Below are 57,671 nucleotides of genomic sequence, written 5' to 3'. Positions count from 1 at the left end.
GATCGGGATCATGCAGAAGGGCATGGCGCCGGCCGACGCCGTCTCCACCTACTCGCTGCTGACCGTCGGCGACGGCCTGGTCTCCCAGATCCCCGCCCTGCTGATCTCCACCGCGACCGGCCTCATCGTCACCCGCTCGGCCTCCTCGAGCGACATGGGCACCGACCTCCTCGACCAGCTCGGCCGCAACAAGCAGCCGGTGCGGATCGCCGGCGGCGCCGCCCTGGCGCTGTGCCTGATCCCCGGCCTGCCCAAGCTGCCGTTCCTGGTGATCGGCGGGCTCTTCCTGTTCCTCTCCACCCGGCTGACCGAGAAGCCGGACGTCGACGAGGAGGCCCTGGCCGCCGCGCAGGCACCCGACGAGCCGCAGCCGGACTCCCCCGAGGCGATCGTCGAGCGGATGCGCGTGGACCCGCTGGAGCTCGAGGTCGCGTTCGACCTCGTCGAGCTGGTCGACACCGCCCGCGGCGGCGACCTGCTGGACCGGGTCAAGGCGCTGCGCCGCAAGGTCGCCATGGAGACCGGCCTGGTGATCCCGCTGGTGCGCACCCGGGACAACCTGGACCTGCCCGGCTCGCAGTACGTCATCTGGCTCAACGGCGTCCCGGCGGCGCGGGGCAACTCCCCCGCCGGCACCGTGCTCGCCATCGGCGACCACCTGGAGGGCCTGCCGGGCAAGCCCACCACCGAGCCGGTGTTCGGGCTGGCCGCCAAGTGGGTCCCCGCGGAGCTGCAGCGGCAGGCCGAGATGGCCGGCGCGACCGTCGTCGACCGCTCGTCGGTCATCACCACCCACCTGGCCGAGGTGGTCCGGCAGAACGCGTCGGCGCTGCTGGGCCGGGAGGACGTGAAGGTGCTGGTGGAGATGGTCCGCCGCTCGCACCCGGCCGTCGTCGAGGAGCTCACCCCCGCGCTGCTCAGCCTGGGCGAGGTGCAGCGGGTGCTGCACGCGCTGCTGGACGAGGGCGTCTCCATCCGCGACCTGGTCCGCATCTTCGAGGCGCTGTCGCTGCGGGCGAAGAAGTCCACGGACCTCGACGGTCTGGTCGAGGCGGTCCGCGCCGCCCTCGGCGGCGCGATCAGCCAGCCGTACGTGACGCCGGACGAGCGGCTGCACGTGATCACCCTCGACCCGGCGTTCGAGCAGCGCCTGCTCGAGGCCGTCCGCCCCACCGAGAACGGTCAGGTGCTGGCCCTGGACGGCCACACCGTCGACTCCCTCGTCCGGGGCTGCACCGAGCTGCTCGACCAGGCCGACCGGCTCAACCTCTCCCCCGTGCTCGTCTGCTCCCCGCAGGTGCGCGCCGCCCTGTCCCGCCTGGTCCGCCAGGTCCTGCCCCGGCTGTCGGTGATCTCGTACAACGAGGTCTCCCGCACGGCCCAGATCGAGTCCCTGGGAGTGGTGAACGGTGCCTTCGCAGTCCGTTGAGGCCGCCACGCGTGACGAGGCGATCGCCGCCGCGCGTGAGCAGTTCGGCCCCACCGCACGGGTCGTCGGGGTGCGCCGCATCCGTTCCGGCGGCATGTTCGGCTTCTTCACCAACGAGCGGTTCATCGCCGAGGTGGAGGTGCCCAAGGCCGACCCGGTCAAGGGCCCCGACACCGGTTCGCTGCTCAAGACCGGCGCCCGCGAGCCGCGGCCGGCCGCGTCGATGGACGACCGCATGCAGGAACTCGCCGAGCTGCTCGGGTCCGCCTCGCCGGAGCCGCAGCCCGTCGGCCTCTACGGCCGCGCCGGGGCCCAGCCGGCCGCTGCGCCGTCCGCCGCTGCGCCGTCCGCCGCCGCGCGGCCGGTGCGGCGTGCCGCGGCACCGGCGTCGACCGGCGCGACCGCGCCGTCGTCCGTCCGCACCGCCTCCCCGGCTCGCGCCGCCACCCCCGCCCGCGCCGCCTCGCCGGTGCCGACGACCCGGGAGCCCGCCGCCGCCCCGCGCCGGGCGGACGCCAAGCCGTTCACCCCGACCAAGCACACGCTGATGCTGTCCCCCGAGGACCTCGCTCCCGAGCCGGTCGAGCCGGCCCAGCGGGCGGCCGAGCCGGCCGGGCCGTCGCCGTTCGCCGCCGCCCTCACCCGGATGGTTGCCTCGAACCCGGTGCAGGTCGCCGCCGAGGCGGCCGCCGAGGCCGCTGCCGCCGAGGCGGAGGCCCGTGAGGTCGCCGCCGCCGACGCGGCCGCCGCCCGGGTCGCCGCGGTCGAGAGCGCCGCCGCGGAGGCGGCGCGTGCCGCTGCTGCCCGGGTCGACGCCGCTGCTGCCGAGGCCGCCCGGTTGCGGGCCGAGGCTGCCGCCGCCGAGGCCGCCCGGCTGCAGGCGGTCGCCGCGGCTGCGGAGGCCGCCCGCCGTGACGCCGAGGCCGCTGCCGCCGAGGCCGCGCGGCTCGAGGCCGAGGCAGCTGCCGCCGAGGCCGCCCGGCTCGAAGCCGAGCGGCTCGAAGCCGAGCGCCTGGAGGCGCAGCGTCTCGAGGCGCAGCGGCTCGAGGCCGAGCGACTGGAAGCCGCCCGGATCGAAGCCGCCCGGATCGAAGCCCAGCGACTCGAAGCTCAGCGGCTCGAAGCTCAGCGGCTCGAAGCTCAGCGGCTCGAGGCTCAGCGCCTGGAGGCCGAGCGGCTCGAGGCCGAGCGGCTCGAGGCCGAGCGGCTCGAGGCCGAGCGTCTGGAAGCCGAGCGCCTGGAGGCTGCTCGTATCGAAGCCGCTCGCGTCGAAGCCGAGCGCTTGGAGGCCGAGCGCTTGGAGGCCGAGCGTCTCGAGGCGGTCCGCATCGAGGTCGCCCGTCAGGAGGCCGCCCGGGTCGAGGCTGCCCGGGTCGAGGCTGCCCGGATCGAAGCTGCTCGCATCGAAGCCGCTCGCGTCGAGGCCGCGCGCCGCCAGGCAGCGGCCGACGCCGAGGCCGCGCGGGTCGAGGCGGTGCGCCAGGAGGCGGCCCGCATCGTCGCCGAGCGTCTGGGGACCGAGCGCCGCGAGCGGGAGGCCGTCGCGCTGGCCGGCTCGCCGCTGTCCATGGTGGAGTCCGTCCGCAGCGCCGACGAGGCGCTGGCGGCCCTGCTGGAGGAGGTCCTGGCGGCGAACGGCTCCGGCCGCGGCCGGCACCGCCTGCCCGAGGCCGGTGCCCCGCTGGCCGTCACCGCCGCGCCGGTCACCGCCGAGCAGGAGCTCCCCCAGCCCTCTGCCTACGACACCCGCGGCGCCGAGTCGAGCGCCTACGACACCGGTGCCCACCGGCCCGACGCCTGGTCCGGCCCCGGCTGGGCCAGCGATGCCCGGGTCGCGCAGCGCGCGGCGCAGGTCGCGGCCGCGCAGGCGCTCGTCGTCGACGCCGTCGTCGTCGCCGAGACCGCCGCCGAGGAGGTCCGGGTCACCGAGCCGCGCCCGATCGAGGTCCCGGTCGCGGTGCCCGTCGAGGAGCAGCGCTTCGCCGTCCCGGTCTCGCTGAGCGCGCCCCTGGCGCGCACCGCCAGCGACCCGGCCCCGCTGCCGATGGACGCCACCCTCGTCCTGCCGCGGCTGAGCATCACCGGTGGTCAGCCGCCGCAGTCCCAGCGACCCGCCGTCCCCCCGGCTCGCCGCGGGCGACCGCCGGTGCCGGCCAGCCGTCCGGCCGGCACCGGCCGCACGCCGATCGCCACCCGGCCGGTCCCGGTCCCGGTGCCGATCGGCTCGCGCCGGCCTGCCGCCGAGCTGCCGGCCGGCCCGGAGACCAGCACCCGGCTCGCCACCGTGACCCGGCTGGTGCCGGCGGTGTCGGCGTCGACGGCGCTGGCCCCGTACGGCATGGACGTCGCCGAGGAGCTCGTCGTCCGGCTGCTGACGCTGGGTCTGCCGGCCTCCCTGCTCGGCCCGGACTTCACCGACGACGCCGCGCTCCGCGGGGTCTACGCGGCGCTGACCCGGACGCTCGCCGAGCGGCTGCCGGCCGCCCCGCACCTGCCCACCCAGCCGGGCGACGTGCTGATGGTCGTCGGCCCGGGCGCGGAGACCTTCGCCGCAGCCCGGTCGCTGGCCCTCTCCCTGCGGCTCGAGCCCGAGGACGTGCAGTGGGCCGCCTCCGGCGCGCTCGCCGGCCTGGCCCCCGAGGGCAGCCGGATCACCTCGCTGGAGACCGCCGCCGAGCGGCAGCAGGCCAGCGCCGCGCGCGGCACGGTCACGATCATCGCCGTGGACGCCCCGCTGCGGACGTCGGGCGGGCCGTGGCTGGAGCACATGCTCACCATCTGGTCGCCGACCGCGGTGTGGGGCGTGCTCGACTCGACCCGCAAGCCCGAGGACCTGGTGCCGTGGCTGGACGGCCTGCCCCGGCTGGACGCCGTCGTCGTCCAGGACACCGACTCGACCGCCGACCCGGCCGCCGTGCTCGACCACGTGTCGGTGCCGGTGGCGCTGGTGGACGGCGCGCGGGCCACCGCGCACCGCTGGGCGTCGCTGCTCTGTGAGCGGCTGGAGGAGTTGGAGGGGTGACCGGCCCGCTCCGCGGCGACGTCCTGCTGACCGGCTTCGTGCTGGCCGTCCCGGTGTTCCTGCTGGGGCTGCGCGGGGAGTTCACCGCGCAGGAGGTGGTCCACCGGCTGCTGTGGTGCCTGGCTGCCGGCTGGGTCGTGGTCGCCGTGGTGCGGTTCGCCAGCGCCCCGCCGCCGCCGCCGAAGGCCACACCGAAGACCGTGGCCGACCCCCAGCCGGAGACCACCCCCGCCGCCTGACGCCGTGCGCTGAGGCGGGCTTCCGAACGCTCGGACCCCGCTCGAGCGCACACCGTGCTCCGTCGTCCACAGATCCGCGGACCACGGGCCGCGCGACCCCGTGGCCGCACACGCTCCTCGAGTGACCTGGGACGTCGACGCACTGGTGGGCCCGACCGGCTGGATCACCCGGCAGCGGCTCGTCCACCGGGTGGACCGGGGCACGGTGGACGCGTGGGTGGCCACCGGTCGGCTGGTCCGGTTGCAGCCCGGCGTGTACGCCACACCGGTGGCCGCCCGGGACTGGCGGACGCGGGTGGCCGCACTGGCGCACGTCCGTGGCGCCGTGGTCAGCCACGGCACGGCCCTGGCATTGTGGGACCTGCTGCCACCGGCAGGCGGGCCGGTGCACCTCACCGTCGGGGCCTCGCGCAGCGCCCGAGGGTCGGCCGGCGTGCTGCTGCACCGTTCTCCCGACATCGGCGAGCTCACCCGCCGGGTGTCCGGCATCCCCGTCACCTGCGTCGCGCGCGCCGTGGTCGATGCCTGGGGCTGGTCGCGAGGTCAGGCCCGCCCCTCGCTGCGGGCGGCGGCGATCTCGGCGGTGCGTCGACGCCTCTGCTCGGCGGGGGACATCGCGGCGGAGCTCGCCCGTCGGCCGCGGCTGCCGGGCCGCACGGAGCTCGCCGAGCTGGTCCAGCTGCTGGCCGACGGGTGCCAGTCCGAGCTGGAGATCTGGGGGTGCCTGCACGTCCTGCGCGCACCCGGCATGCCGCCCTTCGTGCAGCAGCGGAGGATCACCGTGGCCGGTGAGCGCTTCGCGCTGGACGCCGCCTACGACGACGTCCTGCTGGCCGTGGAGATGGACGGCGCGGCCTGGCACGGCTCCCGTCGGCAACGCGAGGACGACATCCGGCGGGACGCGGTGCTCGCCACGGTCGGCTGGCAGACCCTCCGGTTCGGCTACGCCCGGATGACCGGCGATGCCGCGGGGTGCCAGCAGGACGTCCGGTCGACCCATGCCGCGCGCCGGCGGCTGTTCGGTGTGCGCTGAGGCCGGGTTCCGACCCGGGGGACCCGGCCTCAGCGCACACCGTCAGAGCGGCAGGTCCTCGAGCATCTCGGTGACCAGGGCGGCGATCGGCGAGCGCTCGGAGCGGGTCAGGGTCACGTGGGCGAACAGCGGGTGGCCCTTCAGCGCCTCGATCACCGCCGTGACGCCGTCGTGCCGGCCGACCCGCAGGTTGTCCCGCTGCGCGACGTCGTGGGTCAGCACCACCCGGCTGTTGGTGCCCAGCCGGGACAGCACGGTGAGCAGCACCCCGCGCTCCAGGGACTGCGCCTCGTCGACGATCACGAACGAGTCGTGCAGCGACCGCCCGCGGATGTGGGTCAGCGGCAGCACCTCGATCAGCCCGCGGGCCAGGATCTCGGTGACCACCTCGGAGGAGACCAGCGCGCCGAGGGTGTCGAAGACCGCCTGCGCCCAGGGCGCCATCTTCTCGCCCTCGCTGCCGGGCAGGTAGCCGAGCTCCTGGCCGCCGACGGCGTACAGCGGCCGGAAGATCACGACCTTCTTGTGCGCCCGCCGCTCCATCACCGACTCCAGGCCCGCGCACAGCGCCAGCGCCGACTTGCCGGTGCCCGCGCGGCCGCCCATCGACACGATCCCGATCTCCGGGTCCAGCAGCAGGTCCAGCGCGATCCGCTGCTCGGCGGACCGGCCGTGCAGGCCGAAGGCGTCCCGGTCGCCGCGGACCAGCCGCACCTGCTTGTCCGGCAGCACCCGGCCCAGCGCCGAGCCGCGGGCGGACAGCAGCACCAGCCCGGTGTGGGTGGGCAGCTCCGCGGCAGCCGGCAGGTGCACCGACCCGCGCTCGTAGAGCGACTGGATCTCCGACTCGTCGACGGAGAGCTCGGCCATCCCGGTCCAGCCGGCGTCGACGGCGCCCAGCGCCCGGTACTCGTCGGTCTCCAGGCCCAGCGCCGCGGCCTTGACCCGGAGCGGGACGTCCTTGGTGATGAGGCAGACGTCGCGGCCCTCACCGCGGAGGTTGAGCGCGACCACCATGATCCGGCTGTCGTTGCTGTCGTTGCGGAAGCCGGCCGGCAGCACCGAGGGATCGCTGTGGTTCAGCTCCACGTGCACCGTGCTGCCCTGGTCGCCGACCGGGACGGGGGCGTCGAGCCGGCCGTGCTGGAGCCGCAGGTCGTCGAGCGCGCGCAGGGTCTGCCGGGCGAACCAGCCGAGTTCCGGGTGGTCGCGCTTGGCCTCCAGCTCGCTGATGACCACGAGGGGCAGCACCACGTCGTGCCCGTCGAAGCGCAGCAGCGCGCCCGGGTCGGAGAGCAGGACGGAGGTGTCGAGGACGAACGTGCGGCGAGTGGTCACGAGTCGACTCCCGTGGGGCGCACAGCGCGCCCCGGCTCGAGGGTGGCCGGGTCCCGGCGCAGGGGCCGGGACGCGGCCCCTCTGGTCGACGTACGAAGTCGCACCAACCGGGCCTCCCGTGGACGACGGGGTGGAACCCGTCCTCCACTGCGGACGCTAGGCCCCGGGGCTGACAAAAACACTGGCAAGACACGCCAACGGGTGACATGGAGGTCATTGGTGATCTGGCGGAAACCTCCCGTTCAGCTCGACTCCTGCCGGAAACGTCGGACGCCGAACCACCAGCCGAGCAACCCCATGGCCACCGTCAGCCCGGCACCCCACCAGGCGGTGCTGCTGCCGTAGTCGCCGTCGAAGAACGACCGGGCGCCCTCGACGACGTGCTTGAGCGGGTTGACGTCGCTGACCGCCTGCAGCCAGCCCGGGGCCAGCGTCATCGGCAGCAGGATCCCCGACAGCAGCAGGACCGGCAGGACGACGGCGTTGAGCAGCGGCGCGAAGGCGTCCTCGCTCTTGAGCGTGAGCGCCAGCGCGTAGGAGACCGAGGCGAACGCCGCCCCGAGCAGCGCGATGACGACCAGGGTCAGCACCACCCCGAGCACCGGCGCGCGCAGCCCCAGCGGGATCGACACCAGGACCAGCAGCGTGCCCTGCACCAGCAGGACGACGACGTCGCGCATCACCCGGCCCAGCAGCAGCGCGGTCCGGCTGGCCGGGGTGACCCGCTGGCTCTCGATGACCCCGGCCCGGTACTCGGCGATCAGGCCGAAGCCGACGAACAGCGCGCCGAAGATGCCCAGCTGCACGAGGATGCCCGGCACGAACAGCTGGTAGGCGTTGCCCGACCCGAGCTGGCTGCTCAGCGGCTCGAGCAGCGGGCCGAACAGCACGATGTACAGCACCGGCTGCATCAGGCTGATCACCAGCCAGGCCGGGTTGCGCAGCGACATCCGCATCGCCCGGGCGAACACCGTGTAGGTGTCCCGGGCGACGCTGCTCCTCGGCTCGGTCGTCGTCGGGGTCGGCGGGGCGGTGGTCGCGGTGCTCATCGGGCCATCTCCTGCGGCTGCTCGGCGGGGGTGCGGTCGGCGGGGACGGGTGGGCCGCCGCTCTCCCGCAGCGACCGGCCGGTGAGGTCGAGGAAGACGTCGTCCAGGCTGGGCCGGCGGCTCTCGATCCCGGCGACGGGGATCCCGGCGGCGTCCAGCTCGCGGACCAGGCTCATCAGCGCGGCACCGCCGTGCGGCGCGCGGCCGACGACGCGGGTGTCGAGCACCTGCGGGGCCTCGGCGCCGGGCAGCGCGGCCATCAGCGCGGCGACCCGGCCGGCGGTCTCCGCGTGCTCCACGGTGACGGTCAGGACGTCCCCGCCGACCTGCGACTTCAGCGCGTCGGGGGTGCCCTCGGCGACGATCCGGCCGGCGTCGATGACCAGGATGCGGTCGCAGAGGGCGTCGGCCTCGTCCAGGTAGTGCGTGGTGAGGAAGACCGTCGTCCCCCGCTCCTCGCGCAGGCCCCGGATGTGCTGCCACAGGTTGGCCCGCGCCTGCGGGTCCAGCCCGGTGGTCGGCTCGTCGAGGAAGACCAGCCCGGGCACGTGCACCAGGCCGACGGCGATGTCGAGCCGGCGCCGCTGGCCGCCGGACATCGACTTCGGCTGCCGCTCCCACAGCCCGTCGAGGTCGAGCTCGCGGAACAGCTGCTTGCCGCGGGCGGTCGCCTCGGCGGTGCTGATCCCGTACAGCCGGGCGTGGTCGACGACCTCCTCCCCCGCGCGGGCGTCGGGGTAGGTGGCGCCGCTCTGCGACACGTAGCCGATCCGCCGCCGCACGCCCACCGGGTCGGTGACCAGGTCGCAGCCGGCGACGGTGGCGGTGCCGGCGGTCGGCGCGAGCAGCGTGGTGAGCATCCGCAGCGTGGTGGTCTTGCCGGCCCCGTTCGGGCCCAGGAAGCCGACGATCTCCCCGGCCTCGACGTCGAGGTCCACACCGGCGACGGCGTGCACCTCCTGCTTCTTCTTCCGGAACGTGCGGGCGAGCCCGCGGGCGTGGATCACCCGGCCAGTGTTCAAGTTTGACTAAATGGGGTCAAGCTCGTTCTTGAATCAAGCACCGCCCGGCGGGTCGAGGACGGCGGCCGGCCAGAGCCCGCCGACCGGCCGGTCGGGGCCCTGCGGGTCGTCGGCGAAGCGGTAGTGCCCGGCGTCGATGCGGGCGCAGACCTCCCGCACCCAGCCCCGTTCGCCGTCGACCCAGGCGCGGGTCGCGTGGAACAGCTCGACCGTGCTGGCCGGCGCCATCCGGGAGGACTCGACCCCGCGCACCGCCGAGTCCATCCCGGACACCATGGCCTCCAGCACGAGGTCGCGGGCGCGCAGCGCCTCCCGGACCTCGTCGCGCGGCAGCGTGGTGAAGAAGCACAGGCCGCCGAGCAGTCGGCTGGGGTCGCCGGGCTCGGGCCGGCGCAGCGCGCTGCCGAGCAGCCGCTGGTACTCGACCTCGCCGTCGGCGGTGAGCCGGTAGGACACCGGCTCGCCCTCGGTCTCCTCCAGCAGCCCCCGCTTGGCCAGCGTGCGCAGGCCGGAGTAGATGGACCCCGGGTTGAGGTGCGCCCAGTCCTGGACCTGCCAGGTCAGCAGCTCGCGGCGGAGCAGGTAGCCGTGCACCGGCTGGAAGATCCGCACCGCCCCGAGCAGCAGCAACCGCGTGGTCGACATGGCCCAACTCTGCCCGCCGCACCGCGCTCCCGGCGGCACCGGTGCCGCGGCTCACTCCTCCCGGCGGGGTCGCAGCGCCAGCAGCGCCCAGACCACCGGCACCAGCAGCACCGGCCACTCCACCGCGACGTTCCCCACCCAGAACAGCCCGATGAGCAGCAGCAGGGCCAGCCAGCCCGCCGTCCACAGGCCGAGCAGCCGCCGCTCCTGCGGCGTCCCCCGTGCCACGGCGTCAGACGCCCGCGAGCTCGGCGGTGATCCCGGCGGGCGTCAGCGGCTCGTCGAGCAGGCGGACGAAGCGGTCGGCCACCGGCTGCTCCGCCGGGCGGGCGGCCAGCCAGGTCGACAGCAGGTCGAAGCCCTCGACGTAGGTGGAGATGTAGGCGCGCCACAGCGGGTCGGTGAGGAAACGGAGCTGCTGGGCGGCCCGGTCGGGGCTGACCAGCGCCCAGCGCTGCAGGTGGGCGATGACCGCGTCGGGGTCGGCGCCGCGGTCGTGCAGCATGATCGCCGCGTCCTGGCGGACCCGGTTCAGCGGCGCCGCCGCCGCGGCCACCTGCTCGGCGAGGTGCCCGTCGAAGCGCAGCCCGAGGTCGCCCAGCACCTCGGCCGCCCACGGTCCCCAGCCCGCCCCGACCGACGCCTCGATCCCCAGGTCGGCCAGCCCCTCGGCCATCAGGCACTCGGGGGTGTTGACCAGGAAGACGGTGTGCTCCAGGTGCTCGTCGCGCTCGACGAGCCCACGCTCCTTGCGGCAGTGCTCGGTGTGGTGGCCGGGGTAGGCCTCGTGCGCCACCAGGTGCGGCAGCTGGCTGAGCCGGTGCGGCAGGTCGGCGTTGATCGCGACCCGGGAGCGGTAGTCGCCCTCGTAGTAGTTGAAGCCCGACCACGGCTTGTCGGTGACCACCTCGTAGCGGACCGTCTCGACCTCCGGCAGGCCGTACCGGCCGCGGACCCGGTCGCGCAGGGCGGAGGAGAGCGCGTGCACGGCGGCCTCCAGCCGCTGCGGCGGGCACTCCTCCCGGCGCCGGTGCAGCGCGTAGCGCTCGGCCAGGGAGCCGCCGCCGGGCAGCAGCTGCTCCAGCGCGGCGTGCGCGGCGGCGTAGTCGGCCGGGTCACCGAGGGTGACCTGCACCTGGAAGTAGGCCTGCACCTCGTCGATGAAGCCGACCGGCTCCCCGCCCAGCTTGCGGGCGCTGCACTCCAGCCCGGTCAGCTGACCGCGCAGGTACGCCGCCCGGTCGGCCGGCAGCTGCGCGGAGTCCAGCTCGCCCAGCAGCGCCCGGGCCTGGTCCCGGAGCCGGTGCGGGGTCGGCGCCGGCTCGTCGGCGACCGCGGCGCGCAGCCGCGGGTCGCCGGTGTACGCGTCGACGAAGCCGGGCTCGAGCCGGTCGAAGCGCAGCCCCAGCCGCACGTACTCGAGGGGGACGTCGACCGCGCCGGCTGCCATGCCGCCGATCCTCTCAGCGCCCGCCCCGGGCCCCTGCCGCCGGGGCAGGTCAGGCGCCGAAGCGGCGGTGCCGGGCGGCGTAGTCCCGCAGCGCCCGGAGGAAGTCGACCCGCCGGAAGTCGGGCCAGTAGACGTCGGTGAAGTGGAACTCGGCGTTCGCCGTCTGCCAGAGCAGGAAGCCCGAGAGCCGCTGCTCCCCGCTGGTGCGGATCACCAGGTCCGGGTCGGGCTGGCCGCGGGTGTAGAGGTGCTCGGCGATGTGGTCGACCTCCAGCGCCTCGACCAGCTCCGGCAGCGTCGTCCCCCGCTCGGCGTGCTCGGCCAGCAGCGACCGGACGGCGTCGGCGATCTCCTGCCGGCCGCCGTAGCCGACCGCGAGGTTGACGTGCGCACCCGGCCGGCCCTGGGTGTCCTCCTCGGCCTTCTTCAGCACCGCCGCCGTCTCGGCCGGCAGCAGCTCCAGCGCGCCCATCGCGCGCAGCTGCCACCGGCGGCCCGGCCGGGAGAGGTCGGTGGCGACGTCCTCGATGATCGACAGCAGCGCGCTGAGCTCCGGCTCGGGCCGGCCGAGGTTGTCGGTGGAGAGCAGGAAGAGCGTCACCACCTGCACGCCGGCGTCATCGCACCAGCCCAGCAGGTCGACGATCTTCTCCGCGCCGCGGCGGTGCCCGTGGGCGACGTCCTCGAGCCCGATCGCCCGCGCCCAGCGGCGGTTGCCGTCCATGATCACGCCGACGTGCCGGGGCAGGTCGGCGCCGGTCAGCGAGCGGGCGATCCGGTGCTCGTAGAGCACGGTGAGCTGCTCGCGGACCCATGCGCGAACCCCCACGCCGCCACAGTAGGACCCGGGTGCCCGACCGGCTGACCGCAGGGCGGATCGGGGCCGGGCGGGGGGCCGGGAAGCTCACAGCCGTCCTGGGATGACGGCCCCTCCCGGTCTCCGTAACCTCGGGTCATGACCGTCTCCTCCGACCGCGACGACTCCGTCCGGGTCACCGCCGACGGCGCGGAGCTCGAGGCCCCGCTCCGCGAGGCGCTCGGGGTCGTCCGCGAGGAGGGCGTGCCGCTCGAGGCGATCACCCACCAGGGCGAGTGGGCGCTCACCGAGTACGGCGACCGGGACTACGACCACCCCGACACCCGCCCCCGGATGCGCGGCTGGCTGCACCTGTTCGCCTTCTTCGGCGCGATCGCGGCGGCCGCGGTGCTCATCCCGCTGGCCTTCGTGCAGGGCCCCCGCGCGGGCTGGCCGGTGACCGTCTACTGCCTGACCATCCTCGGCCTGTTCGGGGTCAGCGCGCTGTACCACCGCCGCCGCTGGTCACCGCGCGGCTGGAAGCTGATGAAGCGCGCCGACCACTCGATGATCTTCCTGTTCATCGCCGGCACGTACACGCCGTTCTCCTTCCTGGCCGTCCCGGAGCCCACCGGCTGGTGGCTGCTGGGCACGGTCTGGACCGGGGCGCTGCTCGGTGTGGCGCTGAAGATGGTGTGGCCGCACGCCCCCCGCTGGCTCGGGGTGCCGATCTACCTGGCGCTGGGCTGGGCCGCCGTCTTCGTGCTCGTCGACATCCTGCAGCTGGTCGGGGTCACCGTCCTGGTGCTGATGGCCGTCGGCGGGCTGCTCTACAGCGTCGGGGCGATCGCCTACGCGTCCAAGCGCCCCAACCCCTGGCCGGGGACCTTCGGCTACCACGAGGTCTTCCACGCGATGACGATCGTGGCCGCCGCCTGCCACTACGTCGCCGTGTACTTCGCGGTCTTCAACAGTCCCTTCGTGTAGGCCGCGCGCCGCTCAGGAGAAGGGCGCGCGGTGGTCCAGCCGCACCGACAGCCGGCCGGCCAGCCGCCAGGCGCGGGCCACCACGTCCCGGTCGGCCTCGGTGACCAGGTTGCCCATCACCCGCAGGGCCACCGTCATCAGCGCCCGGGACCGCATGCCGACCGGCCCGGCCGCCGGCAGCAGCCGCGGCACGGTCAGCAGGCCGGCCAGCCGCCGCGCGATGGAGAACGCCTCGCCGTAGTGCCGGCGCAGCACCGCCGGCCAGGCACCGGTCCAGTCGTCGGTGCCGAGGAGCTCGACGACGCTGCGCCCGGTCTCCAGGCCGTAGTCGATGCCCTCCCCGTTGAGCGGGTTGACGCAGCCGGCCGCGTCACCGATCAGCGCCCAGTTGCGCCCGGCGACCCCGGAGACCGCGCCGCCCATCGGCAGCAGGGCGCTGGCCGGCGCGCGGACGGCGCCGTCGAACTGCCACTCGTCGCGCCGCAGGTCGGCGTACAGGTCCAGCAGGCTGCGCAGCCGGACGTCGGCCGGGCGGCGCTCGGTGGCCAGGGTGCCCACGCCGACGTTCACCTCGCCGTCACCCAGCGGGAAGACCCAGCCGTAGCCGGACAGCAGCTCGCCGTCCTCCCCGCGCAGCTCCAGGTGCGAGGAGATCCACTCGTCGTCGCTGCGGCCGGAGGCGATGTAGCCGCGGGCGGCGACGCCGTAGGCGGTGTCCCGGTGCCACTCCCGGCCGAGCACCCGGCCCAGCGGGGAGCGGGCGCCGTCGGCCACGACCAGCCGGTCGCAGCGGACCGTCGCCGTCGACTCGTCGGGACGGCGGAACACCACCCCGGTCACCCGGTCGCCGTCCCGTTCCACGTCCACCGCGCGGGCGCCCTCGAGCGGCTGCGCGCCGGCGCCCAGGGCCACGTCGCGGATCCGGGCGTCGAGCTCGGTGCGTGGGACGGCACCGCCGTGGTCGGGCAGCGAGCCCCCCCGGCCACGGCAGCAGCAGCTCCTGGCCGAAGCCGGCCGCCCGCAGGCCGCGGTTGCGCCCCTTGGACCGCACCCAGTCGCCGAGGCCGAGCTGGTCCAGCTCGCCCATCGCGCGCGGGGTCAGCCCGTCGCCGCAGGTCTTGTCCCGGGGGAAGACCGCGGCGTCGGCGAGGACGACGTCGGTGCCGGCCCGCGCCGCCCAGGCTGCGGCCGCGGACCCGGCCGGTCCGGCCCCGACGACCAGGACGTCGGTGCGGGTGGGCTCGACGTCAGTGGTCACACCGCCCAGTGTCCCAGGTGCGCCGCTGGGACCGGCCCCGCTGCAGGGGCCCGCGCCGAGCCTGCGAGGCGTGGGGGGCAGCGGGGTCCTTCCTCAGCTCACCTCGGGACCCTGCGCGCGGACCTGCTCCACGGCGGCCATCGCCTCGCGGAGCTGGGACAGCCAGTCGTCGGTGTGCTGCCCGACGAGCCGCACCGCCCAGGCGAGCGCCTCGGACCGGGAGCGGGCGACCCCGGCGTCGACGAGGGTGTCCAGGACGAGCCGCTCGGGCTGGCGCAGCCGGGTCATCACCGGCACCGACAGCGTGGTGAACAGCTCGCGGACGTCGCCACAGGAGGCGCCCCAGGCGACCGAGCGGCCGTACCGCTCCTGCGCCGCGTCGGCGATCGCCATCCGGGCGGAGCGGGTCTGCTCGCGGAACCGGGCGATCCGGCCGGCGCGGGCGGCCGCCGGGTCGCCGTCGCCGGCGTCCGGCTCGGCCACGGCACCGATGACGGTGATCTCGTCGCGGTCGATGACCAGCTCGACCGGGCCGGTGAACCACTCGTCGGGCAACCGGCCGGCGAACCAGCCGGCGACCTCGGCGCGCTCGATCGGCGGCGGGGCGTCGGCGGCCCGGCCGCGGGCGCGGCCCCGGCCGGGGAAGCCCTCAGGGGGGAAGCGGTGGTGTGCGTGCACGGTGTCCTCCTCGGGACGACGGTGGTACGTGCAGCACTGTAATCGTGTAATCAGCTGTGCGGACCGGTCATCGCTGCGCTCAGAGCGGACACGTCGGTGACCGGCGCGGAGCAGACGAAGCCCCGGCAGACGTAGGCCGCCGGAGCGCCGCCGACCAGCGGGCGATCGGCCAGCAGCGACACCCCGGCCGCGCCGGGCTCCCCGGCGACCACCACCGCGCCGGGGCTCGTCGAGCGCCGCGCCGCCTGCTCGAGCGCCGCGCGCTGCGGCCCGGCCGGTCCGCTGACCGCGACCTCCAGCGGGCCGGCGAGCAGCGCCTCCCCCACGGCCGCCGCCCAGCCGGCGGCCTGCGGGGCCACCTCCACCAGCCGGGCCAGCGACGCCAGCGCCTCCTCGCCCCGGGCCCGGTGCTCCGGCGACCCGGCCAGCGCCGCATAGCCGACCAGCGCGCCGGCGGCGGCCGCGATCCCGGCCGGCGTCGGGCCGTCGGCCGGGTCGAAGGGGCGGTGGACGAGCGCCTCGGCGTCCGCGGCGGTGTCGTACCACCGGCCGTCGGCGTCGACGAACCGGGCGGCCACGACGTCGAGCAGCTCCCCTGCCCAGCGGAGCCACCGGGGCTCGGCGGTGGCGGCGTGCAGCGCGAGCAGCCCCTCGGCCAGGTCGCCGTGGTCCTCCAGGACGCCGGCGTGCGCCCCGACCACGCCGCCCCGGGACGCCCGGCGCAGCCGCCCGTCGACCCAGTGCACCCGGTGCAGCAGGTCCGCCGCACGACCGGCCGCGCGGACCAGCTCGGTGTCGCCGGTGAGCGCCCCATGGTCGGCCAGCGCCGCGATGGCCAGCCCGTTCCAGGCGGTCACCACCTTGTCGTCCCGGGCGGGTTGCGGGCGCCGGGCCCGGGCCTGCAGCAGCGCCGCACGCACCCGGGCCAGCCGCTCGCCGTCGTCGGGGTCGCGCCGCAGCTGCAGCGTCGAGGCACCCTCCTCGAAGGTCCCCTCGGGCGTCACGCCGAACACCTGCGCGGCCCAGCTGCCGTCGTCGTCCCCGAGGACCTCGCGCAGCTGGGCCGGCGTCCAGACGTAGCTGAGCCCCTCGACCCCCTCGGTGTCGGCGTCCAGGGCCGAGGCGAAGCCGCCCTCCGCGGTGCCCAGGTCGCGGATGAGGAAGCGGGCGGTCTCGTCGGCGACCCGGCGGGCCCAGTCCGCCCCGGTCGTGCGCCAGAGGTGCGAGTACGCCCGCAGCAGCAGCGCGTTGTCGTAGAGCATCTTCTCGAAGTGCGGCACCACCCACCCGGCGTCGACCGAGTAGCGGGCGAAGCCGCCGGCCAGCTGGTCGCAGATGCCGCCGCGGGCCATCGCCTCCGCGGTGTGCCGGGCCATGCCGAGCGCGTCCTCGTCACCGCGGCGGGCGTGCGCGCGGAGCAGGAACTCGAGCACCATCGACGGCGGGAACTTCGGGGCCCCGCCGAACCCGCCGGCCTCCCGGTCGTACCGGTCGGCCAGGGCGCGGACGGCGCCGTCGAGCAGGTCCGCGGTCAGCGGCGTCGGGGCGCCGAGGTCGAGCCGACCGGAGATGCCCTCGACGATCCGCTGACCGGCGTCCTGCAGCCCCGCGCGCCGGTGGGTCCAGGCGTCGGTGACCGCGTCGAGCACCTGGCGGAACGACGGCATCCCCGGGTGCGGGCGGGGCGGGAGGTAGGTGCCGCAGTAGAACGGCGCGCCGTCCGGGGTGGTGAACACCGTCATCGGCCAGCCGCCCTGACCGGTGAGCGCCTGGGTGGCCGCCAGGTAGACGCTGTCGACGTCCGGCCGTTCCTCGCGGTCGACCTTCACGCAGACGAAGCCGGCGTTCAGCTGCGCCGCCGTCGCCGCGTCCTCGAAGGACTCGTGGGCCATGACGTGGCACCAGTGGCAGGCGGCGTAGCCCACCGACACCAGCACCGGGACGTCGCGGGCCCGCGCCTCGGCGAACGCGTCGGCGCCCCACTCCTGCCAGTCGACCGGGTTGTCGGCGTGCTGCAGCAGGTAGGGGCTCGTCGCGGCGGCGAGGCGGTTCGGCACGTCCCCGGGGTACCCCGCCGGCGACCGGGCTACCGGTCCGCGGCGACTACGCAGGGCGACCTCTCGATCATGGCGAGGTCCGGCGCACCGCACGTCCCACGAGATCTGCCAGTCGACTCGCCGAGGCTCGTCTGTTGTGCAGTCGCTGTGCATCTGGTAAGGGTCGGCGTGTCGCGCGACTCTGCAGGGGTCCACACCACCCCCTGGAGGAAGCCGTGACCACCGCCCGATCCCGCTCCGTCGCCCTCGTCCTGGCCGTCCTGACCGCGGTCGCCGCGGTGCTGGTCGGCGCGACCCCGGCCAGTGCCGCCGACCGTTGCAGCGTGTCGTGGGGCTCGCTGCCGAAGGCACACGACACCCGTGCCGACACCGAATCGCTCAACGGCGTCCGCGCCGGCCGGCACGCCTGCTTCGACCGCCTGGTGTTCGACGTCGGCGGTCAGGACGCCACCTTCGGCTCCTACGACGTGCGCTACGTGCGCACCGTCGTCGCCGACGGCTCGGGCGCCGTCGTCCCGGTCCGCGGTGGCGCGGTCCTGCAGGTCATCGTCAAGGCACCGGCGTACGGCGAGCACGGCGCGACGTTCGAGCCGCGCAACCGGCGCGAGGTGGTGGCCGTCGGCGGGTACAGCACCTTCCGGCAGGTCGCCTGGGCCGGGTCGTTCGAGGGTCAGACCACGCTCGCGCTCGGCGTGCGTGCCCGGCTGCCGTTCCGGGTCTTCACCCTGGACGGCACGCCGAACACCGATCACACGCCCCGTCTGGTGATCGACGTCGCACACCGCTGGTAGCGCGGCAGCAGGCGACCCGGGCCGCGGCCCGGGTCGTCCTCATGCCCGGGGTGGGGTCCCGCCGTCGTCCGGGCGGCGGGGCGGCTCGATGGCCAACGGCGCACGCCGCAGGGTGTCGAGCAGATCCTCGCCCGGATCGCGGGCGGGGACGTCGATGAGCTCGGCCGGGGTGTCCGGCACCTGGTCGGCAGGGTCGAAGCTGCGCGGGACGCGCTTGAGGTGGCGCCCCATCGACCGGCCGAGGAAGACCACCGCGACGAGCAGGACGACGATCAGCAGCAGGCCGAGCGGGCCGGCCTTGCCGACGTCCTCGGGCAGCTGCGGCTGGTTGGCCGCGAACAGGGTCAACGCGGTGGTCACGACACCTCCGCCGAGCTGCGGACGCCGGCGAACAGGTCGTCCTCGGGGACGGGCGAGTCGACCAGCGAGCGGGCGAGCTCGTAGTCCTCGGTGGGCCAGGCCTCGCTCTGCACGTCCAGCGGCACGGAGAACCAGCGGCCGGTCGGGTCGATCTGGGTGGCGTGCGCGATCAGCGCGGCGTCGCGCACCGGGAAGTACTCCGCGCAGGGCACCTGGGTGGTCACCCGGTGGGAGATGTCCTTCTCCGGGTCCCAGTTGGCCAGCCACTCCGTGTACGGGGACTCGCCGCCGGTCGCCAGCACCGCCTCGTGCAGCGCCTTCGTACGCGGCAGGGTGAAGCTCATGTGGTAGTAGAGCTTGCTGACCTGCCAGGGCTCGCCGAGCTCGGGGTAGCGCTCCGGGTCGCCGGCCGCCTCGAAGGCGTGCACCGAGATCTCGTGGGTGCGGATGTGGTCGGGGTGCGGGTAGCCGCCCCGCTCGTCGTAGGTGGTCATCACCTGGGGCCGGAACCGGCGGATCAGGGCGACCAGCGGCGCCGCGGCCTCCTCGATCGGCACCAGGGCGAAGCAGCCCTCGGGCAGCGGCGGCAGCGGGTCGCCCTCGGGCAGCCCGGAGTCGACGAAGCCGAGGAAGGCCTGCTCGACCCCGAGGATCTCGCGCGCCCTGGCCATCTCGGCCTGGCGGATCTCCGCCATCCGCTCCCAGACCTCGGGGCGGTCCATGGCGGGGTTCAGCACCGAGCCGCGCTCGCCGCCGGTGCAGGTGGCCACCATCACGCGGACGCCCTCGGCGACGTACTTGGCCATGGTCGCCGCGCCCTTGCTCGACTCGTCGTCGGGGTGGGCGTGCACCGCGAGCAGGCGCAGCTGATCAGCATCGGTCACCGCGCCATTGTCCCCCTCGGCGGGCCGGCGCGGCGAAGGGCCCGGAGCGTCGCGGGTGTGCCGGTCACCACTCCCCGGACGACCCGGTCCCGGCCGGTTCCGTTCCGCGGGTGTCTGCACAGCGGGGCCGTGCGGTGTTAGGTTGCCCGGATTGACCACCGGTGGCCCTCCTGACGGAGGGTCGCGCTCTCGAGCACCAGGAGTGATCCCGTGTCCACCCCGACTGACCAGCAGGACCAGGGCGTCTGGCTGACGCAGGAGGCCCACGACCGGCTGCGCGCCGAGCTCGACCAGCTGATCGCGAACCGTCCGGCGATGGCCAAGGAGATCAACGACCGTCGCGAGGAGGGTGACCTCAAGGAGAACGGCGGCTACCACGCGGCCCGCGAGGAGCAGGGCAAGCAGGAGGGCCGGATCCGCCAGCTCACCGACCTGCTGCGCAAGGCGCGGGTCGGCGCGGCGCCGACGACGGCCACCAACGCCGCGCTGGGCACCGTCATCACCATCGCCTTCGACGGCGACGAGGACGACACCGAGAAGTTCCTCCTCGGCTCCCGCGAGATCGCCGGCACCACCGACCTCACCGTCTACTCCCCCGAGTCGGCGCTGGGCGCGGCGATCGTCGGTGCGGCACCGGGCGCCACGATCACCTACACGGCTCCCAACGGCAAGGACATCTCCGTGAAGGTCCTGGCCGTCGAGCCGTTCGTGCCCTGACCGACCGCATGACCAGCACCGTGGACGGCGGCCGCGCGCGCTCGCGGCGGGCGGAGAACACCGACTTCGTCTGCGGGCACTGCTCGACGCTGGTGCCGGCCAACACCGACGGGCACTACCGCAACCACTGCCCGTGGTGCCTGTGGTCGCTGCACGTCGACGAGCTGCCGGGTGACCGGGCCAGCGACTGCCGGGCCCTGATGGAGCCGGTCGGCCTGGTGGAGAAGTCCGGGAAGGGCTGGCAGGTGGTGCACCGCTGCACGCGGTGCGGCCACCGCCAGCCCAACCGGCTGGTCCGCGACGGCGCGGCGCCCGACGACCTGGACCTGGTCCTCGCCCTCCCCTGGCTCTGAACCCGCCGTCCGCTGTTGATCATCGGCAGGTGGCTGGCCGACACGCCGTCGGTCGCGACCACCCGCCGATGATCAACTGCAGATCGGGCTCACGCCTTCACGAGGCCGCGCCTCCGCAGCAGGGGGGCGGTGTCGGCGTCGCGGCCGCGGACGGCGCGGAACGCGGCGAGTGAGTCGACGGACCCGCCCCGGGCGAGCAGCCGGTCGCGGAAGACGTCGCCGTTGGCGCGGCGCAGCCCGCCGTTCTCCTTGAACCACTCCACGGTGTCGGCGTCGAGCACCTCGGACCAGATGTAGGAGTAGTAGCCGGCCGAGTACCCGCCGGCGAAGACGTGCTGGAAGTACGTCGTCCGGTACCGGGGCGGGACCAGGTCGAACGCCACCCCCGCTGCGGCCAGCGCCGCCGCCTCGAACGCCTGCGGGTCCTCGACCAGCGTGTCGGCGTCGAGTCGGTGCCAGGCCTGGTCCAGCAGGGTCGCGGCCAGGTACTCCAGCGTCGCGAAGCCCTCGCCCCACAGCGCGGCGGCCTCGATGGCCTGCACCGTCGCCAGCGGGAGCGGCTCGCCGGTCTCGACGTGCCGCGCGTAGGAGGTGAGGACCTCCGGCCACAGCGCCCACATCTCGTTGACCTGGCTCGGGTACTCGACGAAGTCGCGGGAGACGCTGGTGCCGGAGAACCGCGGGTAGGTGACCGCGGAGAAGAGCCCGTGCAGCGCGTGGCCGAACTCGTGGAACAGCGTGGTGACCTCCGACAGCGTCAGCAGCGTCGGCTGACCGGCCGCCGGACGGTTGACGTTGAGGTTGGTGAACACGACCGGCCGGGTGCCGAGCAGCGTCGACTGGGTGACGAAGGAGCTCATCCAGGCGCCGCCGCGCTTGCCCTCCCGGGCGTAGAAGTCACCGAGGTACAGCCCGACGGACTCGCCGTCGGCACCCGACACCTCCCAGACCCGGGTGTCGGGGTGGTAGCCGACGAGGTCGGGGCGCGGGCGGAACGTGTAGCCGTAGAGCAGCTCGGCCGCCCGGAAGACGCCGTCGACGAGCACCCGGTCCAACTCGAACCAGGGGCGCAGCGCGGCGCTGTCGACGGCGTAGCGCTCCGCCCGGACCCGCTCGGAGTAGAAGGCCCAGTCCCAGGGGGCCAGCTCGACGCCGTCGGCAGCGGCCAGCTCGCGCAGCACCTCGGCCTCGGCCTCGGCGTTGGCCCGCGCCGGACCGACCAGCTCAGCGAGCAGGGCGTCGACCGCAGCCGAGGTCTTGGCGGTCTGGTCGGCGGCGATGAGGTCGGCGTGGGTGTCGAAGCCGAGCAGCCGGGCCCGGACCGCGCGCAGGTGGGCCATCTCCGCGGCGATCGGCCCGTTGTCGTGCTCACCGCTCGAGGCACGGGTCACCGACGCCTCGTACAGCCGGCGGCGCACCTCCCGGTCGCGCAGCTTGGCCAGCGCGGGCTGCCCGCTGGGCAGCACCAGGGTGAGCAGGTGGGCGCCCGCCCGGCCGCGCTCGGCAGCCGCCCCGGCTGCCGCGGCGACCTCCCCCTCGGAGAGTCCGTCGAGCTCGGCCACGTCCTCGACCACCACCGCGGCGGCCTCGGTCGCCGCCTGCAGGTTCTGGTCGAAGGTGGTGCTCAGCTCCGCCAGCCGCTGGTTCAGCTCGCTGAGCCGGGCCCGACCGGCCTCGTCGAGGCCGGCGCCGGCGAGCACGAAGTCCAGGTGGTAGCGCTCGACCAGCCGGACCGACTCCTCGTCCAGGCCGGCCTCGGCGCGCCCGGCGTGCACCGCGTCGACCCGGGTGAAGAGCGCCGGGTCGAGCCGCAGGGCGTCGTCGTGGGCGGCGGCGAGCGGGGAGATCTCCCGCTCGATCTCCCGGATCCGGTCGGAGGAGACGGCCGAGGTCATGGTGTAGAACACCCGCTCCGCACGGGCCAGCAGCTGCCCGGACCGCTCCAGCGCGACGATCGTGTTCTCGAACGTGGGCTCGGCCGGGTCCGCCACCAGGGCGGCGACCTCGGCCCGCTGCTCGGCCATGCCCGCCAGCAGCGCCTCCCGGACGAGCTCCGGGGTGATCTCGGCGAAGGGCGGCAGCTGGTAGGGCAGCTCGGAGGGCGCCGCCAGCGGGTGGGACGAGGACAGGGGGGCGAGGGTCGGCGATCCGGCCGGGGCTTCGGTGCTCATCGGCACCATCCTCGTCCCCGGCCGCCGACCCCACCGACCTGGCCTCCCGGTGGCCCGACGCGAGTCCGCGAGCGGTGGCGTAGGCCGAGGTCGTTCAGCGGCTCGCGGTACGCAGGTACTTCCGCACCGACAGCGGCACGAAGACCGCCAGGATCAGCGCAGCCCAGAGAAGCGAGTACGCCAGCGGGTGCTGCAACGACCAGACGCCGGGCTCGGGCACCCCGGCCGGGATGTTGCCGAACAGTTCCCGTGCCCCTTGCGCGACCGTGGAGACCGGGTTCCACTCGGCGAAGCGGCGCAGCACCGTCGGGAAGGTCTCCAGCGGCACGAACGTGCTGGCCACGAAGGTGATCGGGAAGATCACGATGAAGCTGGCGTTGTTGACCACCTCCGGCGTGCGGACCGTCAGGCCGACCAGCGCCATCAGCCAGGAGATCGCGTAGGAGAACACCAGCAGCAGGAGGAAGCCGGCGATCGCCTCGCCGACCGAGCTGTGGATCCGCCAGCCGACCACCAGCCCGGTCAGCGCCATCACCGCGATGGAGAGGGCGTTGAGCCCCAGGTCCGCAACCGTCCGGCCGATCAGGACGGCGGACCGGGACATCGGCAGCGAGCGGAACCGGTCGATCAGGCCCTTCTGCAGGTCTTCGGCGATGCTCGCGCCGGTGATGGTCGACCCGAAGATCACCGTCTGCGTGAAGATGCCCGGCAGCAGGAACTCGGCGTAGCTCACTCCCCCCGGCACGTTGATGGCGCCGCCGAACACGAACCGGAACAGCAGGACGAACATGATCGGCGACAGGGTCGCGAAGACGATCAGGTCGGGCACCCGCTTGACCTTGATCAGGTTGCGCCGGGTGATGACGGCACTGTCGGAGAGGGTCTCGGCCAGGGTGGTCATGACTGCGCTCCTGCGGTCGCTGCGGCCGTGGGCCGGCTGTCGTCGTCCGTCGCCTTCTCCTCGGTGGCGTGCCCGGTCAGGGTGAGGAACACGTCGTCGAGGTCGGGCCGGCGCAACCCGATGTCCAGCACGTCCGCGCGGACGCCGGCGAGCCGGCGCAGGGCCTCGGCGAGGGTGTCGGTGCCGCCGGTGACCGGCAGCGACAGCCGCCGGGACTGCTGGTCCCGCTGCAGCTCCCCCTGGGCCAACGGGCCGAGCGCCTCGGCGACGTCGTCGAGCTGCTCCGCCGAGGCGACGGTGAGCTCCAACCGCTCGCCGCCGACCTGGGCCTTCAGCTCGTCGGCGGTGCCGCGGGCGATCACCTCGCCCTTGTCGATGACGACCATGCGGTCGGCGAGCCGGTCGGCCTCCTCCAGGTACTGGGTGGTGAGCAGGATCGTCGTCCCGTCGCTGACCAGGTCGCCGATGAACTCCCACATGCCCAGCCGGCTGCGCGGGTCGAGGCCGGTCGTCGGCTCGTCGAGGAACAGCACCCGGGGCCGGGCGATCAGCGAGGCGGCGATGTCCAGCCGACGGCGCATGCCCCCGGAGTAGGTCTTCGCCGGCCGGTTCGCCGCGTCGGTCAGCTCGAACCGTTCGAGCAGCTGACCGGCGCGGGAGCGGGCCTCCCGCTTGCCCAGGCGGTACAGCCGCCCCACCATCTCCAGGTTCTCCTGCCCGGTCAGGTACTCGTCGACCGCGGCGTACTGGCCGGTGAGCCCGATGGTGGCCCGGACCTGGTCGCCCTGGGTGACCACGTCGAGCCCGTTCACCTCGGCCCGCCCGGCGTCGGGCCGCAGCAGGGTGCTGAGGATCCGGACGACGGTGGTCTTGCCCGCCCCGTTGGGCCCCAGCAGCCCGAGGACGGTGCCCTCGGACACGGTGAGGTCCACCCCACCGAGCGCGGTGTTCTCCCCGAAGCGCTTCACGAGCCCCTCGACGACGACGGCGTTGGTCATGCCGGGCACGCTAGGCCCGCCGTCCGACACTTCTCGTCTGCTCTTCCGCGCACCCGGCGGGTGTGGTGCATGAGCGCTCCTCCGACGACTGGTCCGTCCTGAGCCGCCGCGGTGCGGGGGCTCAGCGGTGGAGACCGGGGCCGTGCGGAGAAGTCATCGGCGCCGGTCAGTCGACGCGGGGTGCGTACCCGGCGGCGGCCAGGGCGGCCAGCACGTGCTGCTCGTGGTCGGGCCCGCGGGTCTCCAGGTGCACGCCGACCTCGACCTCGCCGAGGTCCAGCCGCGCCGTCGTCCGCTCGTGCTCGACCGACAGCACGTTGGCCGACAGCCCGGCCAGCTCGCGCAGCAGCGCGGCGAGCGAACCCGGCCGGTCGGGCACCTGGACCCGCAGCGTCAGGTAGCGCCCGGCCGCGGCCATGCCGTGCTGGACGACCTTCATCATCAGCACCGGGTCGATGTTGCCGCCGGAGACGACCGCGACCACCGGCGGGGCGAAGGCGGTGGGGTCGGCCAGCACAGCGGCGACGCCGGCGACCCCGGCCGGTTCGACGACCAGCTTGGCCCGCTCCAGGCAGAACAGCAGGGCCCGGCTCAGGTCGCCCTCGGTGACGGTCCGCACCTCGTCGACCAGGCCCGCCACGTGGGCCAGGGTGAGGTCGCCGGGAGCGGCGACGGCGATGCCGTCGGCCATCGTGGCCATCGCGGTCAGCGGCACCGGGTGGCCGGCGGCCAGCGACGCGGGGAACGCCGCGGCGGTGGCGGCCTGGACGGCGACGACCCGGACGTCGGGGCGGCGGGCCTTGACCGCGGCGGCGATCCCGGACACCAGCCCCCCGCCGCCGGTGCAGACCACGACCGTGGCCACGTCCGGGCACTGCTCGAGCACCTCGAGACCGACGGTCCCCTGCCCGGCGATGACGTCGGGGTGGTCGAACGGGTGGATGAACACCGACCCGGTCTCGGCGGCGAACCGGACTGCGTCGACGATGGCGTCGGTGAGCGTGTCCCCGCCCAGCCGGGCGTCGGCGCCGTAGCCGCGGGTGGCGGCGACCTTGGGCAGCGGCGCGGTCTCCGGCATGAAGACGGTGGCCGCGGCGCCGAGCTCCCGGGCGGCCAGCGCGACGCCCTGCGCGTGGTTGCCGGCGCTGGCCGCGACCACGCCGCGGGCCCGCTCCTCGGGGGTCAGCCGGGCGATCCGGGTGTAGGCACCGCGGATCTTGAACGAGCCGGTGCGCTGGAGGTTCTCGCACTTGAGCCAGACCGGGCCGCCGACCCGCTCGGCGAGGGCGCGGGAGTGCTCCAGCGGCGTGCGCCGGACCACGCCGTCCAGCAGGCGGGCGGCCTCCTCGACGTCGGCTCCGCTGACCAGGGGCACTGCACCGGTGACGGACACGGGCCGATCCTCGCAGTCCCGGTGCGCAGGACGACGGAGCACCCGACTGTCACTCCCCCGTCGTACCGTGGTCGAGGTGACGGACGCCGCACCGCTGGGGACCTCGCAGTCCCCCACCCCTCCTCCTCCCACCACCCTGGGCGAGCTCCGCGACAGCGGGGCCGCCCCCCGGCCGGTCAAGGCCGAGATCCGCGACAACCTGCTCGCCCGGCTGGCCGCCGGCGAGCCCTCCCTCCCCGGAATCGTCGGTTTCGAGGACACCGTCGTCCCCGAGGTCGAGCGCGCCCTGATCGCCGGGCACGACCTGGTCCTGCTCGGTGAGCGCGGCCAGGGCAAGACCCGGCTCATCCGCACCCTGGTCGGCCTGCTCGACGAGTGGACGCCGGTGCTGGTCGGCAGCGAGCTCAACGAGCACCCGCTGCAGCCGATCAGCGTCTGGGGCCGGCGGCAGGTCGCCGAGCACGGCGACGCGACCCCGGTCGGCTGGCTGCACCGCAGCGAGCGGTTCGGCGAGAAGCTGGCCACCCCCGACACCAGCGTCGGTGACCTGATCGGCGACGTCGACCCGATCAAGGTGGCCGAGGGCCGCACCCTGGGCGACCCGGAGACCGTGCACTACGGCCTCGTGCCGCGCACCAACCGCGGCATCTTCAGCGTCAACGAGCTGCCCGACCTCGCCGAGCGGATCCAGGTCGCGCTGCTCAACGTGCTCGAGGAGCGCGACATCCAGATCCGCGGCTACCGGGTCCGGCTCCCGCTGGACCTGCTGCTGGTCGCCAGCGCCAACCCCGAGGACTACACCAACCGCGGGCGGATCATCACCCCGCTCAAGGACCGGTTCGGCGCCGAGGTCCGCACCCACTACCCGATCGAGCTGGCCGACGAGCTCCGGCTGCTGCGCCAGGAGGCGCAGACCACCTGGCTCGGCGGTACCGGGTTCGACGCCCCGATCGTCCCCGAGCACCTGGTCGAGATCGTCGCCCGGTTCACCCGGCTGGTCCGCGAGTCCAGCCACGTCGACCAGCGCTCCGGGGTCAGCGCCCGGTTCGCCATCGCCGGGCTGGAGACGGTCGCCGCCTCGGCCGTCCGGCGGGCGGCGGTGGCCGGGGAGCCCCGGCCGGTGGCCCGGGTGGTCGACCTGCCCAGCATCGTCCCGGCCAGCCGGGGCAAGGTCGAGTTCGCCGACGCCGGCACCGACAACGACGACGACCGCGACCTCGAGGTGCTGGAGCACCTGCTGCGGCAGGCCACGGCGCAGACCTTCCGGGCCCGCTGCGGCGGGCTGGACCTGACCGGCCTGCAGGAGCACTTCAGCAGCGGCGAGACGGTCGAGTCCGGTGACCTGGTGCCGGCGGCGGCGCTGCTCGGCCAGCTGGGCACCATCCCGCACCTGGCCCAGCTGCTGGGCCGGCTGGGGGTGCCCGAGGGCGAGCAGTCGGCCGAGCAGGCCGCCGCGGCCGTGGAGTTCGCCCTCGAGGGGCTGTACCTCACCCGCCGGCTGGCCAAGGACACGGACGGCTCCCGCACCGTGTACGGGGCCTGACGATGGCCGACCGACGCCCCCGGGGCTACCGGTACGGCAGGTGGCGCGGCGGGCCCGACCCGCTGGCACCGCCTTACGACGTCGCCGCCGCGGTCGACGAGATCGGCGACCAGGTGCTCGGCGGCAGCGGGGTGCGCGAGGCGATGCGCGACCTGCTGCGCCGCGGCACCGACGGCCGGCGCGGGCTGGACCAGCTCCGCCGCTCGGTGCGCGACCGGCTCCGGCAGGCGCGGCAGGCCGGCCGGATGGACGGCACGCTGGAGCAGGTCCGCGAGCTGCTGGACCAGGCACTGGAAGCCGAGCGCGCCGCGCTGTTCCCCGACCCCGACGACGCCGCGCGGCTCGCCGAGGCCGAGCTGGACCAGCTGCCGGAGGACACCGCCGGCGCTGTCCGCGCGCTCAAGGACCACTCCTGGCGCTCCCCCGAGGCGGCGCAGGCCTACCAGCAGATCCAGGACCTCCTCCGCCAGGAGGTGCTGGACAGCAGCTTCCAGGGCATGAAGCAGGCGCTGCAGCAGATGCAGGACGGCGACGGCGCCGCGATGCAGGCGGTCAAGGACATGGTCGCCGACCTGTCCGCGCTGGTCGACGCGCACAACCGCGGCGAGGACACCGACCAGCAGTTCGCCGACTTCATGGACAAGCACGGGCAGTTCTTCCCCGACGACCCGCAGTCGGTGGAGGAGCTCATCGACTCCCTGGCCCGGCGGGCCGCGGCCCAGGAGCGGATGCTGGCCGGCCTCTCCCCCGACCAGCGGGCCGAGCTGCAGGGCCTGATGGAGCAGGCGATGGGCGACCTGGGCCTGCAGAGCGAGATGGCGCACCTGTCCGACGCGCTGCGCCAGGCCCGGCCCGACCTGCCGTGGGGGCAGCGCGGCCCGGTGCCCGACGGCGAGCAGGGTCTGGGCATGGGCGACGCGACCACCGCGGTCGCCGAGCTCGCCGACCTGGAGTCGCTGTCCCAGCAGCTGTCCCAGGGCTACGCCGGGGCCTCGCTGGCCGACATCGACGAGGAGCTGCTCGAGCAGGCCCTGGGCCGCTCCGCCGTCGACGACCTCGAGGCGCTGCGCCGGCTGGAGCGGGAGCTCGAACGGCAGGGCTACCTCAACCGCACCGACGGCAAGCTGGAGCTCTCGCCCAAGGCGGTGCGCCGGCTGGGCGCGACCGCGCTGCGCCGGGTGTTCGCCAAGCTGGACGCCACCGGTCGCGGCGAGCACGACGTGGCCGACGCCGGTGCGGCGGGCGAGCTCACCGGTGCCTCGCGGGAGTGGCGGTTCGGTGACGAGCAGCCGCTGGACGTCGTCCGCACCGTGCGCAACGCGGTGCTGCGCACCGCCGGTGAGCCCCATGAGGAGGGTCGCCGCCGGGTCCGGATCGCCGTCGACGACTTCGAGGTGGTGGAGACCGAGCGGCGCACCGGCGCGGCCGTGGCGCTGCTGGTCGACCTCTCCTACTCGATGGCGCTGCGCGGGACCTGGGGGGCGGCGAAGTCGACGGCGATGGCGCTGCACTCGCTGGTGACCACCCGTTTCCCGCAGGACGCGATCGAGATCATCGGCTTCTCCTCGACCGCGCAGGTGCTCCGCCCGGAGACGCTGGCCGAGCTGTCGGTCGACACCCTGCAGGGCACCAACCTGCAGCACGGGCTGATGCTGGCCCGCCGCTTCCTCGCCAAGCACAAGGACGCCGAGCCGGTGGTGCTGGTGGTCACCGACGGGGAGCCCACCGCGCACCTGGAGGACGACGGGACGCCGTACTTCTGCTGGCCGCCGATGCCCGAGACGATCGCCCGCACGGTCGCGGAGGTGGAGCGGGTCGCGCGCTCCGGTGCCACGCTCAACGTGTTCGCGCTGGACCCCGAGCCTTCGCTGGTCGAGTTCGTCCACGACATCACCGCCCGGGCGGGCGGACGGGTGTTCCAGCCCGACAGCGAGCGGCTGGGCGAGTACGTGGTCGCCGACTACCTCCGGGTCAGGCGCGGCCGCCGCGGCCGCTGAGGAAGGGCCCCGCTGCCCCCCACCACTCGCGAGCTCGTGGCGGGCCCCTGCAGCGGGGCCGGACGGGCGGGCGGGAGAATGAAGGCGTGAGCACCGAGGCCCCGTCGGGGACGATCACCATCGAGCAGGTCGACGCGGCGGCGACCTACCCGCTGCGGGCGCAGGAGCTCCGGCAGGGGCGCCCGGTGGAGATCGACGAGGACGACGCCCCGTACACGCTGCACCTGGCCGCCCGGATCGACGGCGGCGAGATCGTCGGCGTGGTCCGCTTCCACCCCCGCGACTGCCCGTGGCGCGCGGGCGAGGGGTCCTGGCAGCTGCGAGGCATGGCCACCGACCCGCGGGTGCGCGGGCTGGGTGCCGGCCGTGCGCTGGTCGCCGAGGGGCTCGCCCGGCTGGCCGCCCGCGGTGCCGAGCTGGTCTGGTGCGACGCCCGGAAGGACGCCGTCGGCTTCTACCAGCGGATCGGCTTCACCATCGTCACCGACGAGTACGACCTGCGCCCGGTCGGTCCGCACCGCGGGATGTGGATCGAGCTGCCGATCCGCTGACCGCGCTCACACCGGGCGGTGGTCCCCACTGGAGCTGATCCCCGGGATCCGCCCGGCGCGGAAGGCCTCGACGAACAGCCGGTGGTCCTCGCGGGTCCGCTGCGCGTAGCCGTGCGCGAAGTCGACGACGTCGGCGATGAACTCCGCGCGGCGGCCGCCGATCATCGTGGTGATCGCCTCCTCGGTCTGGAACGGCACGAGCGTGTGGTCGCTGTCGGCGTCCCCGACGCAGTGCAGCTTCGCCGTCGCCCGGCCCAGCTGGGCGAGCACCGGCCGGATCTCCTCGGGCTCGGTGAGGTCCTCCCAGTCCAGGTCCACCTCGTAGGGCGACAGCTCGGCGACGACGAACCCGACGCCGCGGATCTCGGTGTGCCCGAGGAACTGCGACGCGTTGGCCTGCAGCGACCGCTGGCTGACCGCGGTCCGGTGGCCCTCGTGCTCGAAGTACCGGCGGATCTCCGGGTCGTCGACGATCCGGCTGGGCGCGGGCACGTTGCCCTGCTTCACCGACAGGACGACGTCGTTCTCCAGCGCCTGGTCGTAGCCCTCGAGCAGCACGTTGTAGGCGGGCAGCCCGGCGCTGCCGATGCCGAAGCCGCCGGTGCCCACGACGTCCTTCACGTCGTAGGCGACGTCGCGGCGCCGGCGGGGCGGGTGCACGGTCTCCCGGTAGCGGTCGATGGCGTGCAGCACCTCAGCGCGCTCGTCGTCGTCCAGCCGGCGGTTGCGCGGCCGGTCGGCGAACCGCCGCTCGTAGCGCTCCACCACGGTCAGCCGGCCCAGCAGGTCCAGCCGGGTGCGGGCGGTGGTGGCCAGCACGACGTCGTGCACCGCCCCCTCGGTGTTCTCCCGCAGCAGGGCGAACGACCGGTCGTCGTCCGAGTGCGTGAAGGCCTCCACCTGGTCGAGGTAGGCGTCGAGGTAGCCGCCGAGCATCTCGCCGATCACGTCGTCGTCGAACGCCTTGCGCCAGGCCAGCAGCGCGAAGCTGGCCGCGAACCGGCGCAGGTCCCAGCTGACGTGGCCGAGGTAGGCCTCGTCGAAGTCGTTGACGTCGAAGACGATGCGCCCCTGCCCGTCCATGTACGTGCCGAAGTTCTCCGCGTGCAGGTCACCCTGGATCCACACCCGCGACGTCCGCTCGTCACACCACCTGTCCTCGAACGTCGCCATGTCGGCGTAGAACAGACAGGCGGAGCCGCGGTAGAACGCGAACGGGTCGGCGGCCATCTTGCGGAACTTGGTGCGGAACGCGTCGGCGTCCACCGCCATCAGCCGCGCGAAGGCGTCCACCAGCACGTCGACGATCTGCTGCTGGCGCCGGCGGTCGTCCGGAGGGGTGAGGTCACCGTCGTCAGCCACGGCCCCAACGTAGGGGGTGGCTAGCCTGAGGATCAGCTCTCGGTGCAGCACGCAACCAGGAGCCGGAGGAGAGGACGGGGCGCGGTGACGCGAGCCAGCAGGGCGCGACGACTGGCGACGGCGGCTGCGTACGGCGGCGGCGGTGTCGGGCTCGCCGGCGCGGCGCTGGTCACCCTGCTGCGCGAGGAGGCCCGGGCGGCCCGTCGTCGGGTGACCGCCCAGCGGACCCAGCCCGACCCCCCGACCGGCAACGGCGTCTACGGGCGCGGCCGGGCGACGCCGATCGTGTTCGCCGTGCTGGGCGACTCCAGCGCGGTCGGCCTGGGCGTGGACAACGCCGGCGAGACCCCCGGCGTGCTGATCGCCGCGGCCCTGGTCGAGCTGGCCGAACGACCCGTCCGGCTGGTCAAGTTCGCCCGCTCCGGCGCCGTCTCCCGCGAGCTCACCGGTCAGGTGGAGCGCGCCCTGCCCGAGCACCCCGACGTCGCCCTGATCATGATCGGCGCCAACGACGTCACCAGCCGTGCCCGGCCCGCGGAGTCGGTGCGGGCGCTGGCCGAGGCGGTGCGGATGCTCCGGGCCGCCGGCTGCGAGGTCGTCGTCGGCACCTGCCCGGACCTGGGCACCATCCGCCCGATCGCCCAGCCGCTGCGCGTGCTGGCCCGCCGGTGGAGCCGCCAGCTCGCCGCGGCGCAGACCATCGCCGTCGTCGCCGAGGGCGGGCGCACCGTCTCGCTGGGCTCGGTGCTCGGCCCCTCGTTCGCCACCGACCGCACGCTGTTCAGCAGCGACGAGTTCCACCCCTCGGCGGCCGGTTACGCGGCGGCCGCCGCCTCGCTGCTCCCCTCGATCGCCGACGCGATCGGGGTGTGGCCCGCCGCGGCCGACCGCGGGCTGCGGCTGCGCCGGGACACCGTGCGGCCGGTCGCGCAGGCCGCCGCCCGGGCCGCCGGCCGGACCGGCACCGAGGTCCAGCCGACCGAGGTCCGCGGCCGGGAGACCGGGCCCCGGGGCCCCTGGGCTCGGCTGCGCCGCCGCCGTCCGCCGGAGATCCCGACCCCGGAGCAGGCCGACGAGGCTGCCCGCACCGCCGTCCCGTCCTGACCGGTGGCGTCGCGCCCGGGGACCGGTTCCCTACCCGGGGGTAGCTTGAGGGACGACCCGACGTCCGTCGCCGCCCGCGGGGCGGCGCGCCTCATCGTGGAGGACCCATGCCCGAAGCCGTCATCGTCGCCGCTGCCCGCTCCCCCATCGGCCGCGCGTTCAAGGGGTCGCTGAAGGACCTGCGGCCCGACGACCTGGCCGCCACCATCACCCGCGCGGCGCTGGACCAGGTGCCCCAGCTCGACCCGACCGACATCGACGACCTGATGCTCGGCTGCGGGCTCCCCGGCGGCGAGCAGGGCTTCAACATGGGCCGGATCGTCGCCGTCCTGCTGGGCATGGACCACCTGCCCGGGACGACGGTCACCCGCTACTGCTCCTCCTCGCTGCAGACCACGCGGATGGCGCTGCACGCCATCAAGGCCGGCGAGGGCGACGTGTTCATCTCCGCCGGCGTGGAGATGGTGTCCCGCTTCGTCAAGGGCAACTCCGACGCGATCCCGGACACCCACAACCCCCGGTTCGCCGACGCCGAGGCCCGGGTGGCCAAGACCGCCGAGAGCGGCGCGGAGTCGTGGCGCGACCCGCGCGAGGACGGCGACCTGCCCGACGCCTACGTCGCCATGGGCCAGACCGCGGAGAACCTCGCGCTGCTCAAGGACATCTCGCGGCAGGACATGGACGAGTTCGCCGCGCGCAGCCAGAACCTCGCCGAGCAGGCGATCGCGAACGGGTTCTGGGAGCGCGAGATCACCCCGGTCACCACGCCCGACGGCACGGTCGTCAGCGCGGACGACGGCCCGCGGGCCGGCACGACGGTCGAGGGACTGTCCGGTCTGAAGCCGGTGTTCCGCCCCGACGGCCGGGTGACCGCCGGCAACGCCTGCCCGCTCAACGACGGCGCCGCCGCCCTGGTGATCATGAGCGACACCAAGGCCGCCCAGCTGGGGATCACCCCGCTGGCCCGGGTCGTCTCCACCGGCGTCACGGGGCTGTCGCCGGAGATCATGGGCTACGGCCCGGTGGCTGCCTCCCAGCAGGCGCTGGCCCGCGCCGGGATGACCATCGACGACATGGACCTGGTGGAGATCAACGAGGCGTTCGCCGCGCAGGTCATCCCCAGCTACCGCGACCTGGGCATCGACATCGACAAGCTGAACGTGCACGGCGGCGCCATCGCCGTCGGGCACCCCTTCGGCATGACCGGTGCCCGGATCACCGGCACCCTGCTCAACGGCCTGCGCGCCCGGGACGGCCAGTTCGGCCTGGAGACCATGTGCGTCGGCGGCGGGCAGGGCATGGCGATGGTGCTCGAGCGCCTCAGCTGAGCCCCTCGACGTGACGAAGGCCCGGCCTCCGCGAGGGGACCGGGCCTTCGTCGTCTAGCGGATCACTCGCGGAAGCAGCTCACTCCCGGAAGTAGCTGAGGAGTCGCAGGATCTCCAGGTACAGCCAGACGACCGTGACCAGCAGGCCGAAGGCGATGTACCAGGCGAACTTCGGCGCGACGCCGCGGCGGATCGCCTCGTCGGCCATGTCGAAGTCCAGCAGCAGCGAGAACGCCGCCACACCGATGACGACCAGGCTGAAGATGATCGCGACCGGACCACCGTCGCGCAGGCCCAGGCCACCGGGGGTGAAGAAGCTGGCGATCAGGTTGACCAGCACGAGCGCCAGCACGCCGAACAGCGCACCGACGACCCAGCGGGTCAGCTTCGGGGTGACCCGGATGGCGCCGGTCTTGTAGACCACGAGCATCCCGAAGAACACACCGAAGGTGCCGATCACCGCCTGCATGACGATGTTGCCGCCGAACTGGGCGGCGAAGATCTCGCTGATCCCGCCGACCGCGATGCCCTGCAGCGCCGCGTAGGCCAGGGTCGCCGCCGGGTTCGCGATCTGCTTGAACGAGATGACCAGGCCGAGGACCAGGCCGATCAGGATCGCGGGGAGCGCCAGGGCGATCCCGGAGTTGCCCGGCATCGCCCAGGTCGCGGCGGCGGCCAGGACGGTCACCACGAAGGTGAGGCCGGTCTTGGTGACGACGTCGTCCATCGTCATGTAGGCGCGGCCGGTGGCCGCGTACGGCGACGGGGCCGAGTACGGGTCGTACTGGGTGGGTGCCCCGCCGTACGTCTGCTGCGGGCCTGCGCCCCAGCCGCCGGACTGGGTCTGGCCGGCACCGGGGAAGCCCCGACTGAACGCCGGGTTGCTGCTGGGCATCGTCATCTCCTCGAGGTGACTGGTCGGTCCGTGGGGCTCACCTGTTCCTCCCCACGCTGTCCGGTCCAACGCCACGTGGGGGCGGCGAGTTCCCGGTGGCAGCGGACCACCCGGACGGGTGCCCCCGGTCGGGTTCGAACCGACACTGGGACCCTTTTAAGGGGCCTGCCTCTGCCGATTGGGCTACGGGGGCGTCGTGCCCGCAGAGCTTGCCAGTTCGGTGGCCCGGGTCAGCACGGCGTCCAGCATCGGCTCGGTCAGCCGGCCGGTGAAGGTGTTCTGCTGGCTGACGTGGTAGCTGCCCAGCAGGGTCACCGGGCCGCGCGGACCGGTCAGCGCGACCTCCACCCCGTGCCCGAACGCCGGTCGCGGCCGGGGCAGCGCGTAGCCCGCCGCACCGAGCACCGGCCACAGCGCCGTCCACCCGAAGCCGCCGAGGACGACGACCACCCGCAGCCGGGGCAGCAGCGCCAGCTCCCGCGCCAGCCACGGCGAGCAGGTGTCCCGCTCCTCGGGGGTGGGGGCGTTGGCCGGCGGGGCGCAGCGCACCGCAGCGCAGACCCGGACGTCGGTCAGCTCCAGGCCGTCGTCCTTCGACACCGACGTCGGCTGGTTGGCCAGGCCCGCCCGCCAGAGCGCGGCGAAGATCCAGTCGCCGCTGCGGTCGCCGGTGAACACCCGCCCGGTCCGGTTCCCGCCGTGCGCGGCCGGTGCCAGCCCGACCACCGCGATCCGGGCGTCGGCCGGGCCGAGCCCGGGCACCGGCCGCCCCCAGTACTCCTGGTCGCGGAACGAGGCCCGCCTGACCCGGGCGACCTCCTCGCGCCAGGCCACCAGCCGCGGGCAGGCCCGGCAGCCGGAGATCCGCTCGTCCAGAACGGCGAGCTCCCGGGTGCCGGCGGCGCCGCGCAGCACGCCGGCGGCGGTCCGGGTGACGGGGTAGCCGTCGGCGTCGCGTGCCACGTCCCCAGCAGACCAGACCGTCCGAGCGACTGCGGCGGCGGGCATGATCACCGCGTGGCGAAGAAGACGAAGGCCCCGAAGGTGAAGACCCCGCTGCTGTACAAGCTGCTGGGCCCGGCGATGGCCATCCCGACCGGGATCGTGGTCAAGAAGGCGGCCGACACGGCCTGGTTGAAGGTCCGCGGCTACCCGCCGCCGAAGAACCCGGCCGCCCCCGGGGTCACCTGGCCCGACGCGCTGGCCTGGGCCGCGGTGTCCGGCGTGCTGTACGCCTCCGGCCGGCTGGTCGCCGCCCGGGGAGCTGCGGCGGTCTACCAGAAGCTGACCGGCGAGCTGCCCCCCGGCGCCAACGCCGCCAGCGCCGCCTGACCCCCGAGGCACAGGAACCCATGCACCCGGTCTGCCGGCGAAAACCGGGTGCACAGGTTCCTATGCCTGCGCCGGGGACGGCTGGGGGCGGGCGAGGCGGAGGGCGATGCCGTCGAGGATGTCGTGCTCGCTGACCACGACCTCCTCCAGGTCGAAGGCGTCCATGACCACCCGCAGGATCAGCGCACCGGCGCCGATGACGTCGACCCGGCCGGGGTGCATGACGGGGTACGCCGCGCGCTTGTCCCGGGTGGCGGTGAGGAGCCCCGCGCTGACCGACCGGACGGCGGACACCGGGATCCGCGAGCCGTGGATGGCGTCGGCGTCGTAGGCGGGCAGCGCCAGGGCCAGCGCGGCGACGGTGGTGACCGACCCGGCCAGCCCGACCAGCGTGGCGGCCTCGGCGACCGGGACGTCGGCGGTCACCAGCGCGAGCGCGGCGCGGATGTCGGCCTCGGCGGCCTGCACCTCGTCCGGCGGCGGCGGGTCGCTGCGCAGGTGGCGCTCGGTGAGCCGCACGCAGCCGATGTCCACCGACCGGGCCGCGCGCACCCCACCGGCGTCGCCGAGCACGAACTCGGTCGACCCGCCACCGATGTCGACCACCAGGAACGGCGGCCGGGGCGGCGGCGCACCGTGCGCCTGCGCCGCGGCGGACAGCGAGGCGGTCGCCCCCAGGAAGGACAGCTCCGCCTCCTCCACACCGGGGACGACGTCGGGCAGCTGCCCCAGGGTGGCGGTCACCATCGCCTCGAAGTCGGCCCGGTTGGCGGCGTCCCGGCTGGCGCTGGTGGCGACCATCCGCACCCGCTCGGCGCCCAGCTCGCGCGCCTGGGCGGCGTACTCGGCCAGCACGACCCGGGTCCGCTCGATCGCCTCCGGGGCGAGCCGGCCGGTCGCGTCGACGCCCTGCCCCAGCCGGACGACCTCCATCCGGCGCAGCAGATCGGTGTGCGCGCCCTCCGGTGGCACGTCGGCGACGAGCAGCCGGATGGAGTTGGTACCGCAGTCGATGGCGGCGACCCGGGTCACGAGTCCTCCTCGCTGGCGCTCGTCGGACACGCGCCCTGGGGTGCTCTGCTGTCGGATGACCTCGCGAGCTCGGTCATCGGACGTCCTCCGGGTCGTCGGGCGAGGGGTGGGCGCAGGGGCCGGCGGCCCACCACTCCCCCATCTCGGCGACCGCGCGGTCGCCGATCGGGTTGACGCCGGGGCCGGCGGCGAGCGCGTGCCCGGCGAGGGCGTGCAGGCACTTGACCCGGTCGGGCATGCCGCCGGCGGTCGCCCGGGTCGGGAGCACGTCGCGGTCGTCGCGGGTGGCCAGGTAGGACTCGTGCGCCGCGCGGTAGCCCGCGGCCAGCTCCGGGTCGGTGGCCAGCTCGTCCTGCCACTCCCGCATCCGCCCGGCCGACTCCAGCCGGCTGGCGGCGGCGGTGGCCCGCGGGCAGGTGAGGTAGTACAGCGTGGGGAACGGCGTGCCGTCCTCCAGCCGGGGTGCGGTCTCCACGACGTCGGGCTGGCCGCACGGGCAGCGGTGCGCCACCCCCACCAGCGCACGCGGCGGCCGGCCGAGCTGACGGGCGATGACGGCCCGCTCGTCAGCCGTGACGGGCGGGGAGGGCGGGGCGGGGCTGCTCACCCGACGAGTCTGCGGCAGGCACCCGAGCGCCCGCGCACGGCCCCCTCGCAGGGGCCCGTGCCGCGCGTCAGCGACGGGGTCGCTCAGCCGTCCGCGGCGGCGACGGAGCCGAGCAGGCCCTCGTACCAGGGCACCGGCGCCTCCGGGTCGACCGCGTCGGACGGCGCCGAGGCGCTGTCGCCCGGGTCGCCGGCGTCGCCGACGATGACCAGCCGGTCACCGGGCAGCACGTAGGTCAGCCGCTCCCGCGCCTGCTGGGCGATGTAGGCGGGGTCGGACTGCCGGTCCAGCTGCGCCTGCAGGTCGGCGGCGCGCCGGGTGAGCTCGTCGTGCTCGGCGGCGAGCTCGGCGAGCTCCTGGCGGCCGGCCACGTACTGGCGCAGCGGCCCGGCCAGGGTCAGCGCCAGCAGCAGCACCAGGGCGCCGAGCATGACGGCCCGGCCGGTGAAGCGCGGGCCGCGGCGGGGGGTCGTGCTGCGGGCGGCGCTGCGGGTGGTGCGTCGTCCGGGCCGGCTGTCGGCCGACCCGCGGGAGCCGGCCCGCACCGGCCGTGACGAGGCCCGGCGGCGGGTGCCGCCGGACCTGCCACGACGGGGGCGGGCCGTGCTCATGCGCTCAGCTGCGGGCGGCGAGCCGCGGGAAGGCGGCGGCGCCGGCGTAGCGGGCGGCGTCGTCGAGCTCCTCCTCGATGCGGAGCAGCTGGTTGTACTTGGCCACCCGCTCGCTGCGGGCCGGGGCACCGGTCTTGATCTGCCCGCAGTCCAGGGCGACGGCGAGGTCGGCGATCGTGGTGTCCTCGGTCTCGCCCGAGCGGTGGCTCATCATCGAGCGGTAGCCGCTGCGGTGGGCCAGCGTCACCGCGTCCAGCGTCTCGGTGAGCGTGCCGATCTGGTTGACCTTGACCAGCAGCGCGTTCGCCGCGCCGCGGGCGATGCCGTCGGCGAGCCGGGCCGGGTTGGTGACGAAGAGGTCGTCGCCGACGATCTGCACCCGGTCGCCCAAGGCCTGGGTCAGGGCGACCCAGCCGTCCCAGTCCTCCTCCGACAGCGGGTCCTCGATCGAGACGATCGGGTAGGCGTCCACCAGCCCGGCGTAGTACTCGGTGAGCTCGGCCGAGCTGAGGGTCTTGCCCTCGAAGGCGTACCCGGCGTCGCTGTGGAACTCGGTGGCGGCGACGTCCAGGGCGAAGGCGATGTCGGTGCCGACGGTGTAGCCGGCGGCCTGCACGGCCTCGACGATCAGGTCGAGGGCGTCGCGGTTGCTGGGCAGCGACGGGGCGAAGCCGCCCTCGTCGCCCAGGCCGGTGGACAGCCCGCGCTTCTTCAGCACCGACTTCAGCGCGTGGTAGGTCTCGGTGCCGACCGCGAGCGCCTCGGCGAAGGTCGCCGCGCCGATCGGGGCGATCATGAACTCCTGGACGTCGACGTTGCTGTCGGCGTGGGCGCCGCCGTTGAGGATGTTCATCATCGGCACCGGCAGCAGGTGGGCCGAGGGACCGCCGACGTAGCGGAACAGCGGCAGGCCGGCGGACTCCGCAGCGGCCTTGGCGACGGCGAGGCTCACGCCGAGGACAGCGTTGGCGCCGAGCCGCGACTTGTCGGGCGTGCCGTCGAGGTCGATCAGCCGCTGGTCGAGCAGCCGCTGCTCGGACGCCTCGAAACCGACGAGCTCAGGGCCGATCACATCCAGGACGCCGTCGACGGCCTGGGTCACGCCCTTGCCGTTGTAGCGGTCACCGCCGTCGCGCAGCTCCACCGCCTCGAAGGCGCCGGTCGAGGCGCCGCTGGGCACGGCGGCCCGGGTGATCGTCCCGTCGTCGAGGGCGACCTCGACCTCCACGGTGGGGTTTCCGCGCGAGTCGAGGATCTCTCGCGCGCCTACGGCGTCGATGCTGGCCACGGACCGCAGCCTAGCCAGCCCGGCCGCCGGTGCGGGACACCGCTGCGGTGAACGTCCGGGGACGACGGCCGGACACCTCGGCCGAGCTGGGACGATGGCCGCGATGACGCCGCCGACCTCCCCGCCGCCACCCCGCCCGCACCGGCGTGCGGTCCGCCAGCTCCTCCTCGGCCTGGTGCCGCTGCTCGTGGTCGGCCTGGTGCTGCTGGTCGCGCTCGCGCTGCGGCTCGGGGACGTCCGGGCACCGCTGGCCGCCGACACCGCGACGGCGACCGCGACCGTGACGGCGGTGGGGACGGCGCCGGACGGGCGGGGGCTCGACGTCTCGTTCACCGACGCGGACGGGACGCCGCGCACCGGCGTGGTCGAGCTGGAGCGGGCGCTCGACGTGCCGGTCGGCGCCGAGCTCGCGGTGCGCTACGACCCCGACGACCCGGCGGACGCCACCCGGGTGCACACCGACGGGGACGCCGCCTCGGCCGCGGTGAGCGACGTGGTCTTCGGCCTGCTGGCGGTGACGGTCGTGCTGCTGGCGGCCACCGCGCTGACCGCCGCCCGGCTGCTCGGGCGCCCCCGGTTGCGGTCCCGCCCGGCGCTCCGGCTGACCGCGACGCACGTCGTCGTCAGAAGGGGGCTGCTGGTGCGCAGCTGGCTGGAGGTCGACACCTCGGCGGGGCTGCGCTGGCTGCCGGTGCACTGGGCGCCCGAGCTGGACCGGCTGGTCCCCGGCGCCCGGATCGAGGTGCGCGGTGACCCGGCGCGGGACCGGCTGGTGCTGCCGGTGGTCGAGGGCGCCGAGGTCTGGCCGTCGGGGCGGGTGCGTGACCGCGAGCCGCGCGGCGAGCTCCGCCAGGCCGCCGTCGACCCGGCCGCGACCGAGGTGGGGCTGGCCCGGCAGGCCCGGGCCGACGGCGTGCTGCCGTTCCTGGCGCCGGTGCTGGGGCTGCTGTGGTCCTACGTCGACGGCAGCGGACCGCTGGGCTTCCTCGCCGCGACCGCGCTGTCCGCCGCCGTCCTGTTCTGGCTCCCGCAGCTGCTCGGCTCCGACCCCCGCGCGTCGAGCCACCAGGCATAGGAAGCTCTGCACCCGGTCTCGGGCGCGAGACCGGGTGCAGAGCTTCCTATGCCTGAATCGGGGGGGCGTCAGGTGCGGGAGTGGGCGGCGGCGTCCAGTTCGCCGGCGTAGCGGCGGACGGCCTCGCGCAGCGCGTCCTCGACGTCCCAGCCGCGCTGGGAAGCGGCCACGACGACCCCGAGCAGGTGCTCACCCAGCGCCTCCGGGCTGTCCGCCGGGAGCTCGCCGGCCGGCGGGGTGGGCAGCCCGGCGCGCTCGGCCCGCCGGGCCAGCGCCGCGCCCCAGGAGGCGGCCGGCTGCGAGCGGGAGACCCCCTCCGTCGGCGACCGGCGCTGCTTCTCGGCCTTCTTGATCTCCTCCCAGCCGGCCTCGACCTGCGCCACGTCCCGCGGGCCCGCGTCGGCGAACACGTGCGGGTGCCGGCGGACCAGCTTGTCGACCAGGTCCCCGGCGACGTCGTCGACGTCGAACCGCCGCGCGGGGTCGGCCTCGGCCGCCACCCGGGCGTGGAAGGCGACCTGCAGCAGCACGTCGCCGAGCTCCTCGCGCATCGCCACCGGGTCGTCGTCGACGATCGCGTCGTAGGCCTCGTGCGCCTCCTCCAGCAGGTACCCGCGCAGCGAGGCGTGGGTCTGCTCGGCGTCCCACGGGCAGCCGCCCGGTGAGCGCAGCCGGTCCATCACCGCGACGACGTCCAGCAGCCGGGCGCCGGGCGGCTCGGCGGCGCCGGCCACCCGGTCGGGTCCCGGGCAGCCGTCGGCCTCCTCCGGTGTCGTCAGCAGGACGACGTCGGCGGGGTCCGCCGCTGCCTCGTCCGGGCCCGCGACGTCGGTGACCGCGATCCCCTCCTGCCGCAGCACCGCGGCGGTGGCCGCGGCACCGGGGAGGGCGAGGACGGCCGGGGCGGCGCTGACCGCGCGCCAGCCGGCGGGGGTGAGCAGGCCGGGCAGGCGGGAGCTGACGGTGACGAGCGACGCGACGGGCACCCGGTCAGTCTCCGGCAGCCCCCGGGGCGGTGCCCGCGGCACCCGCCGCGGCGTCGTCGGTGAGCAGGCGCACGACGCCGCCCTCGTCGGCGACGACCCGCCCCTCGTCGAGCACGCCGTACCGCGGGTTGACGGTCACGTCGAGGTCCTCGCGCACCGCCGCGACCAGCGCGAGGCCGGCCTCGTCGGCGTCGGACGCGGCCTGGTCGGCAAGCTGGGCGCGCGCGTCCTCGAAGCTCGGCACGCTGACCGACCGCACCAGGCCGACCACCACGCCACCGGCCTCGGGGACGACCTGGGTGAAGCCCTGCCCGGGCTGGGTGGCGGCGATCGAGGGGGCCAGCACCTCGGGCAGGTCGGCGGAGGTGAAGGGCTGCACGTCGGGCAGGGTGTTGTCCCCGGGGTGCTGCGCGGCGACGGCCGCGTAGCCGGCCGGGTCGGCGGTCAGCTGGGCGAGCACCGCGTCGGCCGTGGCCTGGTCGGGCACGGTCACGATGCCCAGCTCGACGGTCGTCAGGGCCGGCTGGCTGGCCGCGTAGCGGTCGCGCAGCGCGGCCTCGGACAGGTCGGCCTGGCCGGCGGCGACCGCGATCTGCTGCCGGACCAACTGCTGGCGGACGTTCTCCACGACGTCGTCCTCGCTGGCGCCCTGCTGCTGCGCGACCTGGGCGAAGACCTGGTCGGGGTCGCTGCCGGCCAGCAGCTGGTCGATCCGCGCCTGCACGTCGGCGTCGCTGACCTGCACGTCGTACTGCCGCGCGGCCTCGGCGTAGACCTCCTCGCCCACCTGGAGGCTGAGCACCTGGCGGGTGAAGCTGGTCTCGTCGTCCCCGGCGTAGGCGGCGATGTCGGGGACGGCGAGCCGCTGCGCGACGGCGTCGTCGAGCTCGGCGACGGTCACCTGCGACTCCCCCACGTACGCGGCGACGGTCGGGGCGTTGCGGCAACCGGCCAGGCCGAGCCCGGCGACACCCACGAGCAGGACGGCGACGGCGCGACGGGAGGGCACGGCCGCGAGCGTGCCACACCGGTGTGACCCCCGTCGCACACCCGCGCCGTCGGACGCCCCGCGTCAGCTGGCGACGGCGACCTGCTGCTCCAGGACGGCGGACAGCAGGGCGTGCAGCTTCTCCAGCAGCGCGACGTCGCGCAGCGGTGTCCGCCGGTCCGGACCGGTGGGTACCTTGATCGACACCGTGCGGACCGCCTCCTTGTAGGTGGCGCCCTCGGCCAGCCGGGACAGCTTCATCACCTGCGACTCGCGCAGCTCGACCGGACCGACCCGGATGTTGCGCCCCTGCATCGAGATCTCGGTGACGCCCAGCGCCCGCATGGCCGCCCGGAACCGGGCCACCGCCAGCAGGTTGAGCACCGGCGCGGGCGGGGCGCCGTAGCGGTCGGTCAGCTCGTCGAGCACGGCCTGCGCCTGCTCGTCGTCCTGGACCGAGGCCACCTTGCGGTAGGCCTCCATCCGCAGCCGCTCGCCGGGCACGTAGTCGTGCGGCAGGTGGGCGTCGACCGGCAGGTCGACCCGCACCTCGGCCGGCTCGACCGCCGGGGACTCCCCCGTCGCCTGGGCGCGGTAGTCGCTGACCGCCTCGCCGACGAGCCGGACGTAGAGGTCGAACCCGACGCCGGCGATGTGCCCGGACTGCTCCCCGCCGAGCAGGTTGCCCGACCCGCGGATCTCCAGGTCCTTCATCGCCACGGCCATGCCGGCGCCGAGGTCGGTGTTGTTCGCGATCGTGGTGAGCCGGTCGACCGAGGTCTCGGTCAGCGGCCGGGTGGGGTCGTAGGTGAAGTAGGCGTAGGCGCGCTCCCGGCCACGGCCGACCCGGCCGCGGATCTGGTGCAGCTGGGAGAGCCCGAAGGTGTCGGCCCGGTCGACGATCAGGGTGTTGGCGTTCGGGATGTCCAGCCCGGACTCGACGATCGTGGTGGCGACCAGGACGTCGAACTCCTTCTCCCAGAAGCCGACCATGATCTTCTCGAGCTCGTGCTCGTGCATCTGCCCGTGGCCGACCGCGACCCGGGCCTCGGGCACCAGGTTGCGGATCTTGGCCGCGGCCTTGTCGATCGACTGCACCCGGTTGTGGATGACGAACACCTGGCCGTCGCGGAGCAGCTCGCGGCGGATCGCGGCGGCCATCTGCTTGTCGTCCCAGGCGCCGACGTAGGTCAGCACCGGGTGCCGCTCCTCCGGCGGGGTGAGGATCGTCGACATCTCGCGGATGCCGGTGAGGCTCATCTCCAGGGTGCGCGGGATCGGGGTGGCCGACATCGACAGGACGTCGACCGCCGTCCGCATCGTCTTCAGGTACTCCTTGTGCTCGACGCCGAAGCGCTGCTCCTCGTCGACGATCACCAGGCCGAGGTCCTTGAACCGGGTGGTCGGCTGGAGCAGCCGGTGGGTGCCGACCAGGATGTCGATCTCCCCGGCGGCCAGCTTGCGCAGCGTCTCTGCGCTCTCGCTCGCCGACTGGAAGCGGGACAGCACCGCCACCGTCACCGGGAACTGCGCCATCCGCTCGGAGAAGGTCTTGAAGTGCTGGTTGGCCAGCAGCGTCGTCGGCACCAGGACGCCGACCTGCTTGCCGTCCTGCACGGCCTTGAACGCCGCGCGGATCGCGATCTCGGTCTTGCCGTAGCCGACGTCGCCGCAGATGATCCGGTCCATCGGCACCGGCTGGGACATGTCGGCCTTGACCTCGTCGATCGCCGCCAGCTGGTCGGGCGTCTCCTGGAACGGGAAGGCGTCCTCGAGCTCGCGCTGCCAGACGGTGTCCGGGCCGAAGGCGTGGCCCTTGCTGGCCATCCGCGCCGAGTACAGCCGGATCAGCTCCGCGGCGATCTGCTTGACCGCCTTGCGCGCCTGGTTCTTCGTCTTCTGCCAGTCCGCACCGCCCAGCTTGGACAGCGCCGGGGCCTCCCCGCCGACGTAGCGGGTGAGCTGGTCGAGGGAGTCGGTGGGCACGAACAGCCGGTCCGGCGGCTGGTTCCGCTTGCCCGGCGCGTACTCGACGATCAGGTAGTCGCGCTGCCCGCCGTGCACGGTGCGGCTGACCATCTCCACGTAGCGGCCCACACCGTGCTGCTCGTGCACCACCAGGTCACCGGGCTGCAGCTGCACCAGGTCGACGGCGTTGCGCCGGCGGGCCGGCATCTTGGTGGCGTCCTTCATCGAGGTGCCGCGCTGGCCGGTGAGGTCGCCCTCGGTGACCAGCGCCAGCCGGACGCTCGGGAAGGCGAAGCCGGACTCCAGGTTGCCCTGGGTGATCAGCGTCGGCCCGGCCTCCGGCGCGCCCTCGATGCCGGGCACCAGCCGGGCGCCGAGGTCGGCCTCGGTGAGCTGGTCGGCGGCCCGCTGCGCCGGACCGGGGCCGGCGAAGGTGAGCACCACCCGCCAGCCGTCGCGGCCCCAGCCGCGCAGCGCGTCGAACGCGCGCTCCTGGTCGCCGTGGAAGCGCTCGACGCCGGTGGCCTCGAGGGTCACCTGCGCGTCGTCGTCGTCCGGCTGGAGGGTGAAGACGCCGGTGGTCCACCAGGGCAGGCCGCGGCGGCGGGCGGCGGCCTCGACGTCGGCGAGGTCCTGGAAGGACGACGCGCCCAGGTCGATCGGCGCCTGGCCGGCCTCGGCGGCGGTCTGCCAGGACGCGGCGAGGAACTCGTCGGCGGTGCGCACCAGGTCCGCGGCGCGGCTGCGCACCCGCTCGGGGTCGAGGACCAGCACGTGGGTGCCCGGGGCCACCAGGTCGGTCAGCAGCTGCATCTGCTCGCCGCCGATGAGCGCCGGGATCAGCGACTCCATGCCCTCCACCGCGATGCCCTCGGCGAGCTTGCCGGTGACCTCGGCCAGCTCGGGGTGGTCGACCCCGAGCTGGGTGGCGCGGGCACGCACCTCGTCGGTGAGCAGCAGCTCCCGACACGGCGGCGCCCACAGCCGGTCGGGCCGCTCGTCGAGGGAGCGCTGGTCGGCGGCGGAGAAGTAGCGCAGCTCGTCGACCTCGTCGCCCCAGAACTCCACCCGCACCGGGTGCGGCTCGGTGGGCGGGAAGACGTCGAGCAGGCCACCGCGGACGGCGAACTCGCCGCGCTTCTCGACCAGCTCGACCCGGGTGTAGGCCGCGTCGGCCAGCGCGCGGGCGACGTCCTCGAGGTCGGCGGACCCGCCGGGCGCGAGCTCCACGGGGACCAGGTCGCCGAGGCCGGGGGCGAGCGGCTGCAGCACGCTGCGCACCGGCGCGACGACGACGTCGACCGCCGCGCCCTGCTCGGGGTGGGTGAGGTCGCGCAGCACGGCCAGCCGCCGGCCGACCGTGTCCGCCCGCGGGCTGAGCCGCTCGTGCGGCAGGGTCTCCCAGGCCGGGAAGACCTCCACCCGCCGGTCGGGGACGAAGCAGCGGAGCACCGCGGCCACCGCGTCGGCGTCCCGCTCGCCGGCGGTGACCACCAGCACGGGCACGCCGGCGCCGGGCTGCCGCGCGGCCAGCGCCGCGGCGACCAGCGGCTGGACCGTCGGGGCGGCGGTGACGGCCAGCTCGGCCGAGCCGGCCTGGGCGACGACCTGGGCCATGCCGGGGTCGGTCAGGACGACGTCGAGCACGCCGCGCAAGCTCACGGGGGCCACTCCTGGTTCTGGGGCCGCACACGACGCGCCGGGTGCGCGCGGGGGCCACGTGCCAGGTTAGACGAAGGACCCCGCTGCCCCCCATGCCTCGCGAGCTCGGCATGGGCCCCTGCAGCGGGGCCGGAAGAGCCGATCAGGCGGACGCAGCGGCCAGCGGACGGCCGGCGTCCAGGCTGGCCAGCGCCTTGCGCAGGATCGTGCTCGAGGTGTGCATCGTGTACGGGAAGTAGTGGACCGCCACACCGACGGCCGCGAAGTCGCGCTCGAGCTTGTCGCCCTTGGCGGTGCCCCGCCAGTCGTCGCCCTTGAACAGGACGTCGAACCCGACCTCCCGCCAGGTGTCGATCTTCTCCGGGACGACCTCCGCGTGCACGTCGTCGACGAAGCGCAGGTTGCGGACGATCTCCAGGCGCTCGGCCAGCGGCACGACCGGCAGCCGGCCCTTGGTCAGCAGCAGCATCTCGTCGGAGACCACCCCGACGACCAGCCGGTCGCAGTGCGCCGCGGCGTGCTTGAGCACGTTGAGGTGGCCGACGTGGAAGAGGTCGTACGCCCCCGGCGCGTAGCCGACGACGGGCCGGACGGCGCTGCCTGTGGTGGACCTGGACATCGTGCACTCTCCTCGACTGACCGACACGCTCCGTGACTGGGCCGGGCGGACATCGCCGTCCGGCCGGAGCTCGCAGGGCCACGCTAAGCGGATCCGGTGACCGAGCGTGAGGCTCGACCGGCACGTTCACCCGATGGGGCGGGACGGACGACCTGATCGGTGGGCCGGCGTCCCGACCGGTGGCGCGGACGGGTGCCGCGGGTCCCTCCCCATCGGGTGAGGCCTCCGGCGCAGACCCGCATCCGGCCTGGTCAGCGCCCTAGCCTGCTCGCAGAGGACCAGGACGCGCGGGCGCTGCGCCCGCGTGCCACCTCGTGCCCGACAGGTGCGGACAGGGAGACGGCGACATGGAACTGCAGGACTACTGGGTGGCCCTGCGCCGCTGCTGGACGACGTGGCTGGGGGTGGCCGCGGCCGCCCTGCTGGTCGCGCTCGGCATCGTGCTCGTGACCCCGCCGACCTACGAGGCGACCGCCCAGGTCTTCGTGGCCAGCGTCGACGACAGCACCAGCGGCTCGCAGTTCGTCAACCAGCGGGTGACCAGCTACCCGCAGGTCGCCGACAGCCGCACCGTCCTCGCCCCGGTGATCGACGAGCTGGGGTTGTCCGACTCCTTCTCCGACCTCCGCAAGCAGGTCAGCGCGATCAACCCGCCCGACACCTCGCAGATCGAGATCGCCGTCACCGACCGCGACGCCGACCGGGCCGCCCAGATCGCCAACGCCGTCGCCGAGCGCTTCGGCACCGCGGTGGAGGAGCTGGAGCAGCCCGGGGACGGCGGGTCCCCGGTCAGCCTGACCGTCACCAACCCCGCGACCGTGCCGACCTCGCCGGTCTCCCCGCAGCCGGCGCTGCTGCTGCCGCTGGGGCTCGTCGTCGGCCTCGCGCTCGGTGCCGCGGCCGCCGTCGTCCGCAGCCGGCTGGACACCCGGGTGCACACCGAGGACGACGTCCGGGCCGCCTGGGGCGCCGGGGCCGAGCAGCTCGTGGTGCACGCCGCGCCGGCCGGCCGGGCGCTCCGGGCGCACCGGCCCACCACCTCGCTCGCCCGGCAGCTCGAGCCGATGGCCGAGCACCGGCTCGTCCGGGTGGTCGCGCTCTCCCCCTCCGACGACGACCCGGCCGCTGCCGCCGCGGTCGTCGACCAGGTCGCCGCGGAGCTGACTGCGTGGGAGGTGCCGGTCGAGGTGCTGCGGCCCGCCGCGGCTCCCTCCGCCGACGCCACCGGCCGGGTGGGCGTGCAGTTCCGGGTCGGCTCGCCGCTGGCCTCGCTGCGCGAGTGGCGGCGGACCACCCAGGACCACGCGGGCGTCGTCCTCGTCGTCGCGCCCGGCCGCACCGACCGCGCTGACCTGCACGAGCTGCGCGCGATCCTCGACGCCGCCGGTGTCCCGGTCCTGTCGGTGGTCCTGCAGGCCGCGCCGCGGCGCCGGGCCGCGACGGTGCCGCCGTCCGCACCCCTGGCCGCGCCGGCGAGCGTGCCGGTGCAGCTGATCCGCGCGCGGACGCCTGCTCCGCGGGACCCGGTGCCCGCGTCCCGCGCCTGATCCCCCGCTCCCCCAGCACAGCCCGGACGGTCCGCTGACCGTCCGGGCTGTGCTGCGTCCGGGCCCGCTGTGGAGTGCCAGCGCACCACCTCCCGAGCGCTGGCACTCCACCAGCCCACCCGCACCCGCACCCGCACCGGCACAGGCACAGGCATAGGAACCTTTACCCCCGGTCCAGCGCCCAGGACCGGGGGTAAAGGTTCCTATGCCTGACGACGGCGTGGCCTGAGGACGGCGGCGCCCGAGGACGGCGGCGCCCGAGGACGACGGCGCCCGAGGACGACGGCGCCCGAGGACGACGGCGCCCGAGGACGACGGCGCCCGAGGACGACGGCGCCCGAGGACGGCGGCGCCCGAGGACGGCGAGGCTCAGGGACGGCGAGGCCCACAGACGGCGGGGCCCGAGGACGGCGTCCCGGTGGGACGGCGTCGGGTGGCTCAGCGCTGGGGGGCGGGGACCGACGTGCCGTCGGCGAGCTCGTCGCGCAGGCGCTGGCGGGAGGCGCCCTCGGCGAGCAGCGAGACGGCGAGGAAGAGCAGGAAGGCCGGGCTGGCGTCGAACAGCCCGCTCTCCAGCAGGCTGCGGCCGACCAGGAAGACCCAGAGCCCGACGAACAGGACCCGGTGCGGGTACGGGGCGCGCAGCGCGCCGCGGGCCACCCAGCACACCCAGGCGGCGGCGACGAGCAGGCCGAGCAGTCCGGTCTGCACCAGCAGCGAGGCCCAGCTGCTGTCCAGCGGCTGGGTGTCCCAGTACTGGCCCGTCACCCGGATGATCTTGACGTTGAGGCCGCCGCCGAAGACGGTCTGCCAGGTCGAGTCCGCCCAGGTCAGGGCGGCCCGCCAGGCGATGAAGCGCGACCCCAGCGTGCTGGTGCCGTCACCGCCGCGCTCGGCGAAGCCGGACAGCGCGCCGGTCGCGACCGCGCCGACGGTCCCGAACGCGGCGAGCACCAGCCCACCGACGACCAGGCCCACCCGCGGCCGGCGGACGTGCAGCGCCATCGCGGCGACCCCGACGAGCAGCATGAGCAGCGCCGTCCGGGAGCCGGTCAGCCACAGCACGGCCAGGAAGTAGAGGCCACCCGCGGCGATGCCCCAGCTGGCCTCGCCGAGCACGGTGCGCCAGGCCAGGACGACCAGCGGGATGCCGGCCAGCAGCGCGAGCGCGTTGGGGTCCATCGCCGGGAGACCGCCGGCCAGCCGGCCGTCGGTCATCTCCGGCAGGCCGGTCAGCGAGGCGACCACCGCGACGGCACCGCAGGCCTGCGCGGTGCGCCGCAGCACCTCCAGCGACGGTGCCGCCCGGAGCAGGAAGAACACGGTGCCGCCGAGCACGGCGACCCGGACGGCCATCACGCCGCCGCCGAGCAGCTGGCCCCCGGTCAACGCCCCCCACAGCGAGCTGCCCAGCACGACGGCCAGCCCCCACACCGACAGCGTGCCCAGCCGGTGACCGCGCCGGGCGGAGGCCAGCCCGTAGGCCAGCAGCAGGCCGAGCCCGGCGACCAGCGCCTTGCTGAGCACGACCGGGTCCACGGAGCCGGCGAAGTACGCGCCCCGGCGCCAGTCGACCGCGCCGAGCACCATCAGCAGCGTCACGAGCTGGAGGACCCACGCCCTCCCCGGCCGGGTGGCCGGGCGGGCGGGGACGACGGTCGGCGCGGCGGTCATGCGACGGCCGGCTCGCGGACGGCGGGCACCGGCGTGCGGCGCGCCAGCGGCAGCAGCACCGAGCGCCGGACGGCCACGGCGGCCAGCACCGGGCCGAGGGTCAGCGCCAGCGGCGTCCACGGCACCCCGCCGTCGACGGCCAGCAGCAGCACGGCGACCGCGGCCAGCGAGGCGAACTCGAAGGCACGCAGCACCAGCACCCGGCGCTGCGCCCCGTGCACCGAGGCCAGCCCTGAGTAGGGCAGCAGGACGGCGCTGGCGACGGCGTAGACCGACCAGCCGGCCACCGCGCCGGCCGGTACGGCATAGCCGCCCCCGGTGACCAGCGGACCCGCCCAGGGCAGCGCGAGGACGGCGACCAGCCCGACGGCGCCGACGGCCAGGGCCAGGCCGGCCGCGGCCCGGTCGGCGGCCCGCAGACCGGCGGCCGGGCCCTGCGGGCGCAGCTGGACGAAGTACGGCAGCAGGAAGGTGCCCAGGCCGGCGACGAGCACCAGGGTCGGCGCGGTGTAGACCCGCGCGGCCTCCAGCGGTCCGTAGGCGGCCGCCCCGGCGACGGCGACGACGAACAGCCGCAGCACCGTCAGCAGCGCCGGGCGGACCGTCTGCGCGGCGGCCCGCCAGCTGCCGAAGGCGAGCACCGTCCCCAGCGCCGGGCGCCGCCACGGTCCGCGCGGCCGCTCGTCGGCGGGCAGCAGCAGCCAGGCGACGACGGCGGCGGCGGACTGCCCCGCCAGCAGGGCGACGACGAAGGAGGACAGCGACAGCCCACCGGAGCGGGCGGCGACCACGAGCGCGCCGAGGGCCACCACGAGGCTGGTGACGTCGACGGCGGGCAGCGACCAGAACCGGCCGGCGGCCATGAGCAGCCGGCGCAGGGTGTCCTCGAGCACGAAGGCCGCCGTGGCGGCGCCGAGCAGCAGCCCCGCCCAGGCCGGCAGGACGCCGGTGGTCACGCCCAGCACGCAGCCGGCCAGCCCGGCGGTGCCGGAGACCAGGGCCGTGCTCACGTGCAACCCGGCCCGGACCCGCGGTTCGCGGCGGTCCAGGACGGTGAGCGAGTCGCCGACCAGGCCGCTGCACACCGCGGTGGCCAGCACGATCGCGCCGTAGGCGAGGGAGAAGGTGGCCAGGCCCGCCGCGCCCAGCGCCCGGGCCGCGGCGACCTGCAGCACGAACCCGGCCAGGGCGGACGTCACCTGGCCGGCGAGGGCGCCGGCGGCCGGACGCCGCAGCAGACGCACCACTCCGGTCACCTGCTGATCCTCCCCGCGCGGACGCCCGGTGCCGCTGCTGCGGCACCGGGCGTCACCCGAACTGGGGTCCCGCGCGGCCGCGTCAGCGGCCCCGCGGTCGGCTCACGCGACCGGCGTGACGGTGATGTCGCTGAACCGCACGTCCACCGAGGCGGTGGCGCTGCCCGAGAGGTAGGCGGTCAGCCCGACCGAGCCGGCCGCCTGGAGGCCGGCGGTGGTGTCGGTCCCGGTCAGCGTCGGGGTGGTCGGCTCGGTCGTGCCGGCCACCCACACCGTCGCCGCCAGCTGCGTGGCGCCGGTGCCGGTGGCGACGACCCGCACGTTGAGCACCGTGCCGGCCGTGTAGCGCAGGCCCGGGAGGACGACCTCCTTGCCGATGAGCACGTCGTCGCTGGTGCCGGCCTGCTTGACCAGGGCGACGCCCACGGTGCCGTCGGCGAGGAAGCGCACCCGGCCCTGGTAGGCCACGTTGGTGTCCACCCGGCGGGCACCCACGTAGACCATGGCACCGCCACCGGTCGGCACCGAGGACAGCGAGAGCGCCGTCTGCACGTCGACGCTGGTCTCCGCGACCCCGCTGAGGTAGGACCCGGTGTTCGTGCCCTTGGTCAGCGCGAACGTCGCGGTGCCGGCCTGCACCGACTGCCGGGCGGCGCCGGCGCTGACGGTCCAGTTGCCGCCGTCGTCGGCCGTGCCCAGGCCGCCGGTGACGCTCCGGTCGAAGGCGTCGGCGGCGACGACGTCGGCCGGCGGAGCCGGGTCGACCGGCGCGGTGACGACCGGGGCGGTGACGGTCACCGTCCGCTGGGTGCGGGCAGTGGCGCCGTCGTCGTCGGTCACGGTCAGCGTGACGGTGTAGCTGCCCGCGGCGGCGTAGGTGTGCGTCGCGGTGGCACCCGTGCCGGTGCCGGCGTCCCCGAAGTCCCAGGCGGAGGCGACCACGGTGCCGTCGGCGTCCGTGGAGCCCGAGCCGTCGACCGTGACCGACAGCCCGGCCGGGGCCGCGGTGAAGGCGGCCGTCGGGGCGGTGTTCGCCGGGGTCACCGGCGGCACGGGGGTCGTCGGCGTCGTCGGGGTGGTGGGGGTCGTCGGGGTGGTCGGCGCCGTGGGGGCCGGCGTGCCGCCGACCGGGACCGCGCCGAACGAGGTCACCCGGACGGCGACCGGGCTGGTCGCGCTGCCGGAGAGGTACCCGAGCAGCCCCACCGAGCCGGGCGCCTGCAGCGCCGCGGTGGTGTCCGTGGCGGTGACCGTGGGGGTGGTCGGCTGGGTGGTGCCGTCCGCCCACACCGTGGCCGACAGGCTGGTCGGCGCGGTGCCGGTGGCCTGGACGGCGACCCGCAGCACGGTGCCGGCGGTGTAGGTGAGGCCCTTCACGACGACCTCCTTGCCGATGAGCACGGCGTCGGGGGTGCCGGCGAACCGGACCAGGGAGACCCCGACCGACCCGTCGGCCAGCACCCGGACCTGCGCGGAGTAGGAGGTGTTCAGCGCGACCTGGCGGGCGGTGACGTAGACGAACGCGCCACCACCGGTCGGCACCGAGGACAGCGAGAACGCCGTCCGGACGTCGGAGCTGGTGGCCGACACCGTGCCCAGGTACGAGCCGGTGTTGGTGCCCTTGGTCATGGCGAACGTCGCCGTGCCCGGGGCCACCGACTGGCGGGTCGCGCCGGCCGAGGAGGTCCAGGCACCGCCGGTGTCGGCCGTGCCCAGGCCGCCGGTCACCGTCCGACCGAAGCCGTCGGCCGCCAGCACGGTGGCCACGATGGTGACCTGCTGCGTGGTGCTGGTGGTCGCGCCGTCGTCGTCGGTCACCGTCAGCGTGACGGTGTAGGTGCCGTCCTTGGCGTAGGCGTGCGAGGTGGTGGCCCCGGTGCCGGTGGTGCCGTCCCCGAAGGACCAGCGCCAGCCGGTGACGGTGCCGTCGGTGTCGGTGGACGCGGTGGCGTCGAAGGACCCGGTGGCGCCACCGGACACCGCGGTGAAGGCGGCGGTCGGGGCGACGTTGGCCGGCGGTGCGACGACCGTGACCGACGCGGTCTTCGTGGCCGTGGCGCCGTCGTCGTCGGTGACGGTCAGGGTCACCGGGTAGCTTCCGGCGGCCCGGTAGCCGTGCGTGGCGGTCGGGCCGGTGCCGGTGGTGCCGTCGCCGAAGTCCCAGGCGTAGCCGGCGACGGTGCCGTCGGTGTCGCTGGAGCTGCGGGCGTCGAAGGCGGCGTCGAGGAAGGTCGCCGTCGAGGTGAAGGCGGCGTTCGGCGCCTGGTTGCGGGCCGAGCCGGTGGTGGCGACGGCGACGTGGCTGGCGACCTGGGCCGCGGTCAGCGCGGTCGGGTAGACCGCGACCTCGTCGATCGAGCCGGTGAAGGTGGTGGAGCCGGCCCAGACGTTGTCGTAGCCGATCCGCCAGTAGCCGGTGAACGCCTGCGCCGAGACGGCGTCGGTGCGCGCGGCGACCTGCTTGCCGTCGACGTAGAGGACCAGACCGCTGGCGCTCAGCGTCCCGGTGACCTGGTGCCACCGGCCGTCGTTGTAGGCGGTGGGGCTGGTGACGGTCTTGGCGGCGCCGTCGTAGACCCCGAAGACCACCCGGCCGTTCGCGTCCAGGTAGGCCATCCGGTCGTAGGAGCTGCTGGCGCCCGTGGACGCGCTGCCGAAGCCGAGGATCCGGCCACCGGTCGTGGACGTCGTCTTGAACCAGGCCTCGACCGAGAAGGTCTGCGGGCCGACCACCGCGGTGCGCGTCGACGCGAAGGACGACGTGCTGCCGGTGAGGGTGTAGGCGGTGTCGGCGTCACCGGTCAGGGCGCCGGCGGTGCCGCGGGTGACCGCGGTGCCGGTGGTCATGTCGGTCGCGCCCTCGAGGTCGTAGGCGGTCGTGCCCGAGGTCTCCCCCAGCGACCAGAGGTCGGTCGCGCCGTCGGCCCGGACGACGTCGGCGTAGGGCCGGGCCGCACCGCCGGTGGCCAGGGCGACCGAGACGGCGGCGGGCTTGGCGACGTTGCCGGTCGGGTCGGTGACCGTCAGCCGGTAGGTGTGCGTGCCGGCGCTCAGGCCGGTGTCACCGACCGCCATGGTCGGGGTGTTCCACCAGGTCGAGGCCTGGGTGGTCTCGTAGAACGGGGTGGTCGCCCCGTCGCGGTAGACGCGATAGGTCAGGTTCTCGCTGTCCTGGTCGGCGGTGGCCGTCCAGGCGACCCGCACCGCACCGGCGCCGACGGCGGTCGCCGTGGGCTTGAGCAGCGCGGCGTCCGGGCCGATCTTGTTCGGGGCGATCGCGGTGGTGGCGAAGCGGACCAGGCCCTGCTGCCGGGTGCCGTTCACGGTCGGGAACTCGCCGCCGTAGACGACGTACTGGCTGTTGCCGGCGACGCTCCAGGAGCCCTGGTTCTGCCCGGTGTAGGTGCCGGCGGCGATGGTCGGGAACCAGTCGAGCAGCGAGCTGGCCGGCTGGCCCTTCCAGTTGGCGTTGCGGAACGTGTCGCCGGTGACCGTGCGGGTGGCGGCCACGGTGAACGCGGTGGCCCGCTTGTACTGGCCGATGTCGCTGTAGCCGCCGACGTAGGAGCAGTCGTGCATGTGCGAGGCGATGTAGACGACGCCGCCGGTGGCGTAGCTGGAGTAGTTGTCCCCGCGGCAGTAGGCCACCGAGACCAGCGCACCGCCGTCGGCCTTCGCGGCGAAGGTGCCCTCGAGGTTGCCCGGCCCGTAGTAGTCGTAGCCGCTGCCGAAGACCGTCGTCCCGTCGGTGGACAGGTTCCAGATGGCGGAGTTGGCGCCCTGGTTGGTGATGATCTGGTTGACCGCGAACGGCCGGGTCGCGCCGGTGGCCGCGTCGAGCGCGCCGACACCGGTGGCCGCGACGCCGTTCAGGCTGGCGAACCGGCCGGAGGCGACGACCTGTGTGCCGCCGCTGGTGGCCACCAGGGCGAGCACCTCCTTGCTGCCGTCGGTCCCGGCGGCGGCGCCGGCGACCGGTGCCCACGGGAGCAGGGCACCGGACGGGGAGACGGCGGCCAGCGAGGTGCGGCTGGTGGTGCCGACGGCGCTGATGCTGCCGCCGAGGTACACCGCGGAACCGGTGGCGGCGAGCGCCCGGACCTGGCCGGTCACGCTGGGCTTGAAGTCGGCCACGAGCTGGCCGGTGGCGGTGTCGTAGGCCGCCACGCGCTTGCGGGTCTGGCCGTTGGCGACGGTGAAGTCACCGGCGACGTACACCCGGCTGCCGTCGGGCGAGGCCGCGACGGCCAGCGCCTGGGCGTTGAGGTCCGGCGCGAAGGACGTGATCAGCGCACCGGTGCGGATGTCGTAGGCGAGCATGTTGTTGCGGACGGTCTCCTGCGTGCCGGCGGCGGCACCGGCCGGGCGGGCGGAGGTGAACTTGCCCGCGGCGTAGACGGTGTTGCCGACCACGACCTGGGCCCAGACCACACCGTTGACCTGCACGGTGGGCAGCGCGTCGGCGGTGACCGTGCTCGGCGTCGCGCTGCTGGTGGGGTCCACCGGCACGGAGTCGGCGCGGGCCGCCGGTGCCGCTGCGCCCAGCACGCCGATCGCCAGCGCCAGCCCCACCACACCTGCGGTGGTCCGTGCGGCGATGGTCGCCGTCCTTGCCCTCATGCTCGTGTCCGTTCGTCGTCCCCCCTGGCACCCGGTCGGGGCCAGCGCAGTCGATGAACACTAAGCGTGACAATCAACGCCCGACCAGAGTGACGGCGTCACCCGATACGGTACGAAACCGCAGGTCAGCGCGGACCGTCACCCGGTCGGAGTAACCGAACGTCACCCCTGCGGGCCGCCGTGCCGCAGCTCCCGGACATGCGCCAGGCCCGCTCCCCCCGAGGGGTGAGCGGGCCCGGGGCGGGCAGGTCAGCGGCCGCGCTGGAGGAGCTGGTGGCGGGCCATCCGGGCGACCAGGTGCGCGGCGGTGTCCTGCGGGCTGACGTAGCACCGGGGCACGGTGAACCGGTCGCCCGGGGAGTAGTCGCCGATGACGCAGCCGTTGTCGTACCCGGCGGCCGCGACCGCGTCGGCGGCAGCGGTGTCGTAGGCGCCGTAGGGGTAGCAGAAGCCGGCCACCTCGGCCTGCAGCACGTCCTGCAGGACCCGCCGGCTGCCCGTGACCTCAGCGGTCAGCGTGGCCGGGTCCGCGCCGGCGAGCCGGGCGTGGGTCATCGTGTGGCTGCCCACCTCGTGCCCGGCCGCGGCGACCGCCCGCACCTGGTCCGCGCCCATGATCGGCAGCCGCGGGCCGGAGTCCCAGTCGTTGGCCCCGTCCATCCGGCCGGCGACGACGTAGAGGGTGGCGGTCATGCCGTGCCGCTGGAGCAGCGGTGCGGCGTGCTCGAGGAAGTCGGTGTAGCCGTCGTCGAAGGTGAGGGCGACCAGCCGGCCGGCCTCCCCCCGCTCCTGCGCGCGGAGCAGCTCGGTGAGGCCGACGCCGCGCAGGCCGAGCCTGCGCAGCCGGCGCAGGTGCCGGTCCAGCCGGTCCGGGTGCACCCGCAGCCGGTGCGGGTCGGGGGCGGTGGACGCGCTGATCGAGTGGTACATCAGCACCGGCCGGACCCGGAGCGGCGTCCGGGCGGCGGTGGTGGGCGTGCTCACCGGGCTGCTCCGGACACCGCGGCCGCGGCCTCGACCGGACGGCGGGGTGCCGGGACGGCAGCGGCCGGGCCGCTCCCGGTGAGCGCGTCCACGACGGCCACCAGCTGCTCGGTGTAGCGCTGCGGGGCGTGCCGGCGGCGCGCCTCGGCGGCGTCGACGACGGCGGCCGCCCGCACGGTGTCCCAGTCCCCGACGACGCGCTCGACGGCGTCCGCCCACCGCACGGGATCACCCGGGGCGACGGACTGGGCGCTGGCGTACCCGGCGGCGGCCTCCCGGAGGCCGCTGCCGTCGCTGACCACGAGCGGCCGGGCGGCGAGCACGGCCTCGACGGCGGTGAGCCCGAAGGACTCCTCCATCACCGAGGGCACGAGCACGACGTCGCTGCCGGCGAGCACCGGCCAGACGTCGGACCGGAAGCCGAGGAGCTCGACCCGGTCGGTGAGCCCGGCCGCGGCCACGGTGCCGCGCAGCTCGGTCTCGAACCACTCGTAGCCCTCGAAGACCGAGCCGAGCAGCTGCAGCCGGGCGTCGACGCCCCGGGCGAGGAGCTCCTGCAGCGTCGCCACGGCGACCTGCGGACCCTTGCGCGGGGACAGCCGGCCGACGAACAGCAGCCGCACCGGCCCGGCCAGCTCCGCGCGGGCCGGCACGACCTCGGCGGGCGCGGCGACGGCGTTGTAGACGACGGTCGCGCGGCGGCGCAGCCACGGCGCGGTCCCGGCGAGCACGTCGAGGCAGAACCGGCTGTTGGCGACCACCCGGTCGGCCAGCGCCGGGCAGACCGCCATGCCGATCCGCAGCAGCCGCGGCGCGGACTGCTCGGCCTCGTGCACGTGGCAGACCGAGCGGCGTCCGGCGAGCCGGGCCAGCAGCGGCCAGGAGGGCAGCGTGAGGGTGTTGACGTAGACCCCGGCCTCCCCGGCGGAGCGCAGCAGGCGCAGCGCCGGCAGCGCGCCGAGCACCGTGTCGGCCAGCAGCCGCAGGGCGCCCCGCGGGCGGAGCGCGGAGTTGCGCAGCACCGGCATCCGGCACAGCACGACCCGCAGCCCGCGGGCCTCCAGCTCGGCG

At 75.0% G+C, this 57,671-nt stretch carries 48 protein-coding genes, 1 tRNA gene and 1 pseudogene (2 of these 50 only partly in view); 16 read left to right on the top strand and 34 right to left on the bottom strand.

What is annotated here, in order from left to right:
* The 4 genes from flhA to MODMU_RS04855 all read left to right on the top strand — a co-directional run.
* Window positions 1-1,429, top strand: the 3' portion of a protein-coding gene (flhA, locus tag MODMU_RS04870; protein WP_014739068.1) for a flagellar biosynthesis protein FlhA. 614 nt of this gene lie to the left of the window's left edge; only the last 1,429 of its 2,043 coding nucleotides appear in the window; its start codon lies beyond the left edge, outside the window; the stop codon is at window positions 1,427-1,429.
* The gene (locus MODMU_RS28350; protein WP_014739067.1) at window positions 1,410-4,451 is read left to right on the top strand and encodes a hypothetical protein; all 3,042 of its coding nucleotides are present in this window, start codon (window positions 1,410-1,412) and stop codon (window positions 4,449-4,451) included. Before flhA ends, MODMU_RS28350 begins: the two co-directional genes overlap by 20 nt.
* Window positions 4,448-4,690: a hypothetical protein gene (locus tag MODMU_RS04860; protein ID WP_014739066.1), complete on the top strand. Its 243-nt coding sequence runs from the start codon at window positions 4,448-4,450 to the stop codon at window positions 4,688-4,690. The genes MODMU_RS28350 and MODMU_RS04860 overlap by 4 nt, the downstream gene beginning before the upstream one ends.
* A gap of 121 nt (window positions 4,691-4,811) precedes the next feature.
* A complete protein-coding gene (locus MODMU_RS04855) occupies window positions 4,812-5,723 on the top strand; it encodes a DUF559 domain-containing protein (protein ID WP_014739065.1) in 912 nt (303 codons plus the stop codon).
* A gap of 42 nt (window positions 5,724-5,765) precedes the next feature.
* Here the strand turns inward: MODMU_RS04855 and phoH2 are convergent, their stop codons facing one another.
* The 7 genes from phoH2 to MODMU_RS04825 all read right to left on the bottom strand — a co-directional run bounded on the left by phoH2 (window position 5,766) and on the right by MODMU_RS04825 (window position 12,056).
* Window positions 5,766-7,061, bottom strand: a complete 1,296-nt coding sequence (gene phoH2 / locus MODMU_RS04850) for an RNA 5'-3' helicase PhoH2 (protein WP_014739064.1) — start codon at window positions 7,059-7,061, stop codon at window positions 5,766-5,768.
* Between the two features lie 242 nt (window positions 7,062-7,303).
* On the bottom strand, window positions 7,304-8,110 hold the full coding sequence (locus MODMU_RS04845) for an ABC transporter permease (RefSeq protein WP_014739063.1): 807 nt from the start codon (window positions 8,108-8,110) through the stop codon (window positions 7,304-7,306).
* Window positions 8,107-9,117: an ATP-binding cassette domain-containing protein gene (locus MODMU_RS04840; RefSeq protein ID WP_014739062.1), complete on the bottom strand. Its 1,011-nt coding sequence runs from the start codon at window positions 9,115-9,117 to the stop codon at window positions 8,107-8,109. The genes MODMU_RS04845 and MODMU_RS04840 overlap by 4 nt, the downstream gene beginning before the upstream one ends.
* A 48-nt stretch (window positions 9,118-9,165) precedes the next feature.
* Window positions 9,166-9,777: a PadR family transcriptional regulator gene (locus MODMU_RS26745; protein WP_014739061.1), complete on the bottom strand. Its 612-nt coding sequence runs from the start codon at window positions 9,775-9,777 to the stop codon at window positions 9,166-9,168.
* 51 nt (window positions 9,778-9,828) lie between these two features.
* Window positions 9,829-10,005 carry a hypothetical protein gene (locus tag MODMU_RS28345; protein ID WP_014739060.1) on the bottom strand — a complete coding sequence of 59 codons (177 nt, stop codon included), beginning with the start codon at window positions 10,003-10,005 and terminating at the stop codon, window positions 9,829-9,831.
* Window positions 10,006-10,009: 4 nt separating this feature from the next.
* On the bottom strand, window positions 10,010-11,227 hold the full coding sequence (locus MODMU_RS29950) for a hypothetical protein (RefSeq protein WP_014739059.1): 1,218 nt from the start codon (window positions 11,225-11,227) through the stop codon (window positions 10,010-10,012).
* A 49-nt stretch (window positions 11,228-11,276) separates the two neighbouring features.
* Window positions 11,277-12,056, bottom strand: a complete 780-nt coding sequence (locus MODMU_RS04825; protein ID WP_014739058.1) for an isoprenyl transferase — start codon at window positions 12,054-12,056, stop codon at window positions 11,277-11,279.
* A 126-nt stretch (window positions 12,057-12,182) separates the two neighbouring features.
* Here MODMU_RS04825 and trhA point away from each other — a divergent pair, with 126 nt between their 5' ends.
* Entirely contained in the window at window positions 12,183-13,010 is an 828-nt protein-coding gene (trhA, locus tag MODMU_RS04820; protein WP_014739057.1) for a PAQR family membrane homeostasis protein TrhA, read from the top strand.
* 12 nt (window positions 13,011-13,022) lie between these two features.
* Here trhA and MODMU_RS04815 read toward each other — a convergent pair whose 3' ends face one another.
* From MODMU_RS04815 to MODMU_RS04805, 4 genes and pseudogenes are all read right to left on the bottom strand, one after another.
* Window positions 13,023-13,922 carry an FAD-dependent monooxygenase gene (locus MODMU_RS04815; RefSeq protein WP_014739056.1) on the bottom strand — a complete coding sequence of 300 codons (900 nt, stop codon included), beginning with the start codon at window positions 13,920-13,922 and terminating at the stop codon, window positions 13,023-13,025.
* 163 nt (window positions 13,923-14,085) lie between these two features.
* Window positions 14,086-14,268: pseudogene (locus MODMU_RS29945) on the bottom strand (FAD-dependent monooxygenase); the annotation flags it as partial.
* Window positions 14,269-14,361: 93 nt separating this feature from the next.
* Window positions 14,362-14,946 (bottom strand): hypothetical protein, encoded by a 585-nt coding sequence (locus tag MODMU_RS04810; RefSeq protein ID WP_014739054.1) that lies wholly within the window; start codon window positions 14,944-14,946, stop codon window positions 14,362-14,364.
* A 50-nt stretch (window positions 14,947-14,996) separates the two neighbouring features.
* A complete protein-coding gene (locus tag MODMU_RS04805) occupies window positions 14,997-17,003 on the bottom strand; it encodes a thioredoxin domain-containing protein (RefSeq protein ID WP_014739053.1) in 2,007 nt (668 codons plus the stop codon).
* Between the two features lie 215 nt (window positions 17,004-17,218).
* Here MODMU_RS04805 and MODMU_RS04800 point away from each other — a divergent pair, with 215 nt between their 5' ends.
* The gene (locus MODMU_RS04800; protein WP_014739052.1) at window positions 17,219-17,794 is read left to right on the top strand and encodes an AMIN-like domain-containing (lipo)protein; all 576 of its coding nucleotides are present in this window, start codon (window positions 17,219-17,221) and stop codon (window positions 17,792-17,794) included.
* A gap of 39 nt (window positions 17,795-17,833) precedes the next feature.
* Here the strand turns inward: MODMU_RS04800 and MODMU_RS04795 are convergent, their stop codons facing one another.
* Window positions 17,834-18,154, bottom strand: coding sequence for a hypothetical protein (locus tag MODMU_RS04795; RefSeq protein WP_014739051.1), 321 nt, complete (start codon window positions 18,152-18,154; stop codon window positions 17,834-17,836).
* Entirely contained in the window at window positions 18,151-19,038 is an 888-nt protein-coding gene (mca, locus tag MODMU_RS04790) for a mycothiol conjugate amidase Mca (protein WP_014739050.1), read from the bottom strand. The genes MODMU_RS04795 and mca overlap by 4 nt, the downstream gene beginning before the upstream one ends.
* Window positions 19,039-19,248: 210 nt before the next feature.
* Here mca and greA point away from each other — a divergent pair, with 210 nt between their 5' ends.
* Together greA and MODMU_RS04780 are read left to right on the top strand one after the other, a co-directional pair.
* Window positions 19,249-19,755: a transcription elongation factor GreA gene (gene greA, locus MODMU_RS04785; protein WP_014739049.1), complete on the top strand. Its 507-nt coding sequence runs from the start codon at window positions 19,249-19,251 to the stop codon at window positions 19,753-19,755.
* A gap of 8 nt (window positions 19,756-19,763) precedes the next feature.
* Entirely contained in the window at window positions 19,764-20,108 is a 345-nt protein-coding gene (locus MODMU_RS04780) for an RNHCP domain-containing protein (RefSeq protein WP_014739048.1), read from the top strand.
* 89 nt (window positions 20,109-20,197) lie between these two features.
* Here the strand turns inward: MODMU_RS04780 and MODMU_RS04775 are convergent, their stop codons facing one another.
* From MODMU_RS04775 to ilvA, 4 genes are all read right to left on the bottom strand, one after another.
* Window positions 20,198-22,279, bottom strand: coding sequence for a M3 family metallopeptidase (locus MODMU_RS04775; RefSeq protein ID WP_014739047.1), 2,082 nt, complete (start codon window positions 22,277-22,279; stop codon window positions 20,198-20,200).
* Between the two features lie 94 nt (window positions 22,280-22,373).
* Window positions 22,374-23,180, bottom strand: a complete 807-nt coding sequence (locus MODMU_RS04770) for an ABC transporter permease (RefSeq protein ID WP_014739046.1) — start codon at window positions 23,178-23,180, stop codon at window positions 22,374-22,376.
* A complete protein-coding gene (locus MODMU_RS04765) occupies window positions 23,177-24,178 on the bottom strand; it encodes a daunorubicin resistance protein DrrA family ABC transporter ATP-binding protein (protein WP_014739045.1) in 1,002 nt (333 codons plus the stop codon). The genes MODMU_RS04770 and MODMU_RS04765 overlap by 4 nt, the downstream gene beginning before the upstream one ends.
* Before the next feature lie 166 nt (window positions 24,179-24,344).
* The gene (gene ilvA / locus MODMU_RS04760) at window positions 24,345-25,571 is read right to left on the bottom strand and encodes a threonine ammonia-lyase (RefSeq protein ID WP_014739044.1); all 1,227 of its coding nucleotides are present in this window, start codon (window positions 25,569-25,571) and stop codon (window positions 24,345-24,347) included.
* Between the two features lie 76 nt (window positions 25,572-25,647).
* Here ilvA and MODMU_RS04755 point away from each other — a divergent pair, with 76 nt between their 5' ends.
* The 3 genes from MODMU_RS04755 to MODMU_RS04745 all read left to right on the top strand — a co-directional run bounded on the left by MODMU_RS04755 (window position 25,648) and on the right by MODMU_RS04745 (window position 29,662).
* Complete coding sequence (locus MODMU_RS04755; RefSeq protein ID WP_051144125.1) at window positions 25,648-27,114, top strand: sigma 54-interacting transcriptional regulator; 1,467 nt, start codon at window positions 25,648-25,650, stop codon at window positions 27,112-27,114.
* Between the two features lie 2 nt (window positions 27,115-27,116).
* A complete protein-coding gene (locus MODMU_RS04750; protein WP_014739042.1) occupies window positions 27,117-29,111 on the top strand; it encodes a VWA domain-containing protein in 1,995 nt (664 codons plus the stop codon).
* An 86-nt stretch (window positions 29,112-29,197) separates the two neighbouring features.
* Window positions 29,198-29,662, top strand: coding sequence for a GNAT family N-acetyltransferase (locus tag MODMU_RS04745; protein ID WP_014739041.1), 465 nt, complete (start codon window positions 29,198-29,200; stop codon window positions 29,660-29,662).
* Between the two features lie 6 nt (window positions 29,663-29,668).
* Here MODMU_RS04745 and MODMU_RS04740 read toward each other — a convergent pair whose 3' ends face one another.
* Complete coding sequence (locus MODMU_RS04740) at window positions 29,669-31,024, bottom strand: DUF2252 domain-containing protein (RefSeq protein WP_014739040.1); 1,356 nt, start codon at window positions 31,022-31,024, stop codon at window positions 29,669-29,671.
* Window positions 31,025-31,108: 84 nt separating this feature from the next.
* Between MODMU_RS04740 and MODMU_RS04735 the strand changes: the two genes are divergently transcribed.
* Together MODMU_RS04735 and MODMU_RS04730 are read left to right on the top strand one after the other, a co-directional pair.
* Window positions 31,109-32,128, top strand: a complete 1,020-nt coding sequence (locus MODMU_RS04735) for an SGNH/GDSL hydrolase family protein (protein WP_014739039.1) — start codon at window positions 31,109-31,111, stop codon at window positions 32,126-32,128.
* A 107-nt stretch (window positions 32,129-32,235) separates the two neighbouring features.
* Window positions 32,236-33,456: an acetyl-CoA C-acetyltransferase gene (locus MODMU_RS04730; protein ID WP_014739038.1), complete on the top strand. Its 1,221-nt coding sequence runs from the start codon at window positions 32,236-32,238 to the stop codon at window positions 33,454-33,456.
* Window positions 33,457-33,535: 79 nt separating this feature from the next.
* Here MODMU_RS04730 and MODMU_RS04725 read toward each other — a convergent pair whose 3' ends face one another.
* The 3 genes from MODMU_RS04725 to MODMU_RS26740 all read right to left on the bottom strand — a co-directional run bounded on the left by MODMU_RS04725 (window position 33,536) and on the right by MODMU_RS26740 (window position 35,314).
* On the bottom strand, window positions 33,536-34,351 hold the full coding sequence (locus MODMU_RS04725) for a Bax inhibitor-1/YccA family protein (protein ID WP_041795942.1): 816 nt from the start codon (window positions 34,349-34,351) through the stop codon (window positions 33,536-33,538).
* 119 nt (window positions 34,352-34,470) lie between these two features.
* A tRNA-Leu gene (locus tag MODMU_RS04720) sits at window positions 34,471-34,544 on the bottom strand.
* On the bottom strand, window positions 34,535-35,314 hold the full coding sequence (locus tag MODMU_RS26740) for a uracil-DNA glycosylase (protein ID WP_014739036.1): 780 nt from the start codon (window positions 35,312-35,314) through the stop codon (window positions 34,535-34,537). The genes MODMU_RS04720 and MODMU_RS26740 overlap by 10 nt, the downstream gene beginning before the upstream one ends.
* Before the next feature lie 54 nt (window positions 35,315-35,368).
* Between MODMU_RS26740 and MODMU_RS04710 the strand changes: the two genes are divergently transcribed.
* Window positions 35,369-35,683: a DUF4235 domain-containing protein gene (locus tag MODMU_RS04710; protein ID WP_014739035.1), complete on the top strand. Its 315-nt coding sequence runs from the start codon at window positions 35,369-35,371 to the stop codon at window positions 35,681-35,683.
* A 60-nt stretch (window positions 35,684-35,743) separates the two neighbouring features.
* Here MODMU_RS04710 and MODMU_RS04705 read toward each other — a convergent pair whose 3' ends face one another.
* The 4 genes from MODMU_RS04705 to eno form a co-directional block, all read right to left on the bottom strand.
* Entirely contained in the window at window positions 35,744-36,715 is a 972-nt protein-coding gene (locus MODMU_RS04705; RefSeq protein ID WP_014739034.1) for a Ppx/GppA phosphatase family protein, read from the bottom strand.
* Window positions 36,716-36,788: 73 nt separating this feature from the next.
* Complete coding sequence (locus MODMU_RS04700; protein WP_014739033.1) at window positions 36,789-37,322, bottom strand: DUF501 domain-containing protein; 534 nt, start codon at window positions 37,320-37,322, stop codon at window positions 36,789-36,791.
* A gap of 83 nt (window positions 37,323-37,405) precedes the next feature.
* A complete protein-coding gene (locus MODMU_RS04695) occupies window positions 37,406-37,933 on the bottom strand; it encodes an FtsB family cell division protein (RefSeq protein ID WP_041794957.1) in 528 nt (175 codons plus the stop codon).
* 4 nt (window positions 37,934-37,937) lie between these two features.
* Complete coding sequence (eno, locus tag MODMU_RS04690; protein WP_014739031.1) at window positions 37,938-39,221, bottom strand: phosphopyruvate hydratase; 1,284 nt, start codon at window positions 39,219-39,221, stop codon at window positions 37,938-37,940.
* Between the two features lie 103 nt (window positions 39,222-39,324).
* On the opposite strand from eno, the gene MODMU_RS04685 reads away from it, so the two are divergent.
* A complete protein-coding gene (locus MODMU_RS04685; RefSeq protein ID WP_014739030.1) occupies window positions 39,325-40,296 on the top strand; it encodes a DUF3592 domain-containing protein in 972 nt (323 codons plus the stop codon).
* A gap of 68 nt (window positions 40,297-40,364) precedes the next feature.
* Here MODMU_RS04685 and MODMU_RS04680 read toward each other — a convergent pair whose 3' ends face one another.
* The 4 genes from MODMU_RS04680 to MODMU_RS04665 form a co-directional block, all read right to left on the bottom strand.
* Window positions 40,365-41,282, bottom strand: coding sequence for a nucleoside triphosphate pyrophosphohydrolase (locus MODMU_RS04680; RefSeq protein ID WP_014739029.1), 918 nt, complete (start codon window positions 41,280-41,282; stop codon window positions 40,365-40,367).
* Between the two features lie 4 nt (window positions 41,283-41,286).
* Window positions 41,287-42,291: a peptidylprolyl isomerase gene (locus MODMU_RS04675; RefSeq protein ID WP_014739028.1), complete on the bottom strand. Its 1,005-nt coding sequence runs from the start codon at window positions 42,289-42,291 to the stop codon at window positions 41,287-41,289.
* A gap of 63 nt (window positions 42,292-42,354) precedes the next feature.
* Complete coding sequence (gene mfd, locus MODMU_RS04670; RefSeq protein ID WP_197537381.1) at window positions 42,355-45,900, bottom strand: transcription-repair coupling factor; 3,546 nt, start codon at window positions 45,898-45,900, stop codon at window positions 42,355-42,357.
* Window positions 45,901-46,042: 142 nt separating this feature from the next.
* Window positions 46,043-46,519, bottom strand: a complete 477-nt coding sequence (locus tag MODMU_RS04665; RefSeq protein ID WP_014739026.1) for an FAD synthase family protein — start codon at window positions 46,517-46,519, stop codon at window positions 46,043-46,045.
* Between the two features lie 347 nt (window positions 46,520-46,866).
* Here MODMU_RS04665 and MODMU_RS26735 point away from each other — a divergent pair, with 347 nt between their 5' ends.
* A complete protein-coding gene (locus tag MODMU_RS26735) occupies window positions 46,867-48,066 on the top strand; it encodes a YveK family protein (protein WP_014739024.1) in 1,200 nt (399 codons plus the stop codon).
* A gap of 438 nt (window positions 48,067-48,504) precedes the next feature.
* Here the strand turns inward: MODMU_RS26735 and MODMU_RS04655 are convergent, their stop codons facing one another.
* The 5 genes from MODMU_RS04655 to MODMU_RS04635 all read right to left on the bottom strand — a co-directional run.
* A complete protein-coding gene (locus MODMU_RS04655) occupies window positions 48,505-49,740 on the bottom strand; it encodes an O-antigen ligase family protein (protein ID WP_014739023.1) in 1,236 nt (411 codons plus the stop codon).
* The gene (locus MODMU_RS04650) at window positions 49,737-50,996 is read right to left on the bottom strand and encodes an MATE family efflux transporter (RefSeq protein WP_014739022.1); all 1,260 of its coding nucleotides are present in this window, start codon (window positions 50,994-50,996) and stop codon (window positions 49,737-49,739) included. The genes MODMU_RS04655 and MODMU_RS04650 overlap by 4 nt, the downstream gene beginning before the upstream one ends.
* Window positions 50,997-51,098: 102 nt before the next feature.
* Complete coding sequence (locus MODMU_RS04645; protein ID WP_014739021.1) at window positions 51,099-55,616, bottom strand: PKD domain-containing protein; 4,518 nt, start codon at window positions 55,614-55,616, stop codon at window positions 51,099-51,101.
* Window positions 55,617-55,865: 249 nt separating this feature from the next.
* A complete protein-coding gene (locus MODMU_RS04640) occupies window positions 55,866-56,600 on the bottom strand; it encodes a polysaccharide deacetylase family protein (RefSeq protein WP_014739019.1) in 735 nt (244 codons plus the stop codon).
* On the bottom strand, window positions 56,597-57,671 hold the 3' portion of the coding sequence (locus MODMU_RS04635) for a glycosyltransferase (protein WP_014739018.1). It continues 149 nt past the right edge of the window; only the last 1,075 of its 1,224 coding nucleotides appear in the window; its start codon lies off the right edge, out of view; the stop codon is at window positions 56,597-56,599. Before MODMU_RS04635 ends, MODMU_RS04640 begins: the two co-directional genes overlap by 4 nt.

It is taken from the genome of Modestobacter italicus (assembly GCF_000306785.1).
GTDB classification, from domain to species: Bacteria; Actinomycetota; Actinomycetes; order Mycobacteriales; family Geodermatophilaceae; genus Modestobacter; species Modestobacter italicus.
Note: the sequence above shows the minus strand (reverse complement) of the source record. Positions and strands in the feature narration are given on the sequence as shown.

Coding starts and splice junctions, on each gene's coding strand:
- MODMU_RS04730 (WP_014739038.1), top strand. CDS start 32,236: ATGCCCGAAGCCGTCATCGTCGCCGCTGCCCGCTCCCCCATCGGCCGC.
- MODMU_RS04780 (WP_014739048.1), top strand. CDS start 19,764: ATGACCAGCACCGTGGACGGCGGCCGCGCGCGCTCGCGGCGGGCGGAG.
- MODMU_RS04645 (WP_014739021.1), bottom strand. CDS start 55,616: ATGAGGGCAAGGACGGCGACCATCGCCGCACGGACCACCGCAGGTGTG.
- MODMU_RS26745 (WP_014739061.1), bottom strand. CDS start 9,777: ATGTCGACCACGCGGTTGCTGCTGCTCGGGGCGGTGCGGATCTTCCAG.
- MODMU_RS04695 (WP_041794957.1), bottom strand. CDS start 37,933: ATGAGCACGGCCCGCCCCCGTCGTGGCAGGTCCGGCGGCACCCGCCGC.
- MODMU_RS04770 (WP_014739046.1), bottom strand. CDS start 23,180: ATGACCACCCTGGCCGAGACCCTCTCCGACAGTGCCGTCATCACCCGG.
- MODMU_RS04750 (WP_014739042.1), top strand. CDS start 27,117: ATGGCCGACCGACGCCCCCGGGGCTACCGGTACGGCAGGTGGCGCGGC.
- MODMU_RS04665 (WP_014739026.1), bottom strand. CDS start 46,519: ATGTCCAGGTCCACCACAGGCAGCGCCGTCCGGCCCGTCGTCGGCTAC.
- MODMU_RS04725 (WP_041795942.1), bottom strand. CDS start 34,351: ATGCCCAGCAGCAACCCGGCGTTCAGTCGGGGCTTCCCCGGTGCCGGC.
- MODMU_RS04775 (WP_014739047.1), bottom strand. CDS start 22,279: ATGAGCACCGAAGCCCCGGCCGGATCGCCGACCCTCGCCCCCCTGTCC.
- trhA (WP_014739057.1), top strand. CDS start 12,183: ATGACCGTCTCCTCCGACCGCGACGACTCCGTCCGGGTCACCGCCGAC.
- MODMU_RS04655 (WP_014739023.1), bottom strand. CDS start 49,740: ATGACCGCCGCGCCGACCGTCGTCCCCGCCCGCCCGGCCACCCGGCCG.
- MODMU_RS04845 (WP_014739063.1), bottom strand. CDS start 8,110: ATGAGCACCGCGACCACCGCCCCGCCGACCCCGACGACGACCGAGCCG.
- MODMU_RS29950 (WP_014739059.1), bottom strand. CDS start 11,227: ATGGCAGCCGGCGCGGTCGACGTCCCCCTCGAGTACGTGCGGCTGGGG.
- MODMU_RS26735 (WP_014739024.1), top strand. CDS start 46,867: ATGGAACTGCAGGACTACTGGGTGGCCCTGCGCCGCTGCTGGACGACG.
- MODMU_RS04765 (WP_014739045.1), bottom strand. CDS start 24,178: ATGACCAACGCCGTCGTCGTCGAGGGGCTCGTGAAGCGCTTCGGGGAG.
- MODMU_RS04685 (WP_014739030.1), top strand. CDS start 39,325: ATGACGCCGCCGACCTCCCCGCCGCCACCCCGCCCGCACCGGCGTGCG.